This is a genomic window from Peribacillus sp. NPDC097198 (genome assembly GCF_044762055.1).
Taxonomy (GTDB): domain Bacteria; phylum Bacillota; class Bacilli; order Bacillales; family DSM-1321; genus Peribacillus.
The window spans coordinates 1-53,170 of sequence record NZ_JBIWDO010000018.1; the positions used below are offsets into that span (position 1 = coordinate 1).

The window sequence follows — 53,170 nt, forward strand, 5'->3', positions numbered from 1 at the left end:
CCCGTTCCCATTCCGAACACGGCAGTTAAGCTTTTCAGCGCCGATGGTAGTTGGGGGTTTCCCCCTGTGAGAGTAGGACGCCGCCAAGCCATTTCAAAGGTCAGCCATTAGGCTTGGCCTTTTTTTGTGTGCAGAAAGAACGAGTTGCATTATGGAATCTGATCATTGAACTTCAAATGAGAAATTGTTTTTTATGAAAACAATCTCGGAGACGGGGAATTTTTATATAGACATACACCTAATGTAAGCCATTATCATACATTATTAAAAGCAGCCCCGAGTTCTCTTAAACTATTTTAATTCTATGTATGCGGACAATGGTTTTTGGGGAGAATGCAGCTATGGAGGTGGAGATGTTGGGGAAAACAACAACCAAAACAACAGCAGGGGAATCGTGCGTGGTATGTGAACAAGTAAAAGGCATGGGGATACACCTATATACGACTTTCATCTGTGAAGAATGCGAAAGGGATATGATTGGGACGGATACGAATGACCCCAGGTATAAGTACTATTTGAAACAGTTAAGGAAAATTACGAATCCGGAAATTTGTTCATAATGTAAGTAGTTGTAGATAGTTGTAGAGTTAGAGAATAAAGAAATGGCGATTTCTTTATTCTCTAACTCTTTTTCCATGAGGAGGGAAATGAACCGCTTGATTGAACTTTTACCTTTTAGATAAGATAATCTTGGACAAATTTGATAAAATGAAGAACATTATGATGTTGAAGGAAGAGGGAAATGAATCAATTACATACGCCATTGTTCGATGCGATGAGCAATTTATATAAAAAGGGGCCCATTTCATTACATGTCCCGGGCCATAAAAATGGTCAAGTGTTCAATGAAAAAGGTCGTGCACTCTATAAGCCCCTACTTGGAATAGACGCTACAGAAATAAGTGGCCTGGATGATTTACACGCTCCAGAAGGTGTCATATTGGAAGCTGAGAGACTACTTGCTGACTTATATGGAGTCCAGAAGAGTTATTTTTTGGTCAATGGAACAACTGTAGGTAACCTAGCCATGATCCTTGCGGCCTGTGGGGAGGGAGACAAGGTACTGGTTCAAAGGAATTGTCATAAATCCATCTTGCATGGCCTGATGTTGGCAAATGTACGGCCTGTTTTTTTACAACCTATATTTTATCGGGAATGGGAAGTAGCGGGTGGCATCAGTTCAGATCTATTGGGTGAGGCCTTGGATGTACATTCGGATGCCAAGGCTGTCATATTGACCAACCCGAATTACTATGGACTTGCTGAAAAAGGATTGTCTGGCCTTGTAAAAATGGCACATGAAAGAGGTATTCCCGTGTTGGTAGATGAGGCACATGGTGCTCACTTTCAATTGGGAAGCCTTTTTCCCGACTCCGCGATACTGGCGGGAGCCGATGCAGTTGTACACTCAGCCCATAAAACATTGCCAGCCATGACGATGGGGTCCTACCTTCATATTCATTCTGATTTGTTGGATTTGGACAAGATGACTTTCTATTTACAAATGCTACAATCGAGCAGTCCTTCTTATCCCATCATGGGGTCTCTTGACTTAGCGCGCGGATATCTAGCATCATTTACAATAGAAGACCAAAACCAGCTCATCAAAAGGATTTCAGACTTCAGAGGGGAGTTGGGCAAGCTCGGCACGATACGAGTACTGGAGGCACCATTGGGAACGTCTGCCGACCCCTTGAAAGTCGTCATCCAGTCCACGACAGGCTTAAGTGGATTTCAGTTACAGAAGTTATTTGAAGGGGAAAACCTATATCCGGAACTTGCGGATCCCTACAATCTTTTGATGACTCTTCCTTTAGTAAAGGAAGAACAGGATTTTCCTTTTAAGGAAATCATCAAAAAAATCGAACGAGCATCAAGTGCGATGAAAGATAGATCAGGAGAACAAGATGAAGAAGTTGTTCCACAAAGTGCACTCGGTAAAAACGCCATGACGAGCCTTGCCTATCCATACTCTGTCATGAAACAAAAAAGTACGGTCCAAGTTGAGTTTGGAAAAGCAATCGGTGCGGTATCTGCGGAAATGGTCATTCCTTATCCTCCTGGCATCCCCTTGATTATGACCGGGGAAATGATTACATCAGAGCATATCGATAATTTAGGGAGACTGTTAGCATTGGATTCAAGATTCCATGGAGGTTCTTTCCTTTCAAGCGGGAAGCTGATTGTTTATGAGGGCAGCCAGGTTGGATAAAATGATATACTACAAACAAAGAACCTTGGAGGTACACCAATGAATCGTGGGATTTTTATAACAATGGAAGGGCCTGAGGGAGCAGGGAAAACAACAATCATTCACATGCTCGGGTACGCCCTCCAACAAGAAGGTTATCAAGTTTTGCTAACACGGGAACCAGGTGGCATCCCGATATCCGAACAAATAAGAGAAGTTATCTTGAATAAAGACAATACAGCAATGGATTCAAGAACGGAGGCTTTACTATATGCTGCTGCAAGGCGGCAGCATTTGGTGGAAAAAGTCATCCCTGCACTAGAAAAGGGGACCATCGTCCTCTGTGACCGATTCATTGATAGCTCTTTGGCCTATCAAGGCTATGCAAGGGGCTTAGATATAGAAGATGTATACAATATTAATAAATTTGCAATTGGTGACATGATGCCTGATGCGACGTTCTTTTTCGATATAAAACCTGAAGAGGGTTTAAGACGGATACAGTCAAACGGGGACCGTGAAGTGAATCGACTGGATTTGGAGGCTCTGGAGTTTCATGAAAAGGTATATGAGGGTTATCAGCTAACCATTAGCAGATGGAAGGATCGTTACGTTATCATTGATGCCGATCAATCAATCGAGGAAGTTTTCCAAGAAGCGAAGAATCAATTAATGATAGCTTTGAAGAAGAGATAACGGTACGCTAGGATTTCCATATTATTCAACTGCACCCTATTCCATGTAAGCACAAATTGTTATAATGGGAGTAAGGTAGTGAAAATTCATAGTAAGCGGAGGATGATGAGAATGAAAATGATCATTGCTGTCGTTCAAGATAAGGATAGCCATCGGCTGCTTAATGAATTAGTGGATCATAATTTCAGGACAACCAAGCTCGCCAGTACGGGTGGGTTTTTAAAATCAGGGAATACAACCTTTATGATTGGCACGGAGGATACACGTGTCGATCAGGCGATTGAGATAATCAAGCGGAGTTGTCAGTCGCGTTCTCAATTAGTCTCCCCGGTCTCACCAATGGGTGGCAATGCCGAATCGTATGTACCATATCCGGTGGAAATTCAAGTAGGCGGTGCAACCATATTTGTCCTGCCGGTTGAAAATTTTCTGCAATTTTAACGGCTAGATATATGGAGGTTCTTTATGAAAATCAACCATGACATACCTATTAATTTGGATAAAGCCCGGCAGGATAATAAACAAATGCAATCAGGTAATGGAAGGTTTCAACAACTGGTTCAAACACAGGACCAGAAGATGCAGGTTCAAACTTTGAATCGTTTAATCGGGGACATTGAAGGGGCAGGTCAGCGCCTGGTCCGATCCCGGACCTTTAGGGAACTAGCCAAATATAAGGCATTAGTGAAGCGGTTTGTGCGCGAAGCTGTTGAGTATGGTCTTGAACTGAAGCAGTCCACGAGCTGGAATCAATACGGACAGAGTCGACCATTGAAGACCGTGGAAACGATTGATGCGAAACTGATCGAGTTAAGCGAGGAAATTTTAAATAAAGAGAAGAGTTCGCTTGAGATATTAGAAATGATAGGCGAAATTAAAGGACTGCTGATTAATTTATATACGTAAGTGAGTGATGATGTTGGATAAAACATGGCAGGAAATGAGACAAATTCAGCCGCAGGTTATGACGATGTTGCAAAATAGCATCACGAAGAACAGAGTGGCTCATGCGTATATATTTGAAGGGGATACAGGTACAGGTAAGAAAGAGGTAAGCAAAACTTTTGCAAAAAGCTTACTATGCGAGAACCCGGTCGAAGGCTTTGAGCCATGCGGACAGTGTAAGAACTGCAAACGAATTTCTAGTGGAAACCATCCGGATATCCATTTGATTGAAAAAGATGGACTGTCCATTAAAAAGGAACAAATTAAGAGTCTTCAAGAGGAATTCTCAAAGAAAAGTGTGGAAGCCAATCGGAAAGTGTACATGATTACCGATGCGGATAAGATGTCAGTCGGGGCAGCGAACAGTCTCTTGAAGTTTTTAGAAGAACCTGTAGGAGATACGGTAGCCATACTGATGACCGAACAAGTTCAGCGCATTCTACCGACCATTTTGTCGAGGTGCCAATTGATCTCGTTTAAACCGTTATCACCGGAGAATGTCAAACGAAAGCTGATGGAACAGGACGTGGACCCACAGATGGCCGCTGTCGTCGCTCATTTAACACAGAATGTGGTAGACGGAATTGACATGAGTCATGATGAATGGTTTGTACAAGGCCAAAAAATAGTGGTAAAATTGTATGAAGTGTTAAAACAGAATTCCCTGAAGGCCTTATTGTTCCTTCAGACGGATTGGTTTTCGCACTTTAAAGATAGAGAACAGGTAGACAGAGGCCTTGATTTGTTACTTCTTATTTATAAGGATTTATTATATATTCAGTTGGACAAGAAGGACCTGATTGTATTTCAAAATAAACTGAAGGAATTTGAAACTCACGCTCTTCATCTTTCTCCGAGACGACTCGCTGAACATATGGAGTTTATTTTGGAAGCGAAAAGGAAGTTGATGTCCAACACAAATCCACAGCTGTTGATGGAACAGCTTGTGCTGAATTTGCAGGAGGGATCATGATTTGTATGATGTTGTAGGTGTCCGTTTTAAAAAAGCGGGCAAAATATACTACTTTGATCCGGGCGAATTCGCCATTCCCAAGGACGATTTTGTTATAGTGGAGACTGTCCGCGGTGTTGAATTCGGTAAGGTTGTTACAGCCCGTAAACAAGTAGATGAAAATGATGTTGTCCTGCCATTGAAAAAAGTACTTCGGGTTGCAGATGCGAAAGATAAGCTAATTGTTGAGGAAAACAAGTCTGCTGCAGAAGAAGCTTATTATATATGTTGTCAAAAGGTCGATGAGCATAAGCTGGATATGAAGCTCGTTGACGTGTCCTATACCTTTGATAGAAATAAGGTAGTGTTTTACTTTACTGCGGATGGTCGCGTGGATTTCCGTGATTTAGTCAAAGATTTAGCAGCCATATTCAGAACCAGGATTGAACTTCGACAGATTGGAGTCAGGGATGAGGCTAAAATGCTTGGTGGCATTGGACCATGTGGCAGAATGCTTTGTTGCTCGACATTTCTGGGAGACTTTGAACCTGTTTCCATTAAAATGGCGAAAGATCAGAATTTATCACTAAATCCTACAAAAATCTCAGGATTATGTGGTCGATTGATGTGCTGTCTGAAATATGAAAATGACGAGTATGAGAGTGCGAAGGAAATGCTTCCTGATTTAGGTGAGATGATTGATACGCCTGGTGGCAAAGGCAAGGTAGTGGGGCTTAATATTCTAGAACGCGTACTTCAGATTGAACTAATCGAGCAGGAAAGAGTATTAGAGTATACTTTAGATGAGATTCTAAAAGAGGGAGCCGTTTCTATTCAAGCCACAGATTATTAAGGTGGTGGGAGAGCGTGGATAAGAAAGATATTTTTGAGTCGGTTACCAATATGGAAGCCCAGATAGGCCAATTATATAAACAGCTTGGAGAATTGAAGGAGAATCTTGCGGAAATCCTCGAAGGAAATCAATCGCTCAAGTTAGAAAATGAGCACTTGCGTCATCGATTGGGCCTTGCGGATGCCGAGAGTGAACCTGTTTCTATAAAAGAGAAACAAAAGACGAAGAACCGTACTGAGAGTACGAATAAGGTTATGGATATAGGGGAAGGCTATGATAATCTAGCCCGTATCTATCAAGAAGGCTTCCATATTTGTAATCTGCATTTTGGCAGTTTACGTAAAGAAGGAGATTGCCTGTTCTGTTTATCTTTTTTAAACAAGAAGTGAAAATGGAATAATATAAAAGAATGTTCCATCTCTTTTACGTGATAGATAGACCGTTTACAATATATAGTGATTCGGGGTCTGACGCATACTATGAGTCAGGCCCTTTTTGTTACGAGTGAGGGTTAAAGTAAGGGCTTAATCCTGCTTTTTCTACATATATAGGAGGGTTAATAGCAATGGTAGAACTAAAAGGGGATGAACGGCTGGATTACCTGTTGGCGGAGGATTTACGGATCATCCAGAGTCCATCGGTGTTTTCTTTTTCATTAGATGCCGTTTTATTATCCAGGTTTGTAAGCGTACCGATCCAAAAGGGAAGGCTAGTGGATCTTTGTTCAGGCAATGGCGTCATACCCTTGTTGCTAAGCACAAGGACTAAAGGGTCCATTACGGGCATCGAAATCCAGGATCGCCTATATGACATGGCTCAAAGAACCATGGAGTATAACGGGGTTTCCTCGCAGATTGAAATGGTCCATGCTGATATAAAAGAAATCCCAAAGCAAATAGGATACAGTAAATATGATGTGGTAACGTGTAACCCACCGTACTTCCCGACTCCGTCCATTGAGGAAATCAATAAAAATGAACACTTTGCGATTGCCCGTCATGAAATCATGTGCACATTGGAAGACGTCATGCGTGTTTCAAGTCAGTTACTTCGTCAGGGTGGAAAAGCGGCATTCGTCCATAGACCTGGTCGTTTGATGGATATCCTACGACTGATGAGGGAGTATCGGATTGAACCGAAGAGGTTGCAATTCGTTTATCCAAAAAGTACAAAAGAGGCCAATACGATTCTCATTGAAGGAATTAAAGACGGAAACCCGGATTTGAAAATCCTACCTCCACTCGTTGTGTACAATGAACAGAATGAATATAATCCTGAAATCAGAAAGATTTTATATGGAGACGAATAGGCACTATTTCTACGTCTTAAAATGCAGCGATGATAGTTATTACGCGGGATACACCAATAATTTAGAACGAAGGATCAATATGCATAATCAGGGGAAAGGCGCTAAATATACGCGTGGACGGACCCCTGTGGAACTGATTTATCATGAAACGTTTGAAAACCAGACTTTGGCCATGAAGGCAGAATACCAGTTCAAGCAACTAACCAGAAAACAAAAAGAAAAGTGGATGGCAAAGGAGGAGACATAATCTATGTGGCAGCAAAAGAGTTTTGAAAAAGAGGGGTTGGAACCGGCTTTATATCTAGTCCCTACTCCTATAGGCAATCTTGAAGATATGAGTTTCCGCGCTCTTAGGATTTTAAAGGAAGCAGATGTCATAGCTGCCGAGGATACGCGAAATACAAAAAAACTATGTAATTACTTTGAGATTTCTACACCTATCGTCAGTTATCATGAGCATAATAAGGAAAACAGCGGACGGCAAATGCTTGAGCGACTTCGTTCAGGCCAAGTGATCGCTCTCGTCAGTGATGCCGGTTTACCAACGATTTCCGATCCAGGCTATGAACTTGTGAGGGAAGCAATTGCTGAACAGTTTAAGGTTATCCCCTTGCCAGGAGCCAATGCGGCATTAACGGCGTTGATTGCCTCAGGGCTTTCCCCTCAACCCTTTTATTTCTATGGTTTCCTAAAGCGGGGAGCAAAAGAAAAGAAACAAGAGTTGGAAAAGTTAAAAAAAATGGAAGCTACTTGGATTGTATATGAATCGCCTCACCGCTTAAAGGAAACCTTGAAACATATGCATGAAATCCTAGGAGACCGACAAATAGTCCTATGTCGTGAATTAACCAAGAAGTTTGAAGAGTTTATTCGCGGTACATTAAGTGAGGCAATGAATTGGGCGGCTGAAAATGAGGTGCGCGGTGAGTTCTGTTTGATAATAGAGGGTGCTCAAGAACAGGAAGAAGACCCAGAAGAAGCATGGTGGTCAGCTTTCGACATTGTTGGGCATGTCAACTATTATATCGAAACGAAGAAAATGCCTTCAAAGGATGCCATAAAGCAAGTTGCAAAAGATCGAAATATGCAAAAACGCGACGTATACCAGGCATTTCATATAGATGCCAACTAAATGGACAAAAAAAAACTTCCGATATTCGGAAGTTTTTTATCTATATTAGTTAGAAGTTGCAAAGTTTTGTTGAATTTCTTTAATTAACATTTCTGCACCTTCACGGCTAAGAATTAACTTACCATTAGCAAGTGTAAGATTGTTATCAGAAACTTCACCAGTTACTTGACAAGTCATGTTAGGTTTATATTTTTTTAAGATAATGCGCTCATCATCCACATAGATTTCTAAAGCATCTTTCTCAGCGATGCCTAATGTACGGCGAAGCTCGATTGGAATAACTACCCGGCCTAACTCATCAACTTTACGAACGATTCCTGTAGATTTCATTGAAAATTCCCCTCTCAAAATACAATTTAGTACCTTTTTCTATTTTTTTCGTCATTATTCGACAATTTTTTTTATAAATTTATAATACCAGCCATTCCCATATTCGTCAATGATTTATTTTCATTTTTCTGTAAGAGCTCATTATCGCTTTTTATAAAGGATACGAAAAGTAATAAAGCAAAAAAGCCTTAGTCCTAGCTTGTCTGCGGAACCATTTACTTCACCAAGATTCGACAAACTATGATAATGGAGCTCTATCTCTTCCCTATTATAAGAGTAATGTTATTTTAGTTTCAAATCAAAAATTCGGAATATAGGATAATATTCCTGTAAAACGTCCAAATAGAATGGGAGATGTTGCGCAAAATATGAATAGTAAGGTATATTTTGTTGAGGTAAGAGGAAATGCTGAAAATAGGGTGAAGACAACCTTGCAAGCATTAAGCACTGATTAGAAATTCTTTGCCTTTCATTCGAATTTCAGGATGAAATGATTGTTGATTCTTGTCGCATAGAATGACAGATAGGGTTAAAATAGAGATAATAGTTTTACTGTGCTCTAATTGGCAGGGGCAAGTCCTTAGCCAGTTTTGCAAATGATGAGGAGGCAATAAAATGCAGGAAAAATCAAATACATTTTATATTACAACACCCATATATTATCCAAGTGGTAATTTACATATAGGGCATGCGTATACGACGGTGGCAGGAGATGCCATGGCTCGTTACAAAAGGATGCGTGGCTTTGACGTTATGTACTTAACGGGAACGGATGAACATGGTCAGAAAATCCAGCGCAAAGCAGCTGAACAGGGCATCACACCTAAACAGTATGTGGACAATATCGTGTCTGGAATAAAAGAGCTTTGGAATAAGCTTGATATATCTTATGATGACTTCATAAGGACGACAGAAGACCGCCATAAAGAGGTTGTGGCAAAAATATTCAAGAAGCTGCTGGATCAGGGCGACATATACTTGGATCAATATGAAGGATTATATTGTACACCATGTGAATCTTTCTTTACGGAACGCCAAGTCGAAGAAGGTAATGGGAAATGTCCAGATTGTGGCCGACCAGTCGAGAAGGTTAAGGAAGAGTCATATTTCTTCAAGATGAGTAAGTATGCTGACCGTTTATTGAAGTTCTATGAGGAAAACCCTGAGTTCATCCAGCCTGAATCAAGAAAAAATGAAATGATCAATAACTTTATCAAACCGGGATTAGAAGATTTGGCCGTTTCTCGTACAACTTTTGACTGGGGAATTAAAGTACCGGGAGATCCGAAGCATGTCATTTATGTCTGGATTGATGCGTTGACTAACTATATTACAGCTTTAGGGTATGGGACGGATGATGATTCTAAATACAGGAATTACTGGCCGGCGGACGTTCACCTAGTAGGGAAGGAAATCGTTCGTTTCCATACCATATACTGGCCGATCATGTTAATGGCTCTCGATATGCCGCTTCCGAAAAAGGTATTTGCCCACGGCTGGTTGCTTATGAAAGACGGCAAAATGTCGAAGTCAAAAGGGAACGTGGTCGATCCGGTTACATTGATTGATCGATACGGTTTGGATTCCTTACGTTATTACCTTCTTCGTGAAGTCCCATTCGGTTCTGACGGGGTATTTACTCCAGAGGGATTTGTAGAACGGGTTAACTTTGACTTAGCGAATGATCTAGGTAATTTATTGAACAGAACCGTAGCCATGGTCAATAAGTATTTCGACGGTGTGATTCCAAACTATCAAGGGTCGAATGGCGAATTTGAAACAAACTTGCTTGAAATGAATCAAGATACGGTACATAAATATGAAGAAGCCATGGAAAAAATGGAATTCTCCGTTGCCCTTACGTCCATTTGGCAGCTTGTGAGCAGGACCAATAAGTTCATCGATGAAACCCAACCGTGGATGTTGGCTAAAGATGAAGCCAAAAAAGGGGAACTTGCAAGTGTTATGGTCCATTTGGCTGAATCTTTACGCCGGACAGCCGTCCTATTGAAACCATTTTTAACGCAGGCACCGGAAAAAGTCTTTACTCAGCTAGGCATTCAGGATGAGAACTTGAAGACATGGGATAGTCTCAGCGAGTTTGGATTAATTCCTTCCGATACAAGAGTGTTAAAAGGGGACCCTATCTTCCCGCGTTTAGATATGGAAGAGGAAGTTCAATATATTAAAGAACAAATGCAGGGTGGCACGTCCAAAGAGGAAGAAAAGGAAGAAGTCGAAATTCCGGAAGTTGATGAAATCACAATCGATGATTTCACAAAGGTTGAGTTGCGTGTAGCGCAGGTAATGGAAGTCGAGCCCGTAAAAAAAGCCGACAAACTGCTTAAGCTACAGTTGGATCTTGGGTACGAGAAGCGGCAGGTCGTATCCGGGATTGCTCAGCACTACAAACCAGAAGAATTAGTAGGGAAAAAAGTGATATGCGTGACCAATCTTAAACCAGTGAAATTACGTGGGGAGCTTTCTCAAGGAATGATTTTGGCTGGCAGCCAAGATGGCGTCCTATCTGTTGCTACAATAGATGCTTCCATTCCTAATGGATCGAAAGTGAAATAACTCAAAAAAACATAAAAGTGTTTCATATGAAACACTTTTATGTTTTTTATTTATATGCCCCAGTGCAGCAGGCATCTACTGAGACCATTCTTTAGTCCCTGCCTTCAGGGAGGGACTATGTAATCTTTTTGTTACCTAATTGAGAAACATAAAACTCTCATTACGAAATAAAATAGTGCTAGAAAGGAAGAATAAACATGCTTTTCGATACACATGTACATGTAAATGCAGAGCAATTCAATGAAGATCTTGAAGAAGTCATAGAAAGAGCGCAGGAAGCGGGCGTAAAAAACATGGTTGTCGTCGGCTTTGACCGCCCTACCATCACTAGAGCAATGGAACTAGTGGAAATATATGATTTTATGTTTGCGGCAATCGGTTGGCATCCTGTTGATGCAATAGATATGACGGAAGAAGATCTCCAGTGGATTGAAGAACTCTCCGCACATCCTAAGATAGTTGCTATAGGGGAAATGGGCCTTGACTATCATTGGGACAAATCGCCGAAGGAAATTCAAAAGGAAGTTTTCAGAAAACAAATACGCCTAGCAAAAAAGGTAAAGTTGCCTATCATCATTCATAATCGTGAAGCAACCGCAGATATCGTGAGCATATTAAAGGAAGAAGGTGCTTCAGAAGTGGGAGGCATCATGCATTGCTTTAGTGGTAGTGCCGAAACAGCTTTGGAATGTATCGATATGAACTTTTATATTTCATTGGGGGGACCCGTTACCTTCAAGAATGCGAAGAAACCAAAAGAAGTAGCAGCAGCTGTGCCATTGGATCGTCTATTAATTGAGACGGATTGTCCTTACCTAGCACCCCATCCCTTTAGAGGAAAGCGTAATGAACCATCCTATGTGAAACTCGTCGCCGAGCAAATTGCAGACATCAAGCAACTTTCCGTGGAAGAAGTATCCCAGGCGACAACGAGTAATGCCAAGAAATTATTCGGCATTAATTGACATCATTTTGGGTCACGTTCTCCCGGGATTTGCTATTTAGAAAGCATTTTTTGAAGTTTCTACAAATCTCTCTCCCTACATAGGTGTTTTATGTCGAGAAGTCACCCTTTCCTTTTCTATGAGGAATATGCATAATAGGTAATAATTTCCTAAATGAGAAGTGGATGGGTTGACAGCTCGATAAGTATGTCTATATAATCACCGGGAGGAAGGAGGAGTTTTTCATTCTATCAAAAACTATGAAAAACCTTATTTCCAGACTTGTAGGTAAGAAGCGAATAGCGGTTGCGATATGCACGGCAATTCTCGTCACTACGGCGCTGGGAATACTGATCCATAAAGGAACAATGCATACAGTCACAATCATGCTTGACGGGAAAAAAGAGGTAGTGCGGACACACGCGGCTACTGTAAATGATATGTTAAAAGATTTAGAGATTACGGTTCAAGCCGCAGATTATGTACATCCTTCTGTTGACAGTGAAGTAGCTGATGATCTAGAGGTAGTGTACAAGCAGGCTCGAAAAATTGTCATGGTACAAGATGGTGAGCAAGAGGAAGTCTGGTCAACCGCCGATACCGTAGAGGAATTTATCAAGGAGCAGGAGCTCGGAGTAGATGAGAAGGATAAAGTTACTCCTTCAAAAGACACGAAGCTTAAAGCAGATATGGAAGTTAGCATCGATAGAGCCTTTTCACTGAACTTGGTGGTAGGTGGAAAAGAAAAGCAGGTTTGGTCAACTTCGACTACGGTCGCTGACTTTTTAAAGCAACAAGGTGTCAAACTCAATGATTTAGATCGAGTTGAACCAGGATTAGTGGAAAAAGTTGAAGCAAAGAATACGGTAAACGTTATTCGAATTGAAAAAGTCACCGATGTAGTGGAAGAACCTGTCGATTATGCTGTCATTACTAAAAATGATGATTCTTTATTAAAAGGGAAAGAAAAGATCGAAAAAGAAGGAAAAAAGGGTATCACTTCCAAGGAATACGAAGTGATCAAAGAAAATGGAAAAGAAGTCAAAAGGAAATTGCTTTCTGAAAAAGTTGTGAATAAAAAGCAGGATAAGGTCGTAGCGGTCGGAACTAAGAAGCTTGAAACCCAAGAATCACCGAGAGCAACGAATGTGAATTCTACCAGCGGAAAAGAAATTTACGTCTCATCAACGGCCTATACAGCAAGTTGCCACGGCTGTTCAGGTGTTACTTCAACAGGAGTGGATCTGAAAAGTAATCCTAATGCCAAAATCATAGCAGTCGATCCAAGCGTGATTCCCATGGGCTCGAAGGTCTATGTCGAGGGTTATGGCTATGCTACTGCTGCCGATAAGGGCGGAGCGATTAAGGGAAACAGAATAGATGTATTCTTTTCATCGAAAAACGACGCTTATCGTTGGGGTGTAAAGAAAGTGAAAATCCGAGTACTGGATTAATAAGTTTTCTCTCGCAGGAGATAAATTGTCTCCTGCTTTTTTGACGTTTTATTTTACCATTTGTTGAAACCAACAGTATAAACCTGCTTTAATAAAAGAGACGATTCAATAAGTCATAAAATTTCAGTGTAAACTAAAAGTGAATCGAGTGATGGCGTGAGAAGCCATCCCGATGGAAAAGTCGTGGCAAGGTCTGTTACATAGTAAGTCTTGCGCTTTTCTGTATGGAGGAAAACATGAAAAAGATTAAAGAAATCATTGTTGTTGAAGGTAAAGATGATACAGTAGCGATAAAAAGGGCGGTCAATGCGGATACCATAGAAACGAACGGTTCCGCCGTGAATCAATCCTGTATAGATCAGGTAAGGTTGGCACAAGTCACACGTGGTGTTATCATTTTTACGGATCCGGATTTTCCAGGACAAAAAATCAGAAATATCATTTCAGAACAAGTAAAGGGCTGTAAACATGCCTTTTTAACGAAGAAAGAGGCGTTGCCTAAGTCAGGCAGGGGAATAGGCGTGGAGCACGCTTCACCTGAAGCGATTCGTAATGCCTTGAAAGACGCACAACTCATGGATGAGGAAGCCCAAGAGGAAATATCCCAGCAGGATTTAATAGATGCAGGTTTAATCGGTGGTGCGGGAGCTAGAGAGCGAAGAGAAAGACTTGGTTCCATCTTAAAGATCGGTTTTACAAATGGTAAGCAATTATACAAGCGATTAAAAATGTTTCAAATATCAACTGAGGCTTTTAGCGAAGCGATTGTACAGATAAATCAGGAGGAAAATCATGAATAAAGATATAGCAACCCCTGTCAGAACGAAAGACATCCTAAAGAAGTACGGATTTTCGTTTAAAAAGAGCCTAGGGCAAAATTTCCTAATCGATACGAATATCCTGAAGCGGATTGTCGAGCATGCGGAGTTGACAGAGGAAAGTGGAGCGATTGAAATTGGGCCAGGTATAGGGGCGCTGACTGAACAATTAGCGAAAAGCAGCAAAAAGGTCACAGCCTTCGAAATAGATCAGCGCTTACTTCCGATACTAGCCGATACACTGTCTCCATACGACAATGTGAAAATCATCCATGGGGATGTCTTGAAAGCGGATGTCAAGCAGGCCATCGAGGAAGAGTTCAAGGATATCAAGGATATAATGGTCGTAGCCAACCTTCCTTACTATGTTACTACTCCCATCATTTTGAAGCTTTTGTCAGAGGACTTACCGATTAGAGGCATCGTATGTATGTTGCAAAAGGAAGTCGCCGATCGAATCGCAGCTAAGCCAGGCACGAAGGAATATGGTTCTTTATCGATTGCCATTCAATATTATACGGAAGCAGAGACGGTTATGATCGTTCCAAAAACGGTGTTCATGCCGCAACCGAATGTCGATTCGGCTGTTATTCGCCTCACAAGACGGGTTACACCGATTGTCGAAGTACAAGATGAGGACTTTTTGTTCGTCGTGACCCGGGCGAGCTTTGCACAGCGCCGAAAAACGATATTAAATAACTTAACAAGTCAGTTGCCGGAAGGAAAAGCGAAAAAGGAATTGATTCTTGCTGCTCTTAAGGCCGTAGAAGTCGACCCGACTAGGCGAGGGGAAACATTGAGCATTGAGGAATTTGGACGCTTGAGTGATGCATTACTGCCGAATTTTAAATAACCATTACCAATCTAACGTCGGAAAGGGGTTCTATTCTCCCTCATCCGGCTTTTTTTTTGGATTAGAGCGGGTAGTGAACCGATTCCCGCATATGATATACCCCAATTTTCACTTTCACCATTCGTGGAGCGTTAGCATAACTTAAGAAAGAAAACAATCTAGGGTGGGCTTTAAAATAAGTCTTCTCATGGGGTGGAGCAATGAATGTTCAGATAAATGATATTGTCGGTCGGCTCTCTTATAAATGCGACGTACTATTTCGGGTAATTGATATCCGTGATAATTACGGCAAACGTGAAGCGGTTCTTTACGGGGAAGATATTCGGCTAATCGCAGATGCACCTTTTCAGGATTTGATGATTATAAACGATAATGAGCGAAGTGTCCGTCAAAAGTCCAATGAAGCACTCCAAGAACAATCCTACCGCCTATTAACGCAAGATTTAGAGCTTCAGCAGCAAAAAAGCGGATATCAATCAAGTAATGGGTACCGCTATAGCGGAGAATACTTTCAAATACCAGGCAGAGTGCTACATGTAGACGGGGATGCTTCCTATCTTCGAAAATGCCTGGACCTTTACCAGAAATTCGGCATACCGGTGAATGGCGTCTATTGTAACGAAAAAGAAATGCCCCAGAGAATTGGCAGCCTACTGGACCATTACCGTCCAGATATCCTTGTCGTCACGGGTCATGACGCCTATTCTAAATCAAATGGACCGATGTCCGATATCAACGCCTATCGTCACTCCAAGGATTTCGTGCAAACCGTCCGTGAGGCGAGAAAGAAGGTATCACATCTAGATCAACTAGTTATATTCGCTGGTGCTTGTCAATCCCACTTTGAATCGATCATCCAAGCAGGGGCTAATTATGCAAGTTCCCCTTCGCGCGTGAATATTCATGCGCTTGATCCCGTATATATTGTCGGTAAGGTAAGTTTCACGGCCTATATGGAGAATCTTCATGTTTGGGATGTTCTTCGCAATACGTTAACAGGCGAAAAAGGATTGGGCGGGATTGAAACAAAAGGCATGCTTCGAACAGGACTCCCCTTTAAACCTTTCCAGGAAGAATGATGAGCTGCATTTTGAAAGAATGCAGCTTAATTTATTGCTTGAAATTTCGGATATCAATAATTCTGATAGGATTTTTTTAATCGAAAAAGGGAGCAGAGGACTCAGTAGCGAAAATTTTTCCTTTTTGATAATGAATAGTTCGCTTACATATATTTTCAATTACTAGGAGATAATAAAAATGTTAACGATTTTTGCGGAATTAAGGTAAAAATATATTGACTACATTTTTAACTGCTGATATAATTTATTATTTTGTTTGCGTATATTAACAATTTGTGATATACTATAATTAGTGAGGTGGACCGAAAATGCCAAAAACTCTAGCTGATATTAAAACTGCACTTGATTCAAACCTAGGTAAAAGATTGCTTTTGAAAGCAAACGGTGGAAGAAGAAAGACTGTAGAACGTTTTGGAATTTTGGCGGAAACTTATCCGGCTGTTTTTGTAATTGAACTCGACCAAGATGAAAATGCGTTTGAAAGAGTATCTTACAGCTATGCGGATGTATTAACGGAAGCCGTGGAACTAACCTTTTTAAACAAACAACAAGAGATTTAACTTAGAGGAAGTAGCAGACAATATGTTTGCTACTTTTTGATTTGTCCAAAACCCAGGTGTGACCAGTTCAGGGTGGAATAAGTAAGCATGAAATAGCGTATGTAACAAACAATAGGCATGTGACAGCATGTGAAAGGGGTTGTTTCGCTTGAGTAGAAAAAAAGGGATTATGTCCGAGGACTTTAAAGAGGAATTGGCAAAAGAACTTGGATTTTATGATGTTGTCCAAAAAGAGGGTTGGGGCGGAATCCGAGCCCGCGACGCAGGAAACATGGTAAAACTTGCAATCGAAAAAGCACAACGTCAAATGGTGGATAAAGAATAGAATCTCACTAAAATGAATCATGCTGTCCTTACGAAATGGGCCAGGCTCTTTCTTCAATGTATAGCGATATCCTTTTATGCTTACATTGTAGATACAGGAGTCTGGCCTTTTATTATAAAGAAACATAAGCGAATAACGGGCACTAAGTTGCATGGCAAGTCCTTCAAGAAGGAGCAACGGCCCCCTCTCCCCGCAGTCCTTTTCTCCCCTCTAAGGTATTCTCCACTTCAATACATTGTAAATACGATGAAAAAACCTTTAGAATAGAAACAAATATGATAGAATAGGACAAGAACTTTTAAGAACGTTAAAGTAGGTGGACATATTGAAGCTTATGGAAAAAGCCCCGGCTAAAATTAATTTAGCTTTGGATGTGCTTTTCAAACGGCCTGATGGGTATCACGAGGTGGAGATGATCATGACGACAGTCGATCTTGCCGATAGAATAGAGCTAAAAGAAATAAAAGGGAACCACATTCAAATTCTATCTCATAATCGATTCGTTCCGGATGATCATCGGAACTTGGCGTATCAAGCTGCATTCATTTTAAAGGAACGTTATGGAATTAATAAAGGTGTTTCTATTACAATAGAGAAAAATATTCCTGTAGCAGCCGGACTTGCAGGTGGAAGCAGTGATGCCGCTGCTACATTAAGAGGATTAAATAGACTGTGGAAGTTAGGACTTTCCATGGATGAACTTGCTGAAATAGGGGCAGAAATCGGTTCTGATGTTTCGTTTTGTGTGTATGGAGGGACGGCTTTGGCTACAGGACGTGGGGAAAAAATCATGCATCTTCCTACACCGCCCAAATGCTGGGTTATTTTAGCCAAACCGACTATTGGCGTATCTACCGCTGATATATATAAACGATTGCAGGTTGCCAAAATGGATCATCCTGATATTCCCGGTATGATTTCGGCCATAAGGGATAATAGTTATGAACGTGTATGCGACGGTCTGGGAAATGTACTGGAGCAGGTTACATTGCAATTGTATCCAGAGGTGGCCAACATTAAAGACCAAATGAAGACGTTCGGCGCAGATGCTGTCTTGATGAGTGGAAGCGGACCGACAGTCTTTGGACTAGTGGAACATGACTCCCGTATGCAAAGGATCTATAACGGACTACGAGGATTTTGTGATCAAGTCTATGCTGTCCGCATGTTAGGTGACCGTAGCGACCTTGAATAAATGCGGACAATGATGGTATAGTTGCATTATAATATTCGGAAATGACAGAGGGTGTGTTACAAATGAAATTTCGTCGCAGCGAGAGGCTAGTCGATATGACCAATTATTTATTAGAACATCCAGGGGAACTCGTTTCACTGACCTATTTTGCTGAGAGGTACAGTTCTGCCAAGTCTTCAATAAGTGAGGATTTGACGATCATCAAGGATACCTTTGAGCAAAGAGGAATAGGTTCTTTGACGACCGTACCGGGTGCCGCGGGTGGCGTAAAGTATATCGTTTCCATTAAACGGGAGGAAGCCGATACCTTTATAGATGAGCTTTGTGAAACAATCGCTAGTCCTGAAAGACTATTACCGGGCGGCTACCTATATATGACCGATATCTTAGGTCACCCGCAAACTGTGAATAAGGTCGGCCGAATCATCGCTTCCATGTATGCCAAGAAAAATGTCTCGGTTATAATGACGATGGCTACTAAAGGGATATCATTAGCATACGCGGTGGCGAACTATTTGAATGTTCCCGTCGTCATAGTAAGAAGGAATAATAAGGTGACAGAAGGCTCTACCGTTAGTATCAACTATGTCTCTGGCTCGTCTAAAAGAATCCAGACAATGGTCCTTTCAAAGAGAAGCTTGGTTGAGGGATCGAATGTGCTGATTGTGGATGATTTCATGAAGGCAGGAGGGACAATCAACGGGATGGTAAGCCTTCTGGATGAATTTAAGGCGACTGTTGCCGGGATTGCTGTCCTCGTAGAGTCCGAACATACGGAAGAATGTCTCGTGGAGGATTATGTGTCATTAATCAAGCTGACGCAGGTTGTTGAAAGAGATAAAAAGATAAACGTTAGTCGTGGAAACTATTTTACTAAAAGGGATTAAGGGGGATTTTTCATGAAAAAAGTACACACGAATGAAGCACCAGCAGCAATCGGTCCATATTCACAGGGTATCATTGTGGAAAGTTTATTCTATAGTTCGGGTCAAATTCCTCTTACTGCTTCCGGGGAAATGGTGAATGGAGACGTAAAAGAACAGACGCATCAGGTATTTAGGAATCTTCAGGCTGTATTGAAAGAGGCAGGTGCTACTTTAGACACAGTCATTAAAACGACGGTATTCATTAAAAGCATGGATGACTTCAGTTCGATTAATGAGGTATATGGTGAGTATTTTTCTACACATAAACCGGCGCGGTCTTGCGTAGAGGTCGCACGTTTGCCTAAGGATGCTCTTGTGGAAATAGAAGTGATTGCGCTCGTTAAATAAACGGGCTCTTTTTTTTGCCTTTTCTAGGGGGATTGTAGTGGGTACTTTTCCAGTATTTTCAGGATATTTTTAATATTTTTTCAAAACTAGGCTTAATTTTCTAAAAAACTTACAGATAATAGAAGGATTTCCCGTTTATTTGTTGAATATGTACTTTAAGATTTAACAACTAAAAGGGATGGTGAGCTTAAATGGAAGTTACTGACGTAAGATTACGCCGTGTGAATACGGATGGTCGTATGAGAGCAATCGCATCAATTACACTCGATAATGAATTTGTGGTTCATGATATTCGAGTAATTGACGGAAATAATGGTTTATTTGTGGCTATGCCAAGTAAACGTACTCCAGATGGGGAATTCCGTGATATTGCGCATCCGATTAATTCTTCCACACGCGGGAAAATTCAAGAAGCTGTCTTGACAGAATATCATCGTTTAGGAGAACTTGAAACCGAATTAGAGGAAGCAGGAGCAGGAGCTTCTTAAGTGTTTTACATGGTCCATTATAAATAAGTGCAACCAGAGCCTACTTCTTAAGTAGTGCTCTTTTTTATTTTTATGACTTGTAAATATTGAATCTAGAAAAGTAACTGGTACTATCTTCAAAATTACAAATACCCCTTTTGTTTTATGTATAAACATTTTTTTTAGTAAATTTTATTTTTTATAAGAAAAATAATTACTTACCATTAAAGTAAAAATTGATCAATTGTGATTGATGGTCATTACAAGGGCATTCGCCGCATTGAAAGCATTACTTTTACATAGGGAAATATGGAATGGAATCACTGAAGAAACGCGGGTGTTATAGCATTTCAGGGAATGGACCTGCTACTTGATAGTCGCTTTTCACGTACATGGGTGAGGGAAATGCAGCTCATTTTGCAAAGGGGATTATAATGAATGGGGGAATTTTAATTAGTTTTTATTCCCATATTAAGGTCAAAGGTCTGATGGACAGAGGATAACATTATCATCTACTTTCAAATGTTACCTTGAAAAGAATCCTTATTTAAGATAATATTTTTAATGGATAAAAAGGTGAAAATGGAGGCCTGTTATGAGTAATCGCTATGCAATAATTTTGGCCGCTGGGCAAGGCACTAGGATGAAATCTAAGCTTTACAAGGTTTTACACCCTGTTTGCGGAAAACCAATGGTACAACATGTTATCGATCAAGTCAATCAACTTCAAATAGAAGATATTGTAACAGTTATTGGGCATGGAGCAGAAAAAGTACAAGAACAACTTGGGGATTCATGCAAGTACGCCTTGCAAGAGCAACAATTAGGTACGGCACATGCTGTTATGCAGGCGGAAAGCGTATTAGCAGGTAAAAGTGGAATAACACTTGTTATTTGTGGGGATACGCCCTTAATCAAAGCAGAAACGATGGAAGCGCTTATCGCTTTACATGAAAAAAGTCAGGCGAAGGCAACCATTCTGACAGCGTATGCAGATCAGCCAGATGGATATGGCAGAGTCTTACGTAGTGAAAATGGACTTGTCGAAAAAATTGTCGAGCATAAGGATGCTTCTGTTGAAGAACGATATGTTAAGGAAATTAATACGGGAACATATTGTTTCGACAATCAGGCCTTATTTAGCGCACTTAAAAAAGTTTCAAATGAAAATGTCCAAGGTGAATACTATTTACCGGATGTTATTGAAATCTTAAAACAAGCAGGCGAAACAGTTACGGCCTTTCAATCAAGTAACTTCGACGAAACTTTAGGTGTAAACGACCGCGTCGCTTTATCGCAGGCGGAACAAATATTACGGAAACGCATCAATGAGTTGCACATGAGAAATGGCGTCACAATCGTTGATCCGCTTACGACGTATATTGAATCCGATGTGAAGATTGGCCAGGATTCAATCATTTATCCTGGTACAATGATTAAAGGGCGAAGTGTTATCGGAACAGATTGCCAGGTTGGCCCACAATCGGAAATCATAAATTGTGTAATCGGGAATGGAACGGAAATTCGCCAATCGGTTGCACAGGATAGCCAAATTGGTAACTCTGTGAAAGTCGGCCCGTTTGCGCATATCAGACCGGAATCGGATATACAAGATTCCGTGAAAATCGGAAATTTTGTCGAAATTAAAAAGTCCGTATTCGGAAAAGGAAGCAAAGCCTCTCATTTGAGTTATATAGGGGATGCTGAGGTTGGAGAGAATGTTAATATAGGCTGTGGATCTATTACCGTGAATTATGACGGTAAAAACAAATATTTGACGAAAATTGAAGACGATGTCTTTATTGGCTGCAATTCAAATCTCGTTGCGCCTGTAACGATTGCAAAAGGAGCATATGTTGCTGCGGGGTCAACAATCACCAAGGATGTACCGCAGGAAGCTCTGTCAGTTGCCCGGGCACGTCAAGTTAACAAAGAAGATTATGTGAAAAAATTAAAATTCAATAACTAACCCACGGAGGTCATCATGTCAAATCAGTATTTAGATCCTAATTTAAAAGTATTCTCTTTGAATTCAAACTTTGGTTTAGCCCAAGAAATTGCCGCAACAATTGGCGTTGAACTTGGAAAATGTACCGTAACGAGTTTCAGTGATGGTGAAGTTCAAATTAACATAGAAGAAAGTATTCGTGGGTGTGACGTTTATGTCATTCAATCAACGAGCCAGCCTGTAAATGAGAACTTGATGGAACTTTTAATCATGATTGATGCTTTAAAACGTGCTTCGGCAAAAACGATTAACATCGTTATGCCTTATTATGGATATGCACGCCAAGATCGTAAAGCACGCGCACGTGAGCCGATCACAGCTAAGCTAGTAGCAAATCTATTAGAAACAGCTGGCGCACACCGAGTTATTACATTAGATCTTCACGCACCGCAAATTCAAGGTTTCTTCGATATTTTAATTGATCACCTAGTAGCGGTTCCAATCTTGTCTGACTTCTTCAAAGAAAAAAATCTTGAAGATATCGTCATTGTTTCTCCTGACCATGGTGGTGTGACACGTGCCCGTAAAATGGCGGATCGTTTAAAAGCACCGATTGCTATTATCGATAAACGCCGTCCAAGACCAAATGTGGCTGAAGTAATGAACATCATCGGTAACATAGAAGGAAAAACAGCTATTCTGATTGATGACATCATCGATACAGCAGGAACCATTACACTTGCAGCGAATGCCCTTGTAGAGCATGGAGCTAAAGAAGTGTATGCATGTTGTACTCACCCGGTCCTTTCAGGTCCAGCTATTGAGCGCATTCAAAATTCATCAATCAAAGAATTAGTCATCACAAACTCAATTGTCCTTTCTGAAGAAAAGAAAATTGATAAAATTGTTGAATTGTCTGTGGCTCCATTGATTGCTGAGGCGATCATTCGTGTGCATGAAGAACAATCTGTTAGTACATTGTTCGATTGATAGTCAGTTTTAAAAAACATGGTGGGCCTTATGTCCGCCATTTTTTTATTCTCTGGTTTTTAAAAAAGTTCTCCCTAACTCCCCCTTATTCTTTCTTGGAGTCGTATTTCTAGCGTGCCAATATATGTTTAATCTTTCTCTGATAAGGGAAGATTTAAATATATAGTGAAACTGTAATATTTTATATTCAGGAAGGCGGAGGATGTATGAGTAATCTATTAGTAGCTAAAGAACGTAAGGGGACTAAACATTCTAATTTAAAGGACTTAAGGGAAAGCGGAGAAATTCCGGCCGTCGTATATGGGAATAAAAATGGCAGCACAGCCATTTCAGTCAACAACGCGGATTTCCAAAAAACAATAAAAGAAGTGGGTCGTAACGGAATTATTTCGTTAGATTTAGAAGGAACTAAACATCAGGTCATGCTTTCTGATTATCAGAAGGATCCGTTGAAAAACCATGTATTTCATGCCGATTTCTTAATCGTGGACATGAAAGCAGAACTACAAGCACAGGTACGCATCAATCTCGTAGGTACATCCAAAGGGGTTAAAGATGGTGGCGTCCTACAGCAGTCACTACATGAGGTAACTGTTTCAGCTAGACCTGATGATATCCCGGAATCAATCGACGTTGATGTCACAGAGCTTCAAGTAGGTGAAACAATCTACATATCTGACGTCCAATCAAACCAAAAAGTCACAATTGAAAACAGTGGGGAAGAAGTCATTGCTTCTGTATTACCACCTCGTCAAGAAGAGGAAATTAGTACAGGTGAACAGCAAGATGGTGGAATCCCAGAAAATGAGGAAGGCAGGGAGACTAAGCCTTCACCAGAGTCATGATGCCGGGATTATAGAAGTTAATCATGGTATAATAGGCGTAGCTCTTTATGAGTTGCGTCTTTTTTTGCTTCTCTGCATTCGTTAAGGAGTTATTGCTTTTAATTAGAAATAATTTCTAATTAGTTCTCCGGTCGCTTGCGGAAATACTTAAAATTAAGGTACTATTTTTCTAAGGTCACTTATGATTTTTAGAATCTTCGGTCAAACGTAACTCTCTAAATATCAGGAATGACGGAGTGTGAATCATGAAAATCTTTGTAGGGTTAGGAAACCCGGGTAAGCAATATGAAAAAACACGGCATAATGTCGGGTTTGAAGTGATAGATGAGTTAGCTAAAAATTGGTCCATTTCACTTGACCAAGCCAAGCATAAAGGCATTTATGGTGTGGGAATGGTGCGGGGCGAGAAGGTCTTACTACTTAAGCCTTTAACCTACATGAATTTGTCGGGAGAATCCATATCGGCCGTCATGCAATTTTTCAAAGTGGACGTATCGGATGTTATCATCATTTATGATGATCTTGACTTACCGCCCGGAAAAGTACGGCTTCGTCAAAAAGGAAGTGCAGGCGGACATAATGGGATTAAATCAACCATTGCCCATTTAGGTACCCAGGACTTCAATCGAATTAGAATAGGGATTGGCCGTCCAGTCGGTCGTATTCCAGTGCCTGATTATGTCTTGGGCCGGTTTTCTAAAGAAGATTGGGATCATGTCGGGGCTACAATCGAAAAAAGTGCAGCCGCCTGTGAAACATGGCTAGAAAAACCATTTACTCAGGTCATGAACGAATATAACCAATAAGGTTAGAGTAGATATAAGATAAGGAGAAATTTCTTTCTGTTTCGCTGAATAAATCTCCCCTATTTTAGTACATACTAACGGTATTATTAAATAGGGGGTTATCGAATATGGCTCTCCATTATCGTTGCCGGCATTGCGGAACTAAATTAGGTTCACTTGAGCATGACGCATTGACCGCGGAGCAGTTGGGGTTTAATCAACTTACTGATGAAGACCGTCAAGAGATGATCGTTTATGATTCCGAAGGGGATATGCATGTGAAGGCAATATGTGAAGAATGTTATAATTCACTGCAAAATAACCCAGAATATTATGAAAGCGATTATATTATTCATTAGCGGGAGAGGGCTTTGGACAAAAATCCAAAGCATTTTTCCGTTCATTTTAGTATATATGGATTGAAAAATAGAGAATAGGTTTGATTCGGTTATAGAGAGAGTAAATACAATCAAAAGGATTTACGCATGATCAAGAGAGGAGGGACAGACTGTGGATGGATTACAACACTTGTTCTCTAAACAAGATGATGTTCATTCGTTAATAGCAGGCATAGACGAAGGATTAAAAGAACAAATGGTATCTGGCTTGACTGGTTCTTCAAGATCACTTCTGCTGGCATCTGTATATGAGAAGACGAACAGATCAATCTTAGTAGTGACCCATAACTTACTACAAGCTCAAAAGTTCCAGGAGGATTTATCGAGTTTTATCCCGGAAGATGAGCTATTTATATATCCAGCCAATGAATTAATTGCTGCAGACATGAGTGTGGCCAGTCCTGAATTACGGGCACAACGCGTAGAAGCATTGAATTTCTGGGCAAAAGGTAAGAAAGGAATTGTCATTGCACCGATTCCTGGTGTCCGCAGAATACTTCCTCCGAAAGATGTTTGGAAGAAGCATCAGCTTTCCTTTAAATTAGGTGAAGAAATCAATCTGGAATCCACATTGGGTAAATTCATCGCTATGGGGTACAATCGGGCTGAAATGGTGTCTTCCCCTGGGGAATTCAGCATCCGGGGCGGTATCATCGATATCTATCCGATAACGGACCCGGACCCTATTCGGATTGAGTTATTCGATACGGAGATTGATTCTATTAGAACGTTCTCATCAGAAGATCAGCGCTCCATTAAAAAGCTTCAGACCGTAACAATCGGCCCGGTTAGCGAAGCTTTATTGGAAACGATTCATATTGAATCCATTATTTCGAAACTTGAAAGCGGATTAAGTAAGAGCTTGAAAAAGGTAAAAGATGAAAAAACGAAAGAACAATTGGTCCAAACCATCAGCTATGAACTTGAGCAGCTTAAGGACGGTAATAAGCCTGATCAAATCTTCAAATACCTAAGTTTAGCATATGATAAACCAGCTAGTTTAATAGATTATCTTCCCGTAAATGGATTGGTGTTCCTGGATGAAATCAGTAGAATCCAAGAACTTAATGATTCTTTGGAAAAGGAAGAGGCAACATGGTATACAGACCTTATAAGTCGGGGGCAGATTATCCATGATATACAAATGGCCCATCCAATGCATGAATTAATTGCAAAATCAAATCGGCCGTTTGTGTACCTTTCTTTGTTTTTACGTCATGTGCCGCATACGAACCCTCAAAACATCCTTAATTTTTCCAGTAAGCAAATGCAGAATTTCCATGGACAGATGAATGTATTCAAGGCAGAACTGGAACGTTGGAAAAAAGGGAATTTTACGGTGATCATTCTTGGGCAAGATGAGGAACGAGTAAAAAAGCTCCATTCCATATTAGCAGATTATGATATCGAAGCGGCAGAACTCCTGGATGCAAACAGCATCCTTCCTGGAAAGGTGCAGATATTACGCGGCAGCCTTAATAGCGGTTTTGAATTGCCAATGCAGAAATTCAGCATTATTACGGAAACTGAATTGTTTAATAAGAAGACAAAAAAGTCGATTCGCAGGCAAAAACTATCAAATGCGGAACGGATCAAAAGTTATTCCGAGTTGAAAATCGGTGATTACGTCGTTCATGTCAATCACGGGATTGGTAAATACTTAGGAATTGAAACGCTAACGATAAACGGGGTACATAAGGACTATCTGCATATCAAGTACCAAGCGGATGACAAATTATATGTTCCTGTTGATCAAATTAACCTTGTTCAAAAGTATGTTGGTTCAGAAGGTAAAGAACCGAAGCTTTATAAGTTAGGCGGAACAGAATGGAAACGTGTAAAAAGTAAGGTTCAGTCTTCTGTGGAGAACATTGCAGATGATCTAATTAAACTCTATGCAGAACGAGAAGCAGCAAAAGGCTATGCCTTTTCCCCTGACGGCGATATGCAGCGGCAATTCGAAACTTCATTCGCCTATAATGAAACGGAAGATCAACTGCGATCCATTACCGAGATTAAAAAGGATATGGAACGTGAAAGGCCGATGGACCGTTTGCTATGTGGTGATGTGGGTTATGGAAAAACGGAGGTGGCCATTCGTGCCGCTTTTAAAGCAATCATGGATGGTAAGCAGGTCGCTTTCCTTGTTCCGACCACGATTCTTGCTCAACAGCACTATGAAACATTGAGGGAGAGATTCCAGGAGTATCCAATATCCATAGGGCTAATGAGTCGCTTCCGTACAAAAAAACAGCAAACGGAAACGATAAAGGGAATAAAAGCTGGCACAGTGGACATCGTTGTCGGCACACACAGAATTCTATCTAAGGATTTGGTATATCGTGATTTAGGCTTGCTGGTGATTGATGAGGAACAACGCTTCGGTGTAACTCACAAAGAAAAAATAAAACGATTGAAAACCAATGTCGATGTATTGACTTTGACTGCTACGCCTATTCCAAGGACTCTTCATATGTCGATGCTGGGTGTTCGTGATTTATCCGTCATAGAGACACCTCCGGAAAATCGTTTTCCAATCCAGACCTATGTAATGGAGTATAACGGAGGCTTAGTCAAAGAAGCAATCGAACGTGAGTTAGCGAGAGATGGACAGGTTTATTTTTTATATAATAGGGTAGATGATATAGCAAGAAAAGCAGAAGAAATTTCCATGTTAGTACCGGATGCCCGCGTTACCTTTGCTCACGGACAAATGTCCGAGCAGGAGCTAGAAGCCGTCATGTTTGGTTTTCTAGAGGGAGAATATGATGTTTTAGTAAGCACAACCATCATAGAGACCGGTGTGGATATTCCCAATGTTAATACGCTCATCGTTAATGAAGCAGATAGAATGGGCCTTTCCCAGCTTTATCAGCTACGGGGACGAGTTGGACGTTCAAATCGGGTGGCCTATGCATTCTTTACTTATAGAAAAGATAAAGTGTTGACTGAAGTTGCCGAAAAACGTCTCCAATCTATTAAGGAATTCACCGAACTAGGATCAGGATTCAAAATTGCCATGCGGGATCTATCCATCAGGGGAGCAGGAAATATATTAGGTGCTCAACAGCATGGATTCATCGATTCAGTTGGTTTTGATTTATATTCTCAAATGTTACAAGAGGCTGTTGAGGCAAAACGTTCGGATAAACCAATCGAAGAAAAGTCTACACTTGAAATTGATGTTGAAATTGATGCATACATCCCAGATGCCTACATAATGGACGGACATCAGAAAATAGAAATGTATAAACGGTTCAGAGGCGTTGCTTCTCTAGAAGAAGTTGAGGAATTAAAAGAGGAGATGCTCGATCGATTTGGCGAGTACCCGGAAGAGGTTGCTTATCTATTTTTAATCGCTGAAATGAAGGTGTTTGCTAATACGGCTGGTATTGAGAGCATCAAACAGCTTAAACAGGAAATCACCATCCTCCTTAGGGAAGAAGTAAGCAGCATCGTGGACGGTCAAAAGGTCTTTGAGCTTGGCTCGAAATACGGCCGTATGGTTGGCTTCGGTATGGACGGTAATCGAATGAAACTTGTTCTGCACATAAAAGGTGTAGAACAAACCAAGTGGTTACCTATACTTTTCGAGATGACCAAAGGCCTCCAGTTCGTCAAAAAAGAAATACAAGCGACAAAAAATTAATGAGAAGATGGTTCTCTTGAAGAAGCCTTCTGGCACACTTATAAAAAATACATCAAAAAGAAATATTTTTTCAAAGTGTATAGAACTTACCATTAGAAAAATACTAAGTTCAATAGCTGGTGATGTTTTTGCTTTACAAAAGAGGATATATCAAATCAATTAGATGAAAGTGAGGCAACATTAGATGAAAGCAACTGGTATCGTTCGGCGAATTGATGATTTAGGTAGAGTTGTCATCCCAAAAGAAATTCGAAGGACTCTCCGCATCCGTGAAGGTGACCCATTAGAAATCTTCGTGGACAGAGATGGAGAAGTCATTCTAAAGAAATACTCCCCTATTAGTGAACTAGGTGATTTTGCAAGAGAATATGCAGAAGCAATATATGATAGCCTAGGAAATCCAGTTATGATATGTGATCGTGATACTTACATTGCTGTAGCGGGCGGGTCTAAAAAGGACTATTTAAATAAAAGCATCAGTGACTTGGTAGAAAAAATCATGGAGGAAAGAAATCCTGTCCTTGAATCACCGAATGGACAAATTTCCTTCGTGGATTCAAATGATGAAGAAGTTCAATCTTATGCAGCAGCTCCGATCATAGCCAGTGGTGACCCGATAGGTGCGGTTCTGATTTTCTCTAAAGATGGCGCATTAGGTGAAGTTGAACAGAAGTCGGTTGAAACAGCAGCTAGTTTCCTTGCAAGGCAAATGGAACAGTAAGTCAGGAAATGCAATTATATATATGGATGTGTAAAGGGCAGCGATCGCTGTCCTTTTTGTTCTTTTAAAAAAAGATCATAACAGGGAGTCCCATGAATAAATGGAGTCGTGCTTTTGCTGGAGGATCGTGTTAAGAGGAGGGGACCCTGTAAGTAAAATAACTTCTACAAATTGTGCTATAATAACAACCACATATAAGTGAAAAGGGGAAAAAGAATGGCTGAAAAGCCTTATAAAACTTCAAGGGACATCTTTCGAGGAGCCTTGATTTTAAGTGCTGCGGCCATTATCGTGAAAATTTTGAGTGCAGCCTATCGCATTCCATATCAAAATGTCGCCGGGGATATCGGGTTCTATATTTATCAACAGGTATATCCTTTTTACGGAGTGGCTTTGACACTCTCTACGCTTGGTTTTCCCGTTGTTATATCAAAACTCATTGCAGAACGGGGCTCTTCCGAAAATGACTACACGATAAAAGACATTCTGTCGACTGCTTTGGTTGTTTTAGGTTCCATCGGTTTATTGTTATTCATGGCTCTATTTCTCGGAGCGGATTGGATTGCGGGGATCATGAGAGACCCAGAGTTATCAGGGCTTTTGAAAATCATAGCATTTTCCTATTTACTCATGCCGTTTTCATCCGTTTTAAGAGGATTCTTTCAAGGGAAAAATGATATGATTCCAACGGCTGGCTCCCAGGTCGCTGAACAAAGTATCCGGGTTGTAACCATCCTTGTATTATCGACACTGTTTGTGCATATGGGCTATTCTCTGTATGATGTCGGTAAGGGCGCGGTCTTCGGTTCGATTACGGGAGGGATATCGGGGCTTGTTCTGTTGTTTGCCTTCGTGCTTTTGAGACGGGAGTGGAAGCTGTTTAAGCCAATGGGTGTTAAGAGGCCCCACTTCATTCGTATTTCCAGGAGCTTAATCTTTCAAGGTTTCGCCTTTTGTGTGACCGGGCTTATACTCATCCTGTTTCAATTTGTGGATTCCTTTCACCTCTACTCGCTATTGAGAGGGTCCGGGATGGGTGAAGGAGAAGCCAAAGGGTGGAAAGGGGTCTATGACCGGGGACAACCTTTGCTTCAGTTGGGGACCGTCGTGGCGAACTCTTTTGCATTGGCGCTTGTCCCTGTTATCTCCGGGTTTGTCCGGGACCGTAATGATCAAGAAATTCTAGGAAAGGTTAGATTGGTGTTGCGTGTGAGTGCAACGATTGGATTGGCTGCCGCCGTGGGTTTGATGGCAACGATGAGACCGGTCAATTACATGTTGTTCACAGACTCAAAAGGTACAGTCACCTTAGCCATCTATTCCATATCGATATTATTTACGTCACTAATCATGGCAAAAGCTGCGGTGATACAATGTCTGGGTCATTCGGTAGCCCCGGTAATCATCACGCTAATCGGGGTAGGGAGCAAGTGGCTATTAGATCTTGCCCTTATCCCTCGCTATCACATTGCAGGGGCGGCATGTGCTACCGTTCTGGCTTTCTTTATCATGACGATTTTGTTTTATATAGTAGTAAAGGTACATATCAAAAAGCCTTTATTTGAAAAGAGGCACCTGTATATTATTTTAGGAAGTACGGCTTGCATGGGATTGGCAGTCCTGCTATTCAATGAAGCATTCCGCTGGGTGATGCCACCTGAAGAAAGTAGGATGCTTGCTACATTCCAAGCATTAGGCGGAGTGGGCATGGGAGCGGTGATCTTCTTATTCATGATCATCCGTACTGGGTTGTTCACGGAAGAGGAGCTTGCCTTGATACCAGCAGGGTTAAAAGTTAAACGGCTTATTAAAAAGAAGAATCGAGGTACTGAAAATGTTGACGAATGAGATAACGATTATAGGTCTTGGTGCGGGCGATTTAGACCAGCTCCCATATGGAATCTATAAGAAACTGACTCAAACAAAGGAATGCTTCGTCCGGACAATGGACCACCCGGTCATCACGGATTTGACGGCGCTAGGAACTAAGTTCCTTTCTTTTGATTCAGTATATGAAAAACATGACCAGTTCGAAGCTGTATACGAGGAAATATCAGAGACGTTATTAAGCGAAGCCATGAATGGTCCTGTTCTATACGCTGTACCAGGCCACCCGATGGTTGCCGAGAAGACGGTCCAGCTCTTACTGGAGAAAGGACCGGACCGTGGAGTTGCCATCAAGCTTGAAGGTGGTCAAAGCTTCCTTGATCCTCTATTCCAGGCCGTGAAGATTGATCCGATTGAAGGATTTCAACTTCTGGATGGAACGGATCTTTCCCCGGACGACTTACATATCCGGCAACACATGATCATCGGGCAGGTATACGATGCCTTCAGTGCTTCTAACGTGAAATTGACGCTGATGGAGAAGCTTCCTGATGACTATACAGTGTATATCGTAACAGCGGCAGGAAGTAGCGAGGAAAAGGTTACCCAATGTGCGCTTTATGAGTTAGATCGGCAAATGGAACTGAGCAACCTAACGAGTGTTTATGTACCGCCCGTTAAAGAAGAGGCCTTGCAGTACCGGGAATTTTCCAAGCTTCGTCAAATCATTGCGCAGCTTAGAGGACCTGATGGATGTCCGTGGGATAAGAAACAAACACATGAGAGCCTAAAAAAATATTTAATAGAAGAGGCTTATGAACTGATAGACTCAATCGATGAAGAAGATGATGATGGAATGATTGGGGAATTGGGGGACGTGCTGCTACAAGTGATGCTTCACGCGCAAATTGGTGAAGATGAAGGCATGTTCACTATAGATGATATAATTGGCGGGATTTCGGCTAAAATGGTCCGGCGCCATCCTCATGTGTTCGGAGATGTAGAAGTGAGTGGCGAGGAAGACGTTTTAGTGAACTGGCAGAAAATCAAAGAAGAAGAAAACGGACAAGACGCAGACAGGGATGTCTCCCTTTTAGATGGTGTGGAGAAATCACTGCCAAACTTGCTTCGTGCCGAGGATTATCAGAAAAGGGCAGCGAAGGTCGGGTTCGACTGGGGAGAGGTTTCCGAAGCATGGAAAAAGGTTATAGAAGAAGTGCAAGAATTTGAAGACGAAATGAAGGATCCTAACCCAAATAAAGATCGGATAAAGTCCGAATTGGGCGACCTCTTTTTTGCGCTTGTCAATGTTTCGCGCTATTATGACATACAAGCGGAAGAAGCTGTCCATAAGGCAAATCTTAAGTTTTATAAACGGTTTACATATATAGAAGAATGTATCAAAAAGGAGGAAAAGAATTTCTCTGATTATACACTGGAGGAATTGGATTCCTATTGGAATGAAGCCAAAGCAAAAGGACTTTAAATTATAAGGGGATGTAAACATGCCAATGAGATTAGATAAATTCCTTAAGGTATCAAGATTAATCAAGCGAAGGACCCTTGCGAAAGAAGTTGCGGATAAAGGTCGTATCACCATCAATGGGCAACAGGCAAAGGCGAGTTCAAATGTAAAAGAGGGTGACGAATTAACGGTGCGTTTTGGTCAAAAGTTGGTTACCGTCCGCGTAGAGAAAATCCAGGAAACGACGAAGAAAGAAGCAGCCGCCGAGATGTTTTCAATCATTAAGGAAGAAAAGCTGGCAGAAGAGTAGGGACAGGCTTGTTCTAATTCATCCCATCTGCACATACACTTGTACAAAATCAATGGTATTGTGAGGGATGGAAATGAGCCAATATATTGATCCAAATGCTGGTTATACAAAAGGAACGATTCAGGAACATGATGTCACGATGAAGGGCCGTCGTTTATTGGATATTACCGGGGTGAAACAAGTGGAAAGTTTCGATAACGAAGAGTTTCTGCTTGAAACATCCATGGGCTTCTTATCTATTCGTGGACAAAATTTACAAATGAAGAATCTAGATGTGGATAAAGGGATTGTTTCAATCAAGGGGAAGGTATTTGACCTCGTATACTTAGATGAACAATCTGGGGAGAAAGCTAAAGGCTTCTTTGGCAAATTGTTCAAATGACCCTGACGATTCAATTTTATACGTTGCTTGCGATGATTGGAATGGGCAGTTTGTTTGGTGCTGCCCTAGATACGTATAACCATTTCTTGAAGCGTTCAGAGAGGAATAAGTGGATTGTTTTCCTCCATGACTTTCTTTTCTGGATCATTCAAGGCCTAGTCATTTTTTATGTCCTGTTTTTAGTGAATGAGGGTGAGCTACGCCTCTATTTATTTTTGGCCTTATTATGCGGATTTTCTGCCTACCAAGCTCTTTTTAAAGATTTGTATCTTCGATTATTGTCATTTGTCATTTCTTTGGTGGTCAAGCTGTTTAGATTTCTAACAGAACTGGTCCGCCTGGTACTATTTGAGCCAATTAAATGGATCATCATGACCATGTTTGTATTCATCATGGGGATAGGCAAGGGTGTCGGAACGCTTTTAAAAGGGATAGGTAAAGTGATTCTCTTTGTATTAAATATATTCTGGAAGCCTCTAAAATGGATATTTTTAAAAATGTGGAATTTATTTCCGGTTTTTGTTACAAAAAATGGCGAGAAGTTTTATAATAAAGGCAAAGGGATTTTATTGAAAATGAAGAATTCTATTAGTGAGACAATCCATAAATGGAGAAAAAGAAGAAAATGAGGAGTGATAGGACTATGAGCAGCCTCAAGAAAAGGAATGTAGCAAAAATCGAAAATCCTTATGTCGCTCAACAAGAGAAAAAGGTACAAACAGTCAAAAAAAAGAAACGTGGTTTAGTCCGCCGACTAACGCTATATTCCGTTTTCGCTGCTATCTTTTTGATTGTGGCTGTGTCCACTCTCGTTACGCAGAATATTGCCTTAGATGAAAAAGTACAGCAAAAGGAAGAACTAGAAGGAAAGTTAGCGAAAATGGAAAAGAAAGAGTCACTTCTTAAAGAAGAGATCGTAAAACTGAATGATGAGGAGTACATCGCAAAGATCGCGAGAAGGGATTACTTCCTATCAGATAAGGGTGAAGTCATCTTCAACCTTCCAAAGGCGAAGGAAGATAGCGACTAATATTGACACTATTTTTTTACTTTAGCTATAATATAAGTGAAGAGATTTTTTAACATTTCTAAGGAGGAACATTTTTTTTATGTCAATCGAAGTAGGCAGCAAGTTACAAGGAAAAGTAACGGGCATTACTAATTTTGGTGCATTTGTAGAGTTAGCCGAGGGTTCTACGGGTCTTGTCCATATCAGTGAAGTAGCGGATAATTATGTCAAAGATATTAATGACCATTTGAAGGTTGGGGACATAGTTGAAGTGAAAGTCATCAATGTGGAAAAGGACGGTAAAATTGGCTTATCCATAAAAAAAGCAATAGACCGACCTGAGGGAGAGAGAAAACCTGCGTATACACCACGTCCGCGCCAGGGAAGAGGGAATGATAATCGTTCGAAAGACTCTCGTTCTAAAGGGAATGGTTTTCAACCTAAGGAAAACTTTGAGCAAAAAATGGCTAAATTCTTAAAGGATAGCGAAGACCGCTTAACGACACTCAAGCGAAGCACCGAAACAAAGCGTGGAGGGCGCGGAGGAAGACGCGGATAAACTTGCTGCTGAAATGGATTAGCAACGTTTCTGTTAATAATTCATAGTATGAATACAAATATAGATCATGGATAAAGGCAAGCCTACTAGGCTTGCCTTCTTTTAATATAGTGATAGGTTCAAAAAACTGATCTTAGCTATGGCAAAAAGACTTATGCCAACTAAAAAGCGCCTCGGTTTACTCTCCTAATGAAGAGGGAACCGAGGCGCTTTTTTTTATGGGATGACCCGTACGGGAATCGAACCCGTGTTACCGCCGTGAAAGGGCGGTGTCTTAACCGCTTGACCAACGGGCCAGAATTAGTAAAAAGATAGCGGCAGAGGGGATCGAACCCCCGACCTCACGGGTATGAACCGTACGCTCTAGCCAGCTGAGCTACGCCGCCATAATGATAAGTGCTACTGAAGCACAAGTTATATCTTACAGTCGTGCTAGAGGATTGTCAACAGAAAAAAGAAAAAATGTCACTTTCCAAATTTAACTTAAATATTCAGGGCATTTTCCACAAAAATAACCTAAAAACTTTGCTTTTCTTCAGAAATAAAAGAACGCCTGTTCCTCTATTTAAGAAAAGCGTTTAAAAACCTGTATACAAATGAACGTTCAAGAAGAATTTCGTCGAACGTTTTTTAGTATGACTTATAAAATTATGACAAAAAAATAGAGATGTCCTCTATATAATAAAAATCAATAATACGAATGGGGTGTTGAAATGGAGAAAATCGAAAGACCTATGATGGAACCGCTTGGAGATGTTCAGTTAAAGGAAGCGAAGGATGGGGCGATCAATTGGATTCAGACGCTTCAGGCAAAAACGGATGACATATTTATAAAGAAGGGAATTTCATTAGCCATTATCGGTTTTTTATTAGGACGAGCCTTGATTCTTTCACAATTATCACCATTTGCCCTTCCGTTTTTCGCTGCTGTGTTTCTCATGCGTCGTGATCGAGCGCCACTTGCACTATTCGGTTTAATCGCAGGGGGGCTGACCATTCATTACTCCAATAGTTTAGTGATCTTTGCATCCGCGTTCCTGCTCCTTCTTTTTAATAAGATTAAGAGACCGGGAGTTGAAGGACAGTTCAAGACGATGTCGATGTATGTGTTCGCTTCACTCTTCCTGGTCAACCTGGCCCAGCAATATCTGGTCTTCCGAACGATTCAGCTATACGACATGATGATGATCGGGGTGGAGGCGGGACTCGCAATGATTCTTACCCTAATATTCATACAGTCCATCCCGCTGCTATCCATACGTAAAAAATCGCAATCATTAAGGACGGAGGAAATCGTCAGTATAATCATCCTGCTTGCATCAGTGATGACCGGGACAATAGGCTGGATGATTTATGATTTATCTCTCGACCATATATTTTCACGATATCTGGTCCTCCTATTCGGGCTGGCAGGAGGGGCCGCCATAGGCTCCACTGTCGGCGTCGTCACCGGTTTAATATTTAGCCTGGCAAGCATCGCGAGTCTCTATCAAATGAGCCTCCTTGCCTTTTCGGGCTTGCTTGGGGGATTACTGAAGGAGGGAAGAAAGGTCGGCGTTGCCGCAGGCCTATTAATTGCAACGCTATTAATAGGCCTGTACGGAGAAGGAACCAACAATATCATGGTCACACTATATGAATCGCTTATTGCCGTCTTATTATTCGTATTAACACCGTCATCCATCATAAATAAAATTGCCAAGCATATACCCGGAACCGCTGAAAATTCAGATGAACAGCAGCAGTATGCCCGGAAAGTGAGGGACGTGACCGCCCAAAGGGTAGAACAGTTCTCACATGTATTCGAGGCGCTTTCCAATAGTTTCTCACAAGTCGATGAAAGAGGAAGAGTGGAGGAGGATGAAAAAGAGTTTGATTACTTTTTAAGCAATGTTACTGAAAAGACCTGTCAGATCTGTTTTAAGAAGGATCAATGCTGGGCCAAGAACTTTAATACAACCTATGATGGAATGCAGGAAATTATGATTCAATTGAGTGAAAATGATGGACAGCTTCCCCAAAAAACGTCAAAGGAGTGGGATAAGTACTGTACGAGAGGTCCGCAGGTCGTAGGGGCGATAGCCCAGGAACTTAATTATTACGAAGCCAATCAAAAACTGAAAAGGCAGGTGAAAGAGAGTAGGAGACTAGTAGCTGATCAGTTACGGGGTGTATCAGCCGTAATGGAGGACTTCGCCAAGGAAATTCAAAGGGAAAGGAAAAATCATCATCTACATGAGGAATCTATAATGGAGGCCATTCAGGATTTTGGTCTAAATATTGGGTATGTGGAGATTTACAGCCTTGAACAGGGAGGTGTCGATATAGAAATGAGCGTCCCTTACTGTCAAGGAAGGGGGGAATGCGAGAAATTGATTGCTCCTATGCTTTCCGATATTTTAGGGGAAACGATTGTTGTTCATTCTGAGGAATGTGCCAAGTATCCACAAGGGCAATGTGAGGTGATATTCAGGTCGGCAAAAAAATTCACGGTTGAAACGGGTGTAGCACATGCTGCAAAGGGAGGAGGACTTGTATCAGGGGATAGTTATACGACAATGGAAATTGGCGCCGGGAAATATGCGATTGCCATAAGCGACGGGATGGGCAATGGGGAGAGGGCTCATTATGAAAGCACGGAAACATTGAAGTTACTTCAGAAATTTTTACAATCCGGAATAGAAGAAAAGATAGCCATAAAATCTGTAAACTCCGTATTATCTCTGCGAACGACTGATGAAATATTTTCTACTCTTGACCTAGTAATGATTGACCTTCAAGATGCAAAGGCTAGATTTTTAAAAATCTGTTCCATACCAAGCTTTATTAAGAGGGGGGATAAAATCATTAAAATAGAATCCAGTAACCTGCCAATGGGCATTATTCAAGAAGTTGATGTAGATGTCGTATCCGAGGAACTGAGGGATGGCGATATATTGATCATGATGAGTGATGGAGTGTTCGATGGCCCATCTCATGTGGAAAACATTGAGTTTTGGCTTAAACGGAAAATCAAGGAAATGGAAACGGACGACCCGCAGGAAATATCTGATCTAATCCTAGAAGAAGTCATACGGACAAAAGGAGTCATAGATGACGACATGACAGTGGTCACTTCGAAAATCAAGCATAATACACCGAAATGGGCTTCGATTCCCGTTTCGGCCAAACGAAAAAAAGCCCAATAGAGGAGGAGTGCCTATAAAAACCATAAGGAGGAATCAATGTGCCAAGTTGGTACCTTTTCACCCGATATAACAAGTTCGCAGGAACTAAGATTTACATAGGCAACCAGTCATAGAATGTTGACTGGTTGCCTATGTATTTTATTGTATAAATTCCTCCCTTTTAGTCAAGTATGGTAACAGATTGAAAGGAAGGGAGAGCCAAACATGAAAGCAGGTACATTAAGACAGGTTTTGCTTATAACGGACGGCTGCTCGAATCATGGTGAGGAGCCTGCTTCAGTAGCTGCACTAGCAAGGGAGCAGGGCGTCACCATCAATGTCATAGGAGTATTGGAAAACGATGTAATAGATGAAAAGGGCCTGAAAGAGATCGAGAAAATTGCGGGTGCCGGGGGCGGTGTCAGCCAAATCGTTTATGCTCAACAATTATCACAAACCGTTCAGATGGTGACTCAAAAAGCCATGACGCAAACTATACAAGGAGTTATTAATCGTGAACTTCAACAAATATTAGGTGACTCTAGAACGATGGAAGATCTCCCGCCAGATAAAAGAGGAGAAGTGATGGAGGTGGTCGACGAGCTAGGAGAAACGAGCGAGCTTGAGGTGCTAATCCTTGTCGATACAAGTGCGAGTATGAAACATAAGCTTCCGACCGTGAAGGATTCCTTGTTAGACCTTTCCCTCAGTATGAATGCAAGAATGGGCGATAGCCGGTTTTCCGTCTTTGCATTTCCCGGGAAAAGGAATGATGTGGAAAAACTGCTTGATTGGACGCCGAACTTGGAAGCGTTGACGAAAATATTTTCCAAGCTTAGTACGGGAGGGCTCACACCAACAGGACCAGCAATACGGGAAGCACTTTCTTATTTCAATAAAAAACGTTCGTTGAGGGGATTGTTATCGAATGATGATGAACAATACTTTGAGGAATCTATGTAAGCTCCCCCCTGGAAGTATCATTACTGGAAAGTGGAATAAGAACCATTACACAATTATCAAGGAGTTGGGCTGCGGTGCTAACGGATTTGTTTATCTAGTAGAGAGCAAAAACCGTCATTATGCTCTGAAGCTCAGTGATAATGGGACATCGATCATTTCAGAGATGAATATTCTAAAATCCTTTTCCAAGGTCCAGGGGTCTACCCTTGGACCTTCATTTTTGGAAGCGGATGATTTTATGACCAAAGGAAAGCAACTCCCGTTTTATGTAATGGAGTATATTCACGGTCATGATTTCTTGTATTTCATTGAGAAGAAAGGGTTCTCGTGGATTGGGGTCTTGGCCCTTCAATTATTGACTAGTTTATCTGCCTTGCATGCAAATGGGTGGGTCTTTGGCGATCTAAAGCCAGAGAATTTGATCGTGACTTCCCAGGACTATAAAGTGCGATGTGTAGATGTCGGCGGAACGACCTTGATTGGGAGATCGGTGAAGGAATTCACCGAATTCTTCGATAGGGGATACTGGGGGTTGGGGTCAAGAAAGGCTGACCTACAATATGATTTGTTCGCTGTTGCCATGATTATCATCAATTCGGCCTATCCAGCGCGTTTTCAGAAAAAAGGGGAAGGGTATAGTCAACTAACAGACGTGATTAAACAGAAAAAGGAATTGCAACCATATAGAAAGATGCTGGATAAAGCGCTTCTCGGGAAGTATGACTCCGCCTTACGGATGCGTGAGGACCTAGTTGTCTTACTTAGTGACCAGAAGCATTCAAAGAAAAAGACGTCGAGTCAAGCTACTACGAGACAAGCAAGAAGAAGCCAGAGGCAGCCGAAGAAAAAGAAGGGGGGATTTGTAGAGACTTTTTTAGTGGTGGCCGTCATCTCGATAATCTATGTTCTTTACATATATGAACAGTTGTTATGATATAGTTAATAAAGTGTAGAGGTGGAATATTTGAAACCCATTACACTTTTTAAACGTAGAAACTAATACCTGTACATAAAGAAGGAAGATCCCATGTTAAAGGAAAAAGTTCTAAAGACCATTCATAGGAACCACTTGATTCAGGAAGGTTCGAAATTGCTCGTAGGTGTATCTGGAGGGCCTGACTCATTGGCACTTTTACATTTCCTTAAGGAAGCCCAACCTATTTTTCATTATGAGCTCATTGTTGCGAGTGTTGACCATATGTTTCGGGGCGACGAATCCCTTGCCGATTATCAGTATGTCAAACAAATGTGCGAACAGTGGGATATTGTTTTTGAAGGCAAAAGGATTGATGTGCCAGCATATATTGAAAAAACCGGTCAGAGTTCTCAATTGTCATCAAGAATGCTGCGTTTTGCTTTTTTTGAAGAAATGATGGATAAACATCAGGCAGATACGCTCGTTTTGGGACACCATGGCGATGATCAAGTCGAAACGATTCTCATGCGTTTGACTCGAGGGGCGACAGGTCAAGCGAGAGCAGGAATCTCCCTGAAAAGACCTTTCCATGGCGGTCAGCTAATCAGGCCTTTTTTGGAAGTTACCAAGGATGAAATCATCGAATACGCAACCATTCATCATCTTGAGCCTAGATACGACCCAAGTAATGAAAAGAATGATTACCTGAGAAATCGTTTCAGGCACGAAGTCCTTCCGTTCCTAAAGAAAGAAAATAGGCTTGTTCATGAACACTTCCAGCGCTTTAGTGAAGAGGTAATGGAAGATGAGAAGTTCTTACAGGATCTGGTCAGGAAAGAAATGTCCGAGATATGGGTTCAACAGGATAGGAAACATTCTGTAATTCGGATAGATAAGGTACTTGCGATGCCTAAACCTTTACAAAGAAGATCTATTCAACTAATATTAAACTATCTTTATTTGAAGAGACCTTCATCGCTTTCGGCATTACATATCGATCAACTTTTAGCTTTGTTTTTAAATCCTCAACCTTCAGCAGAACTGCATCTCCCGGAAGGCCTTATTGTAGAAAAATCCTATCAAACATGCATCTTTAGTTTTTTTCGCCAAGAAAGCCAAGAATATTCTATTATAGTACAAATTCCCGGTGAGACTATTCTTCCGAATGGATATAAAATTAAAGCACACTATATAAAAGATGAAATTCCCTATAGTAAAGGAAATGATTCTTTTATACTCCCTGAATCGGCTGTTCGACTCCCATTGATTGCCCGCACAAGGCAGGAAGGCGATAGAATGGATGTTAAGGGATTGGGTGGAACGAAAAAGTTGAAGGGGATTTTTATCAATGAGAAAGTCCCGATGCTAGAAAGAAATGCATGGCCGATTATCATCGATCAAGCAGGGATGGTCATTTGGCTTCCCGGTTTAAAGAAATCGGATGTTGAGGCGGACCAGGTTTCTGATGAATCATCTTTAATCTACTTAGAATATAATAAAGCTTAATCTTCTTGGGGGGCAATTAATTACAATGACCATGCAAAATGACATTGAAAAAGTGTTAATATCTGAGGAAGAACTTCAACAGAAAATCAGAGAAGTGGGAGCACAGCTTGAGGCTGATTACAAAGATAAGTTCCCACTGGCTATCGGTGTTTTAAAAGGCGCTATGCCATTTATGTCAGATTTATTGAAACGTGTTGATACACACCTTGAAATGGACTTCATGGATGTTTCGAGCTATGGAAACTCCACTGTATCATCTGGTGAAGTGAAAATCATCAAAGACCTTGATACATCAGTAGAAGGCCGTGACGTACTAATCATTGAGGATATCATCGACAGTGGTTTAACTCTAAGCTATCTTGCAGAGCTCTTCCGCTACCGCAAAGCAAAATCCATTAAAATCGTTACATTGTTAGACAAACCAACAGGCAGGAAGGCTGACATTACTCCGGATTACGTTGGATTTATCGTCCCTGATGCATTTGTTGTAGGATATGGCCTGGATTATGCGGAAAGATATCGTAATCTCCCATACATCGGTATATTGAAACCTGAGATTTACACGAAATAATAGTATTCAGTTAAAAGAGATGGCCAGATAAAAACAGCGGTGTTAAATTATTGTAATTCATTAATTTTGTATGATAATATTTACTATAGTTTGTTTACCCGTGGGAGGAGGTAAGGGATGAATCGGATCTTCCGTAATACCATATTTTATTTACTGATATTTTTAGTCATCATTGGGATTGTGAGCATCTTTAACAATAACAATGAACCTCAGGAAAAATTGACCCAAGATCAATTCTATAAGCATTTGGAGAGTGGGGACGTCAAGTCATTAACGATGCAACCCGAAGGCAGTGTTTTTGAAATTACAGGGAAGCTGAAGGAATATGATGAAAACAAGTATTTTGTTGCATACGTTCCATTTAGTGAGTATGCACAGAGTCGCATTGGCGAAGCTGTAGAAAAACAAGGTACTGAAATTGTTGATGTTTTACCTCCAAAACAAACAAGTGGCTGGGTTACATTCTTTACTTCGATCATTCCATTTGTAATCATTTTCATACTATTCTTCTTTTTACTTAACCAAGCACAAGGCGGCGGTGGCGGCCGAGTGATGAACTTCGGGAAAAGTAAGGCGAAGCTGTATAACGATGATAAGAAGAAAGTTCGTTTCAATGATGTTGCCGGGGCAGACGAAGAAAAGCAAGAGCTTGTAGAGGTCGTGGAATTCTTAAAAGACCCTCGCAAATTTGCTGAGCTTGGTGCCCGTATTCCTAAAGGGGTCCTATTGGTGGGTCCTCCAGGTACAGGTAAAACCTTACTTGCACGAGCGGTAGCTGGTGAAGCAGGCACGCCTTTCTTCTCAATCAGTGGATCTGATTTCGTAGAAATGTTCGTTGGTGTCGGTGCATCTCGTGTTCGTGACTTATTTGAAAATGCAAAGAAAAACGCACCATGTATCATCTTCATTGATGAAATCGATGCAGTAGGTCGTCAAAGGGGCGCAGGCCTTGGCGGCGGTCATGATGAACGTGAACAAACGTTGAACCAATTGCTTGTTGAAATGGACGGTTTCGGTGGAAATGAAGGCATTATCATCATCGCCGCAACAAACCGTGCAGATGTATTGGATCCAGCATTGCTACGACCTGGCCGCTTCGACCGTCAAATTACAGTTGGGCGCCCAGATGTAAAAGGTCGTGAAGAAGTATTGAAAGTTCATGCTCGTAACAAGCCTTTGGCAGAAAGCGTGGATTTAAAAGCAATCGCTCAACGTACACCTGGATTCTCGGGTGCCGATCTTGAAAACTTACTGAATGAGGCGGCTCTTGTTGCAGCCCGTCAAGATAAGAAAAAAATCGATATGTCCGATTTGGATGAAGCGTCGGATCGGGTAATTGCAGGTCCTGCAAAGAAAAATCGCGTGATATCGAAAAAAGAACGGAATATTGTTGCCTGGCATGAAGCGGGTCATACAATTATCGGTCTGGTCCTCGATGATGCAGAAGTGGTTCATAAAGTTACGATTGTCCCTCGTGGTCAAGCTGGTGGATATGCCGTCATGCTTCCGAAAGAAGACCGTTTCTTCATGACCGAGCCTGAACTAAAAGATAAGATCGTTGGTCTTTTAGGTGGTAGGGTAGCCGAAGAAGTTACTTTTGGTGAAGTGAGTACGGGTGCTCATAATGACTTCCAACGTGCGACAGGCATTGCCCGTAGTATGGTTATGGAATATGGAATGAGTAAACTTGGACCTCTTCAGTTTGGAAATTCACAAGGACAGGTGTTCTTGGGCCGCGACTTCAATAATGACCAAAACTATTCCGATGCAATCGCTTATGAGATTGATTTGGAAATACAACGCATCATTAGAGAAGCTTACGAAAGATGTAAGAAAATCCTTACTGAAAATCGTGAAAAACTTGATTTGGTTGCCAAGACCCTGCTAGAAGTGGAAACGCTGGATGCAGAACAAATCAAAGGGCTTTTCCAAGATGGTAAATTACCAGAACGGGATTATACAGCTCTTAATGGGAATTTGACTACTGATGAAAACGTAAAAGTTAACATCAATACGAAAAAGGAAAAAGAGGCTCTTTTAGATCCATTGGATAAAAGAGAACCTGAGGACCTTGAGATAACGGAGGAAGGATTGAATACACCTCCGATTGAAGAAGGTACACCTCAAGATAAGCCACTTTCTTTCCCAAAAGAAGATGACAATAAAAAGTTGTAAGTTGACTTGAAATCAAAAGGGTATTTCCTCCTCGGAAATACCCTTTTCTTTACACTATAAATATGAGAAAGCCTACAAAATTTTCAGCTGGCATATTTTTACCTTTTGAGAAGCGCGACTAATAGCATCGAAAATAACAGTATGGTATGATGTGGGAGAATAATTTAGCGGAGTGGTGAAAACAATGATTTTTGTACTAGATGTTGGGAATACGAATACTGTATTAGGCGTATACGATGAAGAAATACTGAAATATCATTGGCGAATTGAAACAAGCCGCAATAAAACAGAAGATGAGTATGGAATGGTCATAAAGTCTTTACTGCAACATGAAGGTCTCTCATTCGACCAATTTGACGGCATCATTATATCATCGGTTGTACCGCCTATAATGTTTGCGCTTGAACGCATGTGCAAAAAATACTTTGGAATCAAACCACTTATCGTTGGACCTGGTATTAAAACGGGATTGAATATAAAGTATGAAAACCCTCGCGAAGTGGGAGCGGACAGAATTGTGAATGCTGTAGCAGGCATACAGGAATTTGGAAGCCCTCTCATCATCGTCGATTTTGGAACCGCAACGACATATTGTTATATAAATGAGGAAAAGCAGTACATGGGGGGAGCAATCGCCCCAGGGATCGGAATTTCTACAGAAGCGCTTTACTCGAAAGCATCCAAGCTACCGAGAATTGAAATTAGCCGTCCAGACGGAATAATAGGTAAAAATACGGTTTCGGCCATGCAGTCAGGTATTTTATACGGGTATGTAGGCCAAGTCGAAGGAATCGTAAACCGCATGAAAGCACAAAGTAATTTAGAGCCGACAGTCATTGCCACTGGTGGATTGGCCACGTTGATTGCCAATGAATCCACAGTTATCGATGTTGTGGAGCCCTTCTTAACATTAAAAGGCCTACAGCTAATTTACAAAAGGAACCGAGAGCAAGTAAAGAAGTAAACCTAAAAAAACAGCATGGGAGGACATATAAATGAAAGATTATTTAATAAAGGCGTTAGGATATGAAGGTCAAGTGCGAGCGTATGCGGTCTCCACAACAGAAACTGTAGGGGAAGCGCAACGGAGGCATTATACCTGGCCGACAGCATCGGCTGCACTTGGGCGCGCTATGACTGCCGGAGTAATGATGGGTGCCATGTTGAAAGGTGAAGAAAAGCTTACGATTAAAATCGAGGGCGGAGGACCTATAGGCTCCATCCTTGTTGATAGTAATGCAAAGGGGGAAGTGCGTGGATATGTAACGAACCCACAAACTCACTTTGATTTAAATGAACAAGGAAAATTGGATGTCAGAAGAGCGGTTGGAACCGAGGGGTTATTAACCGTCGTGAAAGACATTGGTTTACGTGATAATTTTTCTGGGCAGGTTCCTCTAGTTTCGGGAGAATTAGGTGAAGACTTCACGTATTATTTTGCAACATCAGAGCAGGTACCTTCCTCGGTGGGAGTGGGCGTATTAGTGAATCCTGATAACTCGATTCTAGCCGCGGGTGGTTTCATCATCCAACTAATGCCCGGTACTTCTGACGAAACGATTACGAAAATCGAACAACGTCTAAGCACCATCGTTCCTGTTTCTAAAATGATTCAAAATGGTTTAACTCCGGAAGAAATCCTAACAGAACTATTAGGGGAAGGAAATGTACAGGTTCTAGAAAAAATAGATGTAGAATTCTCATGCCCATGTTCAAGGGAAAGGATTTCTAATGCCTTAATAAGCCTCGGGCAAGAGGAAATCAGGGATATCATCGAGACGGAAGGACAGGCAGAGGCCCAATGCCATTTCTGTAATGAGACATACCAATTTTCCAAAGAGGACCTTGAAGAACTAGAAAAGGAAACACAAAAATAAAAAAAAGACGGGAGAAAAGGGTTTTGTCTAAACAAAAGCTTAGGGCAATCATTGCTGGTCTTGCCTTGTTGAACCTATTGACAATCCTAATCTTTGTCATCTGGCCATTCATCGCTTCCAAAATCACTTTAGGAGAGGAAACGGCAGCGAAGATTGGCTCTAAAGATATTTCCCGGGAAGCATGGATCAATGAACTTGAAAAACGATATGGTAAAGACGTGCTTGAGGAAATGGTTGATAAAGAAGTAGTGGGACAAGCAGCGAAAAAATACAAAGTGACCATATCCGAAGATGAAGTGGATCGGGAACTGAAGATGATGAAAACGATGTATGGAACTGCTGGTCAGAATCTAAGTAAAAGCAAAGCCCAATGGAAGCAGGAAATTCAATCGAATCTCCTGCTCGAGAAGCTGCTTACAAAGGATGTCACAGTTTCCGAAGCGACCATGGAGGACTATTATGAGAATAATAAGGACATCTATCGAATACCCACTACCTATCATATTTCTCAAATAACTACATCGACTAAGGCTCAAGCAGAGCAAATAATAAAAGAACTGAATAAAGGCGTTTCATTTCCTGTGTTAGCCATGGAGAAATCTCTTGATGAATTCACAGCAAATCAAGGGGGAGACATGGGGTATATATCGCAGGATAATGAACAAATCTCGAAAGCATATATTTCCGCTGCCGAAAAGTTAAAGGTGGGAAATTGGAGCCAACCGGTTGAGACGGATGAAGGATGGGCTGTTCTCTATTTACATGAGAAAATTGACGGTAGGCAATACTCGTATAAGGAAGTAAAAGAGCAAATACGCCGCCAAAAAGCCTTGGAACAAATCCAGGCGCCGGTATCCGGTAAGATTTTCTGGGATGAGTTTGATGTAGATTGGGTATATGGTTCAGAAGATCAAAAGTAGGTAAAAGGATATAAAAGAAAATTTAGAAAATTGCAGATAAACATTGACAACGAACTAGTGAAACTGGTAACTTTAAATTAATAAAACCAATAAACATACTCGGTATTAATAAAAGGAGTGGAGAACATGGCACGTATAGTTAATTCAGTAACGGAATTAATCGGGCAAACGCCTATAGTAAAATTAAACAAGCTTCAAAACGAAAATAGTGCAGATATTTATTTGAAACTTGAATATTTTAACCCAGGGAGCAGCGTTAAAGACAGAATCGCTCTTGCTATGATCGAAGCCGCAGAAAAAAGTGGAGATCTTAAACAAGGCGATACGATCATTGAGCCTACAAGTGGTAACACTGGGATTGGCCTTGCGATGGTAGCTGCAGCAAAAGGGTATAAATCAATCCTTGTAATGCCTGAAACGATGAGCTTGGAACGTCGCAACTTGCTTCGTGCTTATGGAGCTGATTTAGTTCTAACGCCTGGACCTGAAGGAATGAAGGGTGCCATTGCTAAAGCGACTGAGTTATCTAAAGAACACGGATACTTCATTCCACAACAATTCGAAAATAAAGCGAACCCTGAAGTTCACCGTAATACTACCGGTCCAGAAATCATTGAAGCGTTTGGTGAAGATGGCCTGGATGCATTTATCGCAGGAATTGGAACGGGTGGTACGATTACTGGTGCAGGTGAAGTACTTCGTGAAAAATATCCTGATATTAAGATCTACGCTGTAGAGCCTGCCGATTCACCTGTATTGTCAGGAGGAAACCCTGGCCCACATAAAATTCAAGGGATCGGTGCAGGATTCGTTCCTAGCATTTTAAACACAGATCTTTATGATGAAGTTATTCAAGTAAACACGGATGAATCTTTTGAATACGCCCGTCGTGCTGCAAAAGAAGAAGGTATCCTAGGTGGTATTTCATCCGGTGGGGCTATCGCTGCCGCTGTTAAAGTTGCTGAGAAACTAGGAAAAGGCAAGAAAGTCCTTGTAATCATTCCAAGTAATGGTGAGCGTTACCTAAGTACACCTTTGTATAACTTTGAATAAGAGTAAAAGTTAACCGAGAAGCAAAGCACCTCTAGGGTGCTTTGCTTCTCTTTTTTGTGTAGTAATGAGGTTCTGGATTTTAAGGTGCTTGCGCTTTGCCTGGGTATATAGGTAAACTCATATATATACGTAGATTTTTTAATGAAGGAGAACGTCCTATGTCATTAGCTAGTACATCGAAGATCAAATGCGGTTCATTAGAATTGGATTACGGCAAAAAGACTTTAATTATGGGGATTTTAAATGTTACGCCTGATTCATTTTCCGATGGAGGAAAATATAATCGGGTAGATGCTGCATTAAGACATGCTGAGCAGATGGTTGAAGATGGTGCGGATATCTTGGACATCGGTGGTGAGTCGACCCGGCCTAATTATGAACGGATAACGGATGAGGAAGAGATAGAACGTGTCGTACCTATCATTGAAGCGATTTCCCGTACTTTTGAAATTCCTATCTCCGTTGATACGTACAAGTCCAAAGTTGCAGAAGCGGCATTGAAAGCAGGAGCGCACATCCTGAACGATATTTGGGGAGCAAAAGCAGATACACATATGGCAAAGGTAGCGGCTATGTACCAAGTTCCGATTATTTTAATGCACAACCGAGACAATATGGAGTACCAACAATTTATCCGTGATTCTTTGCAAGATCTATTCGAAAGCATTAGGATTGTGAAGAAAGAGGGAGTCTTGGATGAGAATATCATTCTAGATCCAGGTATCGGGTTTGCAAAAGATTTGACACTGAATTTGGAAATGATGAGGAATCTTGATAAGCTGGTATCATTAGGGTATCCAGTACTGCTCGCTACATCGAAAAAATCCATGATCGGACAAGTTCTTAATCTACCGGCACATGAACGTTTGGAAGGGACGGCAGCAACGATATGTCATGGGATTCTTCAGGGCTGCCAAATGGTCCGGGTGCATGATGTAAAGGAAATGGGACGTACAGCTAAAATGATGGATGCTCTTATAGGAAAAGGTGAGTTTAATGGATAAGATATTTGTGAATAAGATGGAATTCTACGGATACCATGGTGTATTTCCGGAAGAAACAAAGCTTGGCCAGCGATTTAGGGTGGATCTGACTGTAGAAGCGAATTTGGCCAATGCGGGCATGAGCGATAATCTCGAAGACTCCATTAATTATGGTGAATTATATGAAGTCTGTAAAGGTATCGTTGAAGGGGAACCGTACAAGCTGGTGGAAGCTGTTGCAGAAAGGATTGCATCGGAGTTACTCACCAAGTTTCCGAAGATCATGGTGTGTACAGTGAAGATATATAAACCAGACCCTCCTATAGCAGGACACTATGAATCGGTTGCCATAGAGATTGTAAGGGGACGCTAAAATGAAAAATATATCGTATCTATCAATTGGTTCGAACATGGGGGAGAGCTTCGATACATTTCAAAGGGCTTTCCAATTATTGAGTGAAGATCCACATATTAAACTTGTCTCTTGTTCATCATTATATGAAACGGACCCTGTCGGATATACTGACCAGGATTGTTTTTTGAATGCTGTCATTAAGGTGGAAACCGATTTAACACCAGAGGACTTATTGCGAGCATGCATGCAAGTTGAACAAGAATTAGGAAGAAAAAGGAATGTTAGATGGGGTCCTCGTACGTTAGACCTTGACATTTTGTTATATAATCATGAAAATGTTGAGACGGAGATTCTTTCAATCCCTCATCCTCGGATGCATGAAAGAGCATTTGTGATTATTCCTTTAATGGAATTGGAATCAGATATAATTCTTCCGAAAATGAATACATCCTTGAGCGACCTGCTTGAAAAGATTCCGGATAAAGAAGGAGTTCGATTATGGAAGCTGAAAAATGGGGAAGGCGTATTCGCGCTTTTCGAAAGTTAAAAGGTTTTACCCAAGAGGAGTTCGCAAAAGAGATGGGTGTTTCTGTTTCTTTGTTGGGTGAAGTTGAAAGAGGGAACCGAAATCCCACAGAGGAATTTTTACTAGAAGTGGTGGATGTTCTTAAAGTTTCAATTGAGGATCTGCAACCACTTGAGGATAAATGAAAGAGTGGTATAGGGGGTCACGATGTGTTAAAAATAGGCGATATTGAAATGAAGAACCGGGTAGTTCTGGCTCCGATGGCGGGGGTATGTAATTCGGCTTTTCGTTTGACTGTCAAAGAGTTCGGTGCAGGATTGGTATGCGCAGAGATGGTAAGTGACAAGGGAATCGTTCTTCAAAATGCCAAAACGCTGAATATGCTTTATATAGATGAAAGAGAAAAACCGCTAAGCTTGCAAATCTTTGGTGGTGAAAAGAAAAATCTAGTTGAGGCAGCGAAGTTTGTAGATAAAAATACAACGGCAGACATCATTGATATCAACATGGGATGCCCTGTCCCGAAAATCACTAAATGTGATGCCGGTGCAAGATGGTTACTTGACCCAAATAAGATATATGAGATGGTTTCGGCAGTTGTGGATGCCGTAGATAAACCTGTTACTGTTAAAATGCGCATTGGCTGGGATGATGAACATGTATTTGCTGTTGAGAATGCCAAAGCGGTAGAACGTGCAGGGGGCAAGGCAATTTCCCTTCATGGCAGAACCCGGGTTCAATTGTATGAAGGGAAAGCTAATTGGGACATTATTCGAGAAGTGAAAAATTCCATTAACATTCCCTTGATTGGAAACGGTGATGTGGAAACCCCGCAAGATGCTGAAAGAATGCTAAAGGAAACTGGCGTTGATGGAGTCATGATTGGTCGGGCGGCCTTAGGGAACCCGTGGATGATATACAGGACAGTGAAGTATTTGGAAACTGGACAATTGATGGATGAGCCGACAGTCCGTGAAAAGATGGATGTATGCATTCTTCATATGGATCGTCTGATAGCGTTGAAAAATGAGCATGTTGCTGTCCGTGAAATGCGCAAGCATGCTGCCTGGTACCTTAAAGGTGTCAAAGGCAATGCAAAAGCACGTAAAGGTATTAATGAATGTGAGACTAGAGAAGATGTTACGCGACTTCTGTATGGACTCGTTGATGAATGTGAAGCGAGGGAACAAAACATCCAAATGGTTTGATGTTTGACATTACCTTCCTGTTTTTCTATAATACGTTTATCGAAAACTGCCAGTGAACCTGGCAGTTTTTATCTGTCCATATATTAGAATTTAAGATAAAAAGCTGTTGAAATCCTTTACTTTATGTAAGAATAAATAGGTATGCAATTAGAAAGTTCAAATAGTTATATGAGGCTTTGATTAATAGAGATGGAGATGATTTTCGTGAGTCATGAAGAATTGAATGACCAACTGCAGGTAAGACGCGACAAAATGCAGGCTATGATTGACAATGGACAAGACCCGTTCGGCAGTAGGTTCGAGCGTTCCCATACTTCGCAGGAGATTGTTGATGCATATGGTGCATTGGAAAAAGAAGAGTTAGAGGAGAAAGAAATAGAAGTTACCATTGCAGGTCGTGTCATGACCAAACGTGGTAAAGGGAAAGCTGGTTTTGCCAATATACAAGATATAAGTGGCCAAATCCAAATATACGTCCGCTTAGATAAGGTTGGAGAAGAGTCATACCAAATTTTCAATCAAACGGATCTTGGTGATATTGTGGGAATCACGGGTGTCATCTTTAAAACGAAAGTCGGCGAACTTTCCATTAAAGCTAAAGAATATGTGTTCCTTTCTAAAGCATTGCGCCCACTTCCCGATAAGTTCCACGGTTTGAAGGATGTAGAGGAGCGTTACCGGAAACGCTATGTTGACTTAATTACAAATGAAGAAAGTAAAAACACTTTAATCATGCGCAGTCGTATTGTGCAGGCTATGAGACGTTACTTAGACGATCAAGGATATTTGGAAGTGGAAACACCGCTATTGCACTCTGTAGCAGGTGGAGCGGCTGCACGCCCATTCCTGACTCACCATAATGCATTGGATATGCCCTTAAACTTAAGGATTGCCATTGAACTTCACTTGAAACGCCTGATTGTCGGCGGCTTAGAGAAAGTCTATGAAATCGGTAGAGTATTTAGGAATGAAGGGGTCTCCACTAGACATAACCCGGAATTCACACTTATTGAATTATACGAGGCGTACGCGGATTATAAGGATATCATGAGCTTGACAGAGAACTTGGTTGCCCATATTGCACAAGAGGTTCTTGGAACCACAACTATCCAGTACGGAGAATATGAGATCGATTTAAAACCAGAGTGGAAAAGACTCCATATGGTTGATGCTGTAAAAGAATATACTGGTGTAGACTTTTGGACTACTATGAGCAAAGAAGAAGCGCAACAACTTGCGAAGGAAAATGGGATTGAAGTGAAAGAGTCCATGGAATTTGGTCATATCGTTAACGAATTCTTCGAACAAAAAGTAGAAGATAAGTTAATCCAACCTACATTCATCTATGGACACCCAGTAGAAATTTCACCTTTAGCGAAGAAAAACCCAGAGGATGATCGATTTACTGATCGATTTGAATTGTTCATAGTGGGAAGAGAGCATGCGAATGCATTCACGGAATTAAACGATCCAATTGATCAACGCCAACGCTTTGAGGCACAATTGAAAGAGCGTGAGCAAGGAAATGACGAAGCTCATGAAATGGATGAGGACTTCTTGGAGGCTTTAGAATATGGTATGCCGCCAACCGGAGGATTGGGAATTGGGGTCGACCGTCTGGTTATGTTGCTGACGAATTCGCCTTCGATTCGTGATGTCCTGTTATTCCCGTTAATGAGACATCGTTAAGCCATAAGGAAAACCGGTGAATCAGAACCGATTTAGGAAGTGTGTATATGAGCAGCGACTCATGGCACACTGTTCTAAATCGGTTTTTTGTTTTTTGATTATAATTTTGTTAGGTTGTTAGGGTTTGATTTTTAGCTTTTAAATAAAAACTTTTGCTATTTCAAAAAAACTTTAAAAAAGGTATTGCGCAGTTTGCGTAATGATGTTATATTTATATCTGTTGTTACGAACGAGTTTCACACGGATTACAAACTTCGAAAAAGTTTTAAAAAGTTCTTGACTCTGAGTTAACAAGATGTTATAATAAATAAGCTGTCGTAAGGCATTGCTCTTTGAAAACTGAACAAAACAAAGCGCCAACGTAAATTTTGAGTGAGCACACACTATAAAAAAGCAAAATGAGCAAGTCAAACATTTCT

General features: G+C 41.1%; 54 protein-coding genes, 2 tRNA genes and 1 rRNA gene. 54 read left to right on the plus strand and 3 right to left on the minus strand.

Translation table 11 applies throughout. The features are described from left to right. From rrf to rsmI, 12 genes are all read left to right on the plus strand, one after another. Positions 1–89: ribosomal RNA gene (gene rrf, locus ACIQXQ_RS19545) — 5S ribosomal RNA — on the plus strand; the annotation flags it as partial. A 252-nt stretch (positions 90–341) separates the two neighbouring features. After that, the gene (locus tag ACIQXQ_RS19550) at positions 342–560 is read left to right on the plus strand and encodes a sigma factor G inhibitor Gin (protein ID WP_402875864.1); all 219 of its coding nucleotides are present in this window, start codon (positions 342–344) and stop codon (positions 558–560) included. 182 nt (positions 561–742) lie between these two features. Beyond that, positions 743–2,212, plus strand: a complete 1,470-nt coding sequence (locus tag ACIQXQ_RS19555; RefSeq protein ID WP_402959592.1) for an aminotransferase class I/II-fold pyridoxal phosphate-dependent enzyme — start codon at positions 743–745, stop codon at positions 2,210–2,212. Positions 2,213–2,251: 39 nt separating this feature from the next. Continuing rightward, on the plus strand, positions 2,252–2,887 hold the full coding sequence (gene tmk / locus ACIQXQ_RS19560) for a dTMP kinase (RefSeq protein ID WP_402875868.1): 636 nt from the start codon (positions 2,252–2,254) through the stop codon (positions 2,885–2,887). A gap of 111 nt (positions 2,888–2,998) precedes the next feature. After that, positions 2,999–3,328: a cyclic-di-AMP receptor gene (locus tag ACIQXQ_RS19565; RefSeq protein ID WP_402875870.1), complete on the plus strand. Its 330-nt coding sequence runs from the start codon at positions 2,999–3,001 to the stop codon at positions 3,326–3,328. A gap of 24 nt (positions 3,329–3,352) precedes the next feature. Then, the gene (locus ACIQXQ_RS19570; RefSeq protein WP_402875872.1) at positions 3,353–3,793 is read left to right on the plus strand and encodes a YaaR family protein; all 441 of its coding nucleotides are present in this window, start codon (positions 3,353–3,355) and stop codon (positions 3,791–3,793) included. A 13-nt stretch (positions 3,794–3,806) separates the two neighbouring features. Further along, positions 3,807–4,805, plus strand: a complete 999-nt coding sequence (gene holB / locus ACIQXQ_RS19575; RefSeq protein WP_402875874.1) for a DNA polymerase III subunit delta' — start codon at positions 3,807–3,809, stop codon at positions 4,803–4,805. Between the two features lies 1 nt (position 4,806). Beyond that, complete coding sequence (ricT, locus tag ACIQXQ_RS19580; RefSeq protein ID WP_402875876.1) at positions 4,807–5,637, plus strand: competence/sporulation regulator complex protein RicT; 831 nt, start codon at positions 4,807–4,809, stop codon at positions 5,635–5,637. A gap of 14 nt (positions 5,638–5,651) precedes the next feature. Next, complete coding sequence (gene yabA, locus ACIQXQ_RS19585) at positions 5,652–6,026, plus strand: DNA replication initiation control protein YabA (RefSeq protein WP_402875877.1); 375 nt, start codon at positions 5,652–5,654, stop codon at positions 6,024–6,026. Positions 6,027–6,202: 176 nt separating this feature from the next. Further along, positions 6,203–6,946: a tRNA1(Val) (adenine(37)-N6)-methyltransferase gene (locus tag ACIQXQ_RS19590; protein ID WP_402875879.1), complete on the plus strand. Its 744-nt coding sequence runs from the start codon at positions 6,203–6,205 to the stop codon at positions 6,944–6,946. Further along, positions 6,933–7,193, plus strand: a complete 261-nt coding sequence (locus ACIQXQ_RS19595; RefSeq protein WP_402875881.1) for a GIY-YIG nuclease family protein — start codon at positions 6,933–6,935, stop codon at positions 7,191–7,193. Before ACIQXQ_RS19590 ends, ACIQXQ_RS19595 begins: the two co-directional genes overlap by 14 nt. 3 nt (positions 7,194–7,196) lie before the next feature. Then, positions 7,197–8,078 carry a 16S rRNA (cytidine(1402)-2'-O)-methyltransferase gene (rsmI, locus tag ACIQXQ_RS19600; RefSeq protein WP_402959594.1) on the plus strand — a complete coding sequence of 294 codons (882 nt, stop codon included), beginning with the start codon at positions 7,197–7,199 and terminating at the stop codon, positions 8,076–8,078. Positions 8,079–8,123: 45 nt separating this feature from the next. Here the strand turns inward: rsmI and ACIQXQ_RS19605 are convergent, their stop codons facing one another. Then, a complete protein-coding gene (locus ACIQXQ_RS19605; protein WP_402875885.1) occupies positions 8,124–8,408 on the minus strand; it encodes a transition state genes transcriptional regulator AbrB in 285 nt (94 codons plus the stop codon). Positions 8,409–9,023: 615 nt separating this feature from the next. Here ACIQXQ_RS19605 and metG point away from each other — a divergent pair. From metG to ACIQXQ_RS19735, 26 genes are all read left to right on the plus strand, one after another. Further along, the gene (gene metG / locus ACIQXQ_RS19610; protein WP_402875886.1) at positions 9,024–10,985 is read left to right on the plus strand and encodes a methionine--tRNA ligase; all 1,962 of its coding nucleotides are present in this window, start codon (positions 9,024–9,026) and stop codon (positions 10,983–10,985) included. 197 nt (positions 10,986–11,182) lie between these two features. Next, on the plus strand, positions 11,183–11,950 hold the full coding sequence (locus ACIQXQ_RS19615; RefSeq protein WP_402959597.1) for a TatD family hydrolase: 768 nt from the start codon (positions 11,183–11,185) through the stop codon (positions 11,948–11,950). A gap of 347 nt (positions 11,951–12,297) precedes the next feature. Then, the gene (locus ACIQXQ_RS19620) at positions 12,298–13,383 is read left to right on the plus strand and encodes a ubiquitin-like domain-containing protein (RefSeq protein WP_402959599.1); all 1,086 of its coding nucleotides are present in this window, start codon (positions 12,298–12,300) and stop codon (positions 13,381–13,383) included. Positions 13,384–13,619: 236 nt separating this feature from the next. After that, the gene (rnmV, locus tag ACIQXQ_RS19625; protein WP_402875892.1) at positions 13,620–14,183 is read left to right on the plus strand and encodes a ribonuclease M5; all 564 of its coding nucleotides are present in this window, start codon (positions 13,620–13,622) and stop codon (positions 14,181–14,183) included. Then, positions 14,176–15,054 (plus strand): 16S rRNA (adenine(1518)-N(6)/adenine(1519)-N(6))-dimethyltransferase RsmA, encoded by an 879-nt coding sequence (gene rsmA, locus ACIQXQ_RS19630; RefSeq protein WP_402875893.1) that lies wholly within the window; start codon positions 14,176–14,178, stop codon positions 15,052–15,054. The genes rnmV and rsmA overlap by 8 nt, the downstream gene beginning before the upstream one ends. A gap of 200 nt (positions 15,055–15,254) precedes the next feature. Continuing rightward, positions 15,255–16,133, plus strand: a complete 879-nt coding sequence (gene yabG / locus ACIQXQ_RS19635) for a sporulation peptidase YabG (RefSeq protein WP_402875895.1) — start codon at positions 15,255–15,257, stop codon at positions 16,131–16,133. Positions 16,134–16,441: 308 nt separating this feature from the next. Continuing rightward, complete coding sequence (gene veg, locus ACIQXQ_RS19640; protein WP_402875897.1) at positions 16,442–16,693, plus strand: biofilm formation stimulator Veg; 252 nt, start codon at positions 16,442–16,444, stop codon at positions 16,691–16,693. 148 nt (positions 16,694–16,841) lie between these two features. After that, positions 16,842–17,018, plus strand: coding sequence for a small, acid-soluble spore protein, alpha/beta type (locus tag ACIQXQ_RS19645; protein ID WP_402875898.1), 177 nt, complete (start codon positions 16,842–16,844; stop codon positions 17,016–17,018). Positions 17,019–17,343: 325 nt separating this feature from the next. Then, complete coding sequence (gene ispE, locus ACIQXQ_RS19650) at positions 17,344–18,213, plus strand: 4-(cytidine 5'-diphospho)-2-C-methyl-D-erythritol kinase (protein WP_402875900.1); 870 nt, start codon at positions 17,344–17,346, stop codon at positions 18,211–18,213. 62 nt (positions 18,214–18,275) lie between these two features. Next, a complete protein-coding gene (gene purR, locus ACIQXQ_RS19655; protein ID WP_402875902.1) occupies positions 18,276–19,100 on the plus strand; it encodes a pur operon repressor in 825 nt (274 codons plus the stop codon). A 12-nt stretch (positions 19,101–19,112) separates the two neighbouring features. Then, on the plus strand, positions 19,113–19,487 hold the full coding sequence (locus ACIQXQ_RS19660) for a RidA family protein (protein ID WP_402875903.1): 375 nt from the start codon (positions 19,113–19,115) through the stop codon (positions 19,485–19,487). A gap of 191 nt (positions 19,488–19,678) precedes the next feature. Continuing rightward, positions 19,679–19,975 carry a septation regulator SpoVG gene (gene spoVG, locus ACIQXQ_RS19665; protein ID WP_034316332.1) on the plus strand — a complete coding sequence of 99 codons (297 nt, stop codon included), beginning with the start codon at positions 19,679–19,681 and terminating at the stop codon, positions 19,973–19,975. Positions 19,976–20,549: 574 nt separating this feature from the next. Further along, a complete protein-coding gene (gene glmU / locus ACIQXQ_RS19670; protein WP_402875905.1) occupies positions 20,550–21,923 on the plus strand; it encodes a bifunctional UDP-N-acetylglucosamine diphosphorylase/glucosamine-1-phosphate N-acetyltransferase GlmU in 1,374 nt (457 codons plus the stop codon). 15 nt (positions 21,924–21,938) lie between these two features. Then, on the plus strand, positions 21,939–22,892 hold the full coding sequence (locus tag ACIQXQ_RS19675) for a ribose-phosphate diphosphokinase (protein WP_402875907.1): 954 nt from the start codon (positions 21,939–21,941) through the stop codon (positions 22,890–22,892). 206 nt (positions 22,893–23,098) lie between these two features. After that, the gene (locus ACIQXQ_RS19680; protein WP_402875909.1) at positions 23,099–23,737 is read left to right on the plus strand and encodes a 50S ribosomal protein L25/general stress protein Ctc; all 639 of its coding nucleotides are present in this window, start codon (positions 23,099–23,101) and stop codon (positions 23,735–23,737) included. 245 nt (positions 23,738–23,982) lie between these two features. Then, positions 23,983–24,543 carry an aminoacyl-tRNA hydrolase gene (pth, locus tag ACIQXQ_RS19685; protein WP_402875912.1) on the plus strand — a complete coding sequence of 187 codons (561 nt, stop codon included), beginning with the start codon at positions 23,983–23,985 and terminating at the stop codon, positions 24,541–24,543. A 107-nt stretch (positions 24,544–24,650) separates the two neighbouring features. After that, positions 24,651–24,881 carry an anti-sigma-F factor Fin gene (gene fin, locus ACIQXQ_RS19690; RefSeq protein WP_402875914.1) on the plus strand — a complete coding sequence of 77 codons (231 nt, stop codon included), beginning with the start codon at positions 24,651–24,653 and terminating at the stop codon, positions 24,879–24,881. Between the two features lie 151 nt (positions 24,882–25,032). After that, positions 25,033–28,569: a transcription-repair coupling factor gene (gene mfd / locus ACIQXQ_RS19695; protein WP_402875916.1), complete on the plus strand. Its 3,537-nt coding sequence runs from the start codon at positions 25,033–25,035 to the stop codon at positions 28,567–28,569. 184 nt (positions 28,570–28,753) lie between these two features. Next, positions 28,754–29,290 (plus strand): stage V sporulation protein T, encoded by a 537-nt coding sequence (gene spoVT, locus ACIQXQ_RS19700; RefSeq protein WP_402875918.1) that lies wholly within the window; start codon positions 28,754–28,756, stop codon positions 29,288–29,290. Positions 29,291–29,506: 216 nt separating this feature from the next. Beyond that, complete coding sequence (locus ACIQXQ_RS19705; RefSeq protein ID WP_402875920.1) at positions 29,507–31,138, plus strand: putative polysaccharide biosynthesis protein; 1,632 nt, start codon at positions 29,507–29,509, stop codon at positions 31,136–31,138. After that, entirely contained in the window at positions 31,125–32,603 is a 1,479-nt protein-coding gene (gene yabN / locus ACIQXQ_RS19710) for a bifunctional methyltransferase/pyrophosphohydrolase YabN (protein ID WP_402959602.1), read from the plus strand. Before ACIQXQ_RS19705 ends, yabN begins: the two co-directional genes overlap by 14 nt. A gap of 25 nt (positions 32,604–32,628) precedes the next feature. Beyond that, positions 32,629–32,892, plus strand: a complete 264-nt coding sequence (locus ACIQXQ_RS19715; RefSeq protein ID WP_402875960.1) for an RNA-binding S4 domain-containing protein — start codon at positions 32,629–32,631, stop codon at positions 32,890–32,892. Between the two features lie 73 nt (positions 32,893–32,965). Further along, on the plus strand, positions 32,966–33,274 hold the full coding sequence (yabP, locus tag ACIQXQ_RS19720) for a sporulation protein YabP (protein ID WP_402875924.1): 309 nt from the start codon (positions 32,966–32,968) through the stop codon (positions 33,272–33,274). Next, positions 33,271–33,903, plus strand: a complete 633-nt coding sequence (yabQ, locus tag ACIQXQ_RS19725; RefSeq protein WP_402959604.1) for a spore cortex biosynthesis protein YabQ — start codon at positions 33,271–33,273, stop codon at positions 33,901–33,903. Before yabP ends, yabQ begins: the two co-directional genes overlap by 4 nt. A 14-nt stretch (positions 33,904–33,917) precedes the next feature. Beyond that, positions 33,918–34,304, plus strand: coding sequence for an FtsB family cell division protein (locus ACIQXQ_RS19730; protein ID WP_402875928.1), 387 nt, complete (start codon positions 33,918–33,920; stop codon positions 34,302–34,304). Positions 34,305–34,383: 79 nt separating this feature from the next. Next, positions 34,384–34,842, plus strand: a complete 459-nt coding sequence (locus tag ACIQXQ_RS19735) for a S1 domain-containing RNA-binding protein (protein ID WP_402875930.1) — start codon at positions 34,384–34,386, stop codon at positions 34,840–34,842. A 224-nt stretch (positions 34,843–35,066) separates the two neighbouring features. Here ACIQXQ_RS19735 and ACIQXQ_RS19740 read toward each other — a convergent pair. Continuing rightward, a tRNA-Glu gene (locus ACIQXQ_RS19740) sits at positions 35,067–35,138 on the minus strand. A gap of 16 nt (positions 35,139–35,154) precedes the next feature. After that, positions 35,155–35,228: transfer RNA gene (locus tag ACIQXQ_RS19745), tRNA-Met, on the minus strand. Positions 35,229–35,555: 327 nt separating this feature from the next. Here ACIQXQ_RS19745 and spoIIE point away from each other — a divergent pair. The 16 genes from spoIIE to lysS all read left to right on the plus strand — a co-directional run bounded on the left by spoIIE (position 35,556) and on the right by lysS (position 52,751). After that, a complete protein-coding gene (spoIIE, locus tag ACIQXQ_RS19750; protein WP_402875932.1) occupies positions 35,556–38,030 on the plus strand; it encodes a stage II sporulation protein E in 2,475 nt (824 codons plus the stop codon). 204 nt (positions 38,031–38,234) lie between these two features. Then, positions 38,235–38,972, plus strand: a complete 738-nt coding sequence (locus ACIQXQ_RS19755; RefSeq protein WP_402875934.1) for a VWA domain-containing protein — start codon at positions 38,235–38,237, stop codon at positions 38,970–38,972. Then, entirely contained in the window at positions 38,938–39,906 is a 969-nt protein-coding gene (locus tag ACIQXQ_RS19760; protein WP_402959606.1) for a protein kinase domain-containing protein, read from the plus strand. The genes ACIQXQ_RS19755 and ACIQXQ_RS19760 overlap by 35 nt, the downstream gene beginning before the upstream one ends. A gap of 93 nt (positions 39,907–39,999) precedes the next feature. After that, entirely contained in the window at positions 40,000–41,394 is a 1,395-nt protein-coding gene (gene tilS, locus ACIQXQ_RS19765) for a tRNA lysidine(34) synthetase TilS (RefSeq protein ID WP_402959608.1), read from the plus strand. A 31-nt stretch (positions 41,395–41,425) separates the two neighbouring features. Continuing rightward, positions 41,426–41,965 (plus strand): hypoxanthine phosphoribosyltransferase, encoded by a 540-nt coding sequence (gene hpt / locus ACIQXQ_RS19770; protein WP_402875962.1) that lies wholly within the window; start codon positions 41,426–41,428, stop codon positions 41,963–41,965. Between the two features lie 117 nt (positions 41,966–42,082). Continuing rightward, a complete protein-coding gene (gene ftsH / locus ACIQXQ_RS19775; protein ID WP_402959610.1) occupies positions 42,083–44,140 on the plus strand; it encodes an ATP-dependent zinc metalloprotease FtsH in 2,058 nt (685 codons plus the stop codon). 184 nt (positions 44,141–44,324) lie between these two features. Continuing rightward, positions 44,325–45,104 (plus strand): type III pantothenate kinase, encoded by a 780-nt coding sequence (locus tag ACIQXQ_RS19780; protein ID WP_402875963.1) that lies wholly within the window; start codon positions 44,325–44,327, stop codon positions 45,102–45,104. Positions 45,105–45,135: 31 nt separating this feature from the next. Next, complete coding sequence (gene hslO, locus ACIQXQ_RS19785; RefSeq protein ID WP_402875940.1) at positions 45,136–46,017, plus strand: Hsp33 family molecular chaperone HslO; 882 nt, start codon at positions 45,136–45,138, stop codon at positions 46,015–46,017. A 23-nt stretch (positions 46,018–46,040) separates the two neighbouring features. After that, positions 46,041–46,937 carry a peptidyl-prolyl cis-trans isomerase gene (locus ACIQXQ_RS19790; RefSeq protein WP_402875944.1) on the plus strand — a complete coding sequence of 299 codons (897 nt, stop codon included), beginning with the start codon at positions 46,041–46,043 and terminating at the stop codon, positions 46,935–46,937. 126 nt (positions 46,938–47,063) lie between these two features. Further along, on the plus strand, positions 47,064–47,990 hold the full coding sequence (gene cysK, locus ACIQXQ_RS19795; protein ID WP_402875947.1) for a cysteine synthase A: 927 nt from the start codon (positions 47,064–47,066) through the stop codon (positions 47,988–47,990). 158 nt (positions 47,991–48,148) lie between these two features. Then, positions 48,149–48,994, plus strand: a complete 846-nt coding sequence (gene folP / locus ACIQXQ_RS19800) for a dihydropteroate synthase (RefSeq protein WP_402875949.1) — start codon at positions 48,149–48,151, stop codon at positions 48,992–48,994. Further along, a complete protein-coding gene (gene folB / locus ACIQXQ_RS19805; RefSeq protein ID WP_402959612.1) occupies positions 48,987–49,346 on the plus strand; it encodes a dihydroneopterin aldolase in 360 nt (119 codons plus the stop codon). Before folP ends, folB begins: the two co-directional genes overlap by 8 nt. Before the next feature lies 1 nt (position 49,347). After that, entirely contained in the window at positions 49,348–49,875 is a 528-nt protein-coding gene (gene folK, locus ACIQXQ_RS19810) for a 2-amino-4-hydroxy-6-hydroxymethyldihydropteridine diphosphokinase (protein WP_402959614.1), read from the plus strand. Beyond that, the gene (locus tag ACIQXQ_RS19815) at positions 49,827–50,039 is read left to right on the plus strand and encodes a helix-turn-helix domain-containing protein (RefSeq protein WP_402875955.1); all 213 of its coding nucleotides are present in this window, start codon (positions 49,827–49,829) and stop codon (positions 50,037–50,039) included. Before folK ends, ACIQXQ_RS19815 begins: the two co-directional genes overlap by 49 nt. 24 nt (positions 50,040–50,063) lie before the next feature. Continuing rightward, positions 50,064–51,062 (plus strand): tRNA dihydrouridine synthase DusB, encoded by a 999-nt coding sequence (dusB, locus tag ACIQXQ_RS19820; RefSeq protein WP_402875956.1) that lies wholly within the window; start codon positions 50,064–50,066, stop codon positions 51,060–51,062. A gap of 195 nt (positions 51,063–51,257) precedes the next feature. Further along, positions 51,258–52,751 carry a lysine--tRNA ligase gene (gene lysS / locus ACIQXQ_RS19825; protein WP_402875958.1) on the plus strand — a complete coding sequence of 498 codons (1,494 nt, stop codon included), beginning with the start codon at positions 51,258–51,260 and terminating at the stop codon, positions 52,749–52,751. The last annotated feature ends 419 nt before the right edge of the window (positions 52,752–53,170 follow it).

Excerpts from the sequence above, each read along its gene's own strand:
- rnmV (WP_402875892.1), top strand. The coding sequence starts at position 13,620 with ATGAAAAAGATTAAAGAAATCATTGTTGTTGAAGGTAAAGATGATACA.
- yabN (WP_402959602.1), top strand. The coding sequence starts at position 31,125 with ATGTTGACGAATGAGATAACGATTATAGGTCTTGGTGCGGGCGATTTA.
- spoIIE (WP_402875932.1), top strand. The coding sequence starts at position 35,556 with ATGGAGAAAATCGAAAGACCTATGATGGAACCGCTTGGAGATGTTCAG.
- rsmA (WP_402875893.1), top strand. The coding sequence starts at position 14,176 with ATGAATAAAGATATAGCAACCCCTGTCAGAACGAAAGACATCCTAAAG.
- spoVG (WP_034316332.1), top strand. The coding sequence starts at position 19,679 with ATGGAAGTTACTGACGTAAGATTACGCCGTGTGAATACGGATGGTCGT.
- metG (WP_402875886.1), top strand. The coding sequence starts at position 9,024 with ATGCAGGAAAAATCAAATACATTTTATATTACAACACCCATATATTAT.
- tmk (WP_402875868.1), top strand. The coding sequence starts at position 2,252 with ATGAATCGTGGGATTTTTATAACAATGGAAGGGCCTGAGGGAGCAGGG.
- ACIQXQ_RS19565 (WP_402875870.1), top strand. The coding sequence starts at position 2,999 with ATGAAAATGATCATTGCTGTCGTTCAAGATAAGGATAGCCATCGGCTG.
- ACIQXQ_RS19605 (WP_402875885.1), bottom strand. The coding sequence starts at position 8,408 with ATGAAATCTACAGGAATCGTTCGTAAAGTTGATGAGTTAGGCCGGGTA.
- hpt (WP_402875962.1), top strand. The coding sequence starts at position 41,426 with ATGCAAAATGACATTGAAAAAGTGTTAATATCTGAGGAAGAACTTCAA.
- tilS (WP_402959608.1), top strand. The coding sequence starts at position 40,000 with ATGTTAAAGGAAAAAGTTCTAAAGACCATTCATAGGAACCACTTGATT.
- ftsH (WP_402959610.1), top strand. The coding sequence starts at position 42,083 with ATGAATCGGATCTTCCGTAATACCATATTTTATTTACTGATATTTTTA.
- spoVT (WP_402875918.1), top strand. The coding sequence starts at position 28,754 with ATGAAAGCAACTGGTATCGTTCGGCGAATTGATGATTTAGGTAGAGTT.
- ACIQXQ_RS19755 (WP_402875934.1), top strand. The coding sequence starts at position 38,235 with ATGAAAGCAGGTACATTAAGACAGGTTTTGCTTATAACGGACGGCTGC.
- ACIQXQ_RS19590 (WP_402875879.1), top strand. The coding sequence starts at position 6,203 with ATGGTAGAACTAAAAGGGGATGAACGGCTGGATTACCTGTTGGCGGAG.
- ACIQXQ_RS19675 (WP_402875907.1), top strand. The coding sequence starts at position 21,939 with ATGTCAAATCAGTATTTAGATCCTAATTTAAAAGTATTCTCTTTGAAT.
- lysS (WP_402875958.1), top strand. The coding sequence starts at position 51,258 with ATGATTTTCGTGAGTCATGAAGAATTGAATGACCAACTGCAGGTAAGA.
- yabG (WP_402875895.1), top strand. The coding sequence starts at position 15,255 with ATGAATGTTCAGATAAATGATATTGTCGGTCGGCTCTCTTATAAATGC.
- ACIQXQ_RS19760 (WP_402959606.1), top strand. The coding sequence starts at position 38,938 with ATGATGATGAACAATACTTTGAGGAATCTATGTAAGCTCCCCCCTGGA.
- ACIQXQ_RS19615 (WP_402959597.1), top strand. The coding sequence starts at position 11,183 with ATGCTTTTCGATACACATGTACATGTAAATGCAGAGCAATTCAATGAA.
- folP (WP_402875949.1), top strand. The coding sequence starts at position 48,149 with ATGTCATTAGCTAGTACATCGAAGATCAAATGCGGTTCATTAGAATTG.
- glmU (WP_402875905.1), top strand. The coding sequence starts at position 20,550 with ATGAGTAATCGCTATGCAATAATTTTGGCCGCTGGGCAAGGCACTAGG.
- purR (WP_402875902.1), top strand. The coding sequence starts at position 18,276 with ATGAAATTTCGTCGCAGCGAGAGGCTAGTCGATATGACCAATTATTTA.
- yabQ (WP_402959604.1), top strand. The coding sequence starts at position 33,271 with ATGACCCTGACGATTCAATTTTATACGTTGCTTGCGATGATTGGAATG.
- ACIQXQ_RS19620 (WP_402959599.1), top strand. The coding sequence starts at position 12,298 with ATGCATACAGTCACAATCATGCTTGACGGGAAAAAAGAGGTAGTGCGG.
- veg (WP_402875897.1), top strand. The coding sequence starts at position 16,442 with ATGCCAAAAACTCTAGCTGATATTAAAACTGCACTTGATTCAAACCTA.
- yabP (WP_402875924.1), top strand. The coding sequence starts at position 32,966 with ATGAGCCAATATATTGATCCAAATGCTGGTTATACAAAAGGAACGATT.
- ACIQXQ_RS19550 (WP_402875864.1), top strand. The coding sequence starts at position 342 with ATGGAGGTGGAGATGTTGGGGAAAACAACAACCAAAACAACAGCAGGG.
- ACIQXQ_RS19705 (WP_402875920.1), top strand. The coding sequence starts at position 29,507 with ATGGCTGAAAAGCCTTATAAAACTTCAAGGGACATCTTTCGAGGAGCC.
- hslO (WP_402875940.1), top strand. The coding sequence starts at position 45,136 with ATGAAAGATTATTTAATAAAGGCGTTAGGATATGAAGGTCAAGTGCGA.
- pth (WP_402875912.1), top strand. The coding sequence starts at position 23,983 with ATGAAAATCTTTGTAGGGTTAGGAAACCCGGGTAAGCAATATGAAAAA.
- folK (WP_402959614.1), top strand. The coding sequence starts at position 49,348 with ATGAAAAATATATCGTATCTATCAATTGGTTCGAACATGGGGGAGAGC.
- cysK (WP_402875947.1), top strand. The coding sequence starts at position 47,064 with ATGGCACGTATAGTTAATTCAGTAACGGAATTAATCGGGCAAACGCCT.
- ACIQXQ_RS19780 (WP_402875963.1), top strand. The coding sequence starts at position 44,325 with ATGATTTTTGTACTAGATGTTGGGAATACGAATACTGTATTAGGCGTA.
- folB (WP_402959612.1), top strand. The coding sequence starts at position 48,987 with ATGGATAAGATATTTGTGAATAAGATGGAATTCTACGGATACCATGGT.
- ACIQXQ_RS19735 (WP_402875930.1), top strand. The coding sequence starts at position 34,384 with ATGTCAATCGAAGTAGGCAGCAAGTTACAAGGAAAAGTAACGGGCATT.
- ACIQXQ_RS19815 (WP_402875955.1), top strand. The coding sequence starts at position 49,827 with ATGGAAGCTGAAAAATGGGGAAGGCGTATTCGCGCTTTTCGAAAGTTA.
- ACIQXQ_RS19595 (WP_402875881.1), top strand. The coding sequence starts at position 6,933 with ATGGAGACGAATAGGCACTATTTCTACGTCTTAAAATGCAGCGATGAT.
- ACIQXQ_RS19660 (WP_402875903.1), top strand. The coding sequence starts at position 19,113 with ATGAAAAAAGTACACACGAATGAAGCACCAGCAGCAATCGGTCCATAT.
- ACIQXQ_RS19730 (WP_402875928.1), top strand. The coding sequence starts at position 33,918 with ATGAGCAGCCTCAAGAAAAGGAATGTAGCAAAAATCGAAAATCCTTAT.
- ACIQXQ_RS19570 (WP_402875872.1), top strand. The coding sequence starts at position 3,353 with ATGAAAATCAACCATGACATACCTATTAATTTGGATAAAGCCCGGCAG.
- ACIQXQ_RS19680 (WP_402875909.1), top strand. The coding sequence starts at position 23,099 with ATGAGTAATCTATTAGTAGCTAAAGAACGTAAGGGGACTAAACATTCT.
- ACIQXQ_RS19555 (WP_402959592.1), top strand. The coding sequence starts at position 743 with ATGAATCAATTACATACGCCATTGTTCGATGCGATGAGCAATTTATAT.
- fin (WP_402875914.1), top strand. The coding sequence starts at position 24,651 with ATGGCTCTCCATTATCGTTGCCGGCATTGCGGAACTAAATTAGGTTCA.
- ACIQXQ_RS19715 (WP_402875960.1), top strand. The coding sequence starts at position 32,629 with ATGAGATTAGATAAATTCCTTAAGGTATCAAGATTAATCAAGCGAAGG.
- rsmI (WP_402959594.1), top strand. The coding sequence starts at position 7,197 with ATGTGGCAGCAAAAGAGTTTTGAAAAAGAGGGGTTGGAACCGGCTTTA.